Raw genomic sequence first — 56,855 nt, 5'->3', positions numbered from 1 at the left:
GCATTAGAACGCCCTGCAAATGCCACCTCAAAACCCATATCGGGTGGGCAAAGTTTGAGTGTTGGGGCGGAGAGCGAAAAGACGGTTTGGCGAATGATTTTTTGATAATCGGTGGTGGTCATGATATTAAAATACACATACTAAATGAGACAAATAGTGTATCATGAAAGCGATAAAATAGCGATAAAAACCAACACAGCCAATCAATTGCATTTGTTATGATTGACAAATATTTGTGATAAATTGATAAAAATTGTATCAATGAAATGTGTCAAATATGTACCAATGTCAATTTCAAAGATGAATCAAGATATGTCCGCCTTTTGGGCTGATGCCTTGATTTTGACAACTTTTAGCAAATTGTGAGTAAATAATTTGATGGTTTTTTGTTAAAATGCCATCTGTTTGCAAAAAAATGTTGCCAAAACCACAATTTTTGTAGGAAAATTTAGTGAAGTCTTGTTATAATAGACAATATTTACCAATTTGACTTTATACAAGCCAAATAAAAAATACAAAACCCAAGACACGGGAATATGCCCCGAAGTTAGTAGGAAATTGTTATGAAAGCCATGAATTTGTCACCCAAAGCCATGCTAGCTAAAATGTTGCTCGCCACAGGTTTTGGTTTTGTTACATTGACCGCCACCGCCGCTCCAACCGTTCCTGCTTTTGACATAGAAGCAGGAAAAGCCATCGTGGATGCCAATTGTGCTGCTTGCCATGGTGCTAACGGTGTTTCAGTCGCCCCAGCTCAGCCAAATTTGGGCGGTCAGAACATCAAATACCTATATAAACAACTGGTAGATTTTAAAACAGGTGCCAGGAAAAATGGCATTATGCAAGCCCAACTAACAGGACTCACCCAACAAGACCTCGCTAATGTGGCAGGTTACTACGCCAGTCAAGCGCCGTGGCTGCCTGCTTATGGCAACAAAGCCACGAACGCCGCCGCCCAAAAACTCTACCTAGGTGGCGACAAAAGCCGTGGTATCATCCCTTGTGCAGGATGTCATGACCCCAAAGGTGCAGGTAATGACTGGGCAGCATTCCCACGTATTGGTGGTCAGCATGCCACTTATATCTCAACCCAGCTAAAACTGTTTCGTGCCGCAGGTCGTGAAGATGAAGGTCTTATGGCAGAGCAAACTCGCACCAATGACTCTGCCAAAAAAGGCGAAAAAGGCATGATGCAAATCGTGGCGGCCAAACTGTCCGATAAAGACATTAAGATGCTTTCTGAATTCATCAGTGCCGTTCACTGATTTGTCAGGTTTAGAGGTGTTAATAATAAAACCCCTTGATTGGGGTTTTATCGTTGCTTGGTTTTAGCTTGGCTTTTGATTATTCTCACCCATCTTTAACAACCCAACCAGAGCTTGTTATGTTATCTCGTTATACTGTGTTTTTTGTGGCATGTGCCTTACCACTTTTGTTCGCCCATCAGATTGCTCCCAGCATGGCTCATGAGCTGGACTTTTGGTTGTTGTGGGTGATTGCCATGCTTGTGGTAGGATTGCCGGTCTTATTTGCCGAATTTGCCCTATCTGCTCGCAGCGGCGATGGCGTATGGCTTGGCATGCAAAAGCTCACTCGTGAAGCTGATGCTAAGATGACGTGGCGAGTCTTTGCAGGATTGTCGGTGTTGGTCTCACTACTCATTAGTGCCACGATGACCGCACGCATTGGCACAGGACTGCATCAACACCTACCACAGTTTGACCTTGGCGTACCCAGTATTGGTCTTAGTGCAGGGGTGATGGTGGTAGCACTCATTTTAAGTTTGCTCAAAACTCGCCTGCTTGGAGCTGGGGTCATCGTCGTTGTCATAGGTGGTCTTATTTCACTCTTTGATGGTGGTCTATCTGGTGGTGTGAGTGTACCTATCATCACATCTGTATCGCTTGGCGAGTGGGCAAGAGCGGTTTCTTTGGCACTGTTGTCAGTTGGAGTGGGTACAGGGTTATACTGGTTTTTAAGTGTGGAGATGACCCGACAAGTCATGGGACAGCACAACAAAAAACCCCTATCAGGATTGATATTACCCATTTGGCTTACTCAGCTCATCTTTGGAGCGTTTGCTCTGTTGGTTGGCAGTGCCTTTGTTACGCCAACATCCTTTGCCGTAACTGGCGTGGGCATGTTATTCATCACCAGCTTTTTGCTATACTACGCCATCGGTGAACTTAAAATCCGCCTTGGACTCATCAAGGGCATATCCACAGGCATCGTGCTTGCCATGCTGTTATCTGCCTTGCCTGCCAATATCACCCTAATGATGCTGGTATTCATCAGTCTCTTGACAGTCATCATCTTGGCGATATTTTCTGGTTTTATTATGAAAATCAGCCACTTACGCAAAACTTTCAATTTTAAAAGCGAAGGACGTTATAACGTTTGGCGTGTATTGATGCGTATTGGTGTGCCACTTGCCATTATTATTGCACTCATTGGCTGGGTTGGACAATGGCTATAATAAATATCGCTTTGGCATATGCTGACACGGACAGACAGTATTATCACGAGCTTAGATTGCCTGATGGAACTACCCTATATCAAGCCCTAGTCCATGCAGACTGGATTAGCCTACCTACTTTTATAGACTTTGGGGCGTGGTGTGATGCACATATGAATGCCAACCCCACCCATAAAGCATGGTATGTTGGCATATATAGCCAAAAAAAACGCCTAGATACAGTGTTATCAGATGGCGATAGGGTTGAGATTTATCGCCCTTTATCGTATGACCCTATGGCACGACGCAAATCCAAATCCAATGTTCGTCTAAAAAAGCATGGGCCCTCCCGTCAAGCTGATTAGTGATTTGTCATGGGCAAAGATTCACGCCCTGTAATACGCACCACACGCCCATTTTCAAAGAATACAGACAGATACTGATTGGCGTTTTTGACGTCTTGTTTGCCCGAACGCTTGCCATCAGTACCTGCGGTATAGTCATACAGATAATCAAAACGATTTGGATTTAGTGTGTCTTTCATGGCAGGACTGCCAAGCAGATACATGACTTGATCGGCACTCATGCCCACTTGCACCTGTGCTGCCTGAGCTGATGTGATGGGTGTGCCTTGGGGTAGGTCAATGGTATACACACGAAATACCGAACAGCCTGACAGTGCTAATGTGCCAATCAGTGTCAATGCCATCAATTTGGGGGTCAATGTTTTAGATAGGGTCATCATGATACACTCATCTTTATAAATAATCGCCATATTAAACGCAAGTACAAAAATATGCAAGTTTTTTTATGATATCCCATACCCCTAACAGCTGACTACCCAAAGCTTGCAAAATGTGTTATGCTCACGATGATTTTACCATTTACTGTTTTTGTCTGTCATGCCCAACTTTTTACAAAACTTTGCCACCATTGACCCATCTGCTCCTTGGCTTAGCCCTTATCTGCCCATACATCAAGCATTTGCTAAACGCCCTGCCCTGCCACTTTTTGAGTGGCTTAACGAGTATTTTACCAACAATAACATTCACCTTAAAAATCACCAAAATCACCCCCTAAGCTTTACCCACCAAAACGAGCTAGAACACGGTATGGCCTATGAAAGCCATATCGGGCAATACCACAAAATCCCCACAAGGGACAATCTACACGACTGGTTTGGGGCGTGCGTGTGGTCAGCATTTCCCAAAACCAAATCCCTACTAAACGCCAAACATTTGACACACATGAATGATGATACCACCGCCAATAAACGCAACCGTGTGCGAGATACCATCACCGTTTTTGATGAAAATGGGGCGGTACTTGTGGTGGCCGATGATGACATTGGTCATGCCATCGGACAGGGCTTGGGCGACTTTAATTGGCAAACATGCCTGATAGATAACCGCCAATATTGGGCAAATGATGGTAAAACGTGCGATGAGTATCATTTTGATGATAAAAAAGCCAAAGTTTTTATATTTGGTCATGCCTTATTAGAACAACTCATCCATCCTTATAAATCTTTATGCAGTCATGCACTCGTCATCAAAACAGATTCATCATTTTTTAAAAAACCACTCAATGAACAACTGATCATCTTAGATGATGATTTGTCTGATTATTTAACCCATTTTTTAAAAGAAGGTACAACCCCACGCCAATTAAATCCTTTGCCGATTTTGGGCGTGCCGTATTTTTGGGACAATCAAAACACTGATTTTTATCATGACCCATTTATATTTAGAAAGGGACGAAGAAAGTAGATTTTTAAAAGATATTTAAAAAATCACACCCAACAGATAAAAACCCCAATCATTTTGCCATATTGATTTTAGCCCTTGGAAAAAACCATGTATAAAATTGCTTTGATTTTGCATTTATTTGGTGCCAGCATTTGGGTAGGTGGACATTTATATTTACTCATACGTCTGATGCCTGATTTTATCCGCCAAAATGATACAGCAGGATTTTTAGCCTTTGAAAAAAGTTATGAACCTTTGGGCATGACCGCTCTTGGTGTGCAAATCATCACAGGATTTTATATGCTAATCACCTTATTACCTCCATCGCTTTGGGGGCAAAATATGGGGATACTGACCGCCCTTGTACATGGCAAATTAACATGGCTCATCTTAACAATATTAACCGCCTTGCACGCCAGATTTAGGATAATCAAAAAACTAGAAAATGGCACACACAACAAGAACACTCTAACAATCATGGGCATTCATGTAGGTTTAATTTGCTTGTGGAGTGTGGCATTTGTCATCAATGGGGCATTTTTTCGTTTTGGTTAAAATCAGAACAGACAAACTTAGTTTTTTGATAAACAATTATCATTTGCCAAAATAATGTCTCACTCTATCTCATATTTTATCTCACGCTTTTTTGATACAATCACAACAATGTGCCAACAAGCTTAATATTTATCAAAAATTTGTGTAAATTTATCAAAGTTTAGCGTATAATAGATAAGATTTTCATGCCTAATTTGGGCAAGAGAGCGATTATTGGAACGTGTTAAATCAAACATGATGATGGCGGCCATGAAGCATGGCTTTGAGCATGACTTTGTTATTTGGTCTTTATTATTAAGCCTTATTCATCTGGATTTTTAATTAATACGCCCCAAACGTTCATCAAAACAGGTAGCCAGTCGCCACTGTAACTACAAGCATTAACGTGTTGTTAAGGAGTCTAAGGTCAGCGTTAAAGCTCTCGTGTGTACCAACAGGAGTCTGGTATGGTCATTCCCCAAGAGTGAGTATCCGCTTATGATTACCATAAAAAAGGGGCTCAATTTGCCTATCACAGGCGAGCCTGCCAAAGAAATTAGCGAACACACACCCGCCCACGTCGCCCTTATCGGTTATGATTATATCGGTATGCGTCCGACCATGCACGTCAAGGAGGGCGATACAGTCGCCAAAGGGCAGGTGGTGTTTGAAGATAAAAAACGTGTGGGGGTCAAATATACCGCCCCTGTATCAGGTAAAGTCGTCGCCATCAACCGTGGCGAACGACGTGTCTTTGAAAGTTTGGTCATCGAAGCCTCCCAAGGCGATGAAATCACCTTTAAAGCCCACGCCAAAGATGCACTTGCTAAGCTCTCTTGTAAAGAGGTTATCACCCAGTTAAACGATGCTGGCGAATGGACGGCGTTTCGTACCCGTCCATTTAGCCGTACCCCTGAGCTTGACAGCACACCATCGGCGATTTTTGTTACCGCAACCGACACCAATCCATTATGTGCTGACCCCACTGACATCATCAATGCTAATATTGAAGATTTTAACAACGGTCTTACGGTCATCTCTATCTTATCGCCAAAGACACTGGTCTGCCATGGCAAAACTTCCCCAACCAAGGTCACCAATACTGTCGGTAGCGTTGAGTATCACGGTTTTGATGGCGTACACCCAGCAGGTAACGCAGGCACACACATTCACTTTTTACACCCCTTAGCTCGTGGCGTTACCGTTTGGACAATCGGTTATCAAGACGTGATTGCCATTGGTAAACTCTTTACCACAGGTAAAATTCACACCGAACGCACCATCAGCTTAGCTGGTACGGTCGTAAGTAAGCCACGCCTCATCAAAACCCATCGTGGTGCAGATTTAAACGCCTTAACGCAAGGTGAACTAACTGGTAATGACAATCGCATCATCTCAGGTTCTGTGTTATCAGGTCGCAAGGCAAGCGGTATGGTAGCGTATCTTGGGCGTTTTCACAATCAGGTATCGGTGCTTGCCGAAGGTCGTGAACGCCCTGCCATGCACTTTTTTACCCTAGGTGCCAACCGTTTTTCAACACTGCCGATTTATATCTCTCAGTTTTTTAAAAATAAAAAGTACGCTTTTACAACCACAACCAATGGCTCACCTCGTGCCATGGTACCAATTGGCTCATATGAAACCATCATGCCTCAGGACTACCTACCCACTCAGCTGCTGCGTTCACTCATTATCGGTGATATCGTTGAGGCAGTAGAGCTTGGTGCGTTAGAGCTTGATGAAGAAGATTTGGCACTTTGCACCTTTGTATCGCCAGGTAAATATGAGTTTGGTGATATTTTGCGTGATAACTTGACCCGTATTGAGCAGGAAGGCTAAACGATGAAATTTATTCACAATATCTTTGACCGTATGGAGCCGTCCTTTACCAAAGGTGGCAAATACGAAAAATATTATGCTGTTTTTGAGATGTTTGACACATTTTTTCGTCAGCCAAGCTCACAAACATACAGTGCCTCTCATGTCCGTGATGGTATTGACCTAAAACGCATGATGATTACCGTATGGCTTTGTACCTTCCCTGCCATGTTTTGGGGCATGTACAACGTCGGCTTTCAAGCCCTAAATGCCATTCAACATTTTGGTATTACTCCCACAGGTTGGCGTACCATCATTACAGCCATGGCAGGCTATGACCCAAATAGTGTTTGGGCAAGTTTTGTTTATGGGGCGATGCAATTTTTACCCATTTATATCGTTACCTTTGCAGTCGGTATCTTATGGGAGATTATCTTTGCTGTGGTACGTGGACACGAAGTCAATGAAGGCTTCTTTGTAACGTCTGTCCTATTCGCCCTATCACTGCCTCCTGACATACCCCTGTGGCAAGTTGCCCTAGGCATAAGTTTTGGTGTGGTCGTGGCAAAAGAGGTCTTTGGTGGTACTGGCAAGAACTTTTTGAACCCCGCCTTGGCAGGTCGTGCGTTCTTATACTTTGCCTACCCTGCCTACATGTCAGGCGATGCTGTATGGACCGCCGTTAAAGGTCTTAACAAGGTGGACGGTTATAGTGGTGCTACCCTATTGGGTCAAGCTGCCGCAGGTGTGCCGTCTAATGCCTTTGTGGATGCCTATGGTCAAAGCATCTCTTGGGGTCAAGCCTTTGTTGGCAACATGCAAGGCTCTATCGGTGAGGTATCTACCCTTGCCATCTTAATCGGTGGTGCGGTACTCATGTATACCAAAATTGCATCTTGGCGTGTGGTTGCAGGCTCTGTTATCGGTCTTGTGCTAACCGCCTTTATCTTTAATATGGTAGGTAGCGACACCAACCCAATGACGAGTCTTGCTCCACATTGGCATTTGGTCATTGGTGGTTTCATGTTCGGTGCAATCTTTATGGCAACCGATCCTGTCTCAGCAGCTCACACCAACACCGGTCGTTGGTGTTACGGTCTGCTTATTGGATTTATGACGGTGGCCATCCGTGTGGCAAACCCTGCTTTTCCAGAGGGTATCATGCTTGCCATCTTGTTTGCCAACCTATTTGCATCCTTATTTGATTATTTTGTCAAACAAGCCAACATCAAACGTCAAACAGCACGGAGACTAGCTCATGTCAGCCAAAAACAGTAATGTTACAACCCTTGTAACCGCTTTGGTGCTGTGCCTTGTCTGTTCAGTCATGGTGTCAGCCGTTGCGGTGGGGCTAAAACCCAAACAAGTTCAAAACAGCACCCTAGATTTTAATAAAAACGTGCTCATCGCCACAGGTAAATTCAACCCTGCTACCGATAATAACAGTGTGGTAGCAGAGCGTTTTTCTGATTTTGAAGTTAGGATGGTCAATCTTGATACAGGCACTTTTGCTACCGATGAAGAACTGGCAGAGGCAGGCATCACGGACATTATAAACTATGATATCGCCAAAGCAGCTCGCACGCCTGCCCTTAGTACGCCCTTGACAGATGATATTGCTGCCATTGGTGGTAAGCCTAAGTTTAGTAAAGTATATCTGTCCAAAGACACCAGTGGTCAGATTGGCATGATTGTCCTGCCATTTCATGGGGCAGGTCTGTGGGGGCAAATCTATGGACTGCTGACCTTAGATAATGACTTTAACACCATCAAAGGTGTCAATTTCTATGAACACAAAGAAACCCCCGGCTTGGGCTCTCGTATTACCGAAGAGTCATGGCGTACTCAATGGGTGGACAAAAAGGTTCACAGTGACAACGGCGATGTTGTCATGGGTGTCGCCAAAGCAGGCACTGCCAAACCCACAGAAGTTAATGGCATTAGTGGTGCAACTTTGACAGGGCGTGGTGTTCATAATATGCTACAATTTTGGCTTGGTAAAAATGGCTATCAGCCGTTTTTGGAAAACCTAAAAGCTGGCACAGCTGGCGATAATGGAGTATGACCATGGCAGATACCAAATCTATTTTGACGACGCCGATTTTTAATAACAACCCCATCGCACTACAAATTTTGGGGATTTGTTCGGCATTGGCTGTTACCACAAGTGTCAAAAACGCCCTTGTAATGTGTATTGCGTTAACCCTTGTGACCGCTTTTTCTAGCTTTTTTATCTCAATCATTCGCAACAAAATCCCATCATCCATCCGTATCATCGTACAAATGGTCGTGATTGCGTCACTGGTTATTGTCGTGGATCAAATCCTAAAAGCCGTCGCTTATGATACCGCCAAATCACTGGGTGCATTCATTGGGCTTATCATCACCAACTGTATCGTGATGGGTCGTGCCGAAGCATATGCCATGAGCAACCCACCCATACCAAGTTTTTTAGATGGCATTGGCAATGGTCTTGGCTATTCTGCGGTGCTACTTTTTGTGGCAAGCATCCGTGAGATTGTCGGTAATGGCAGCTGGTTTGACATTCAAATCCTACAAAAAGCCACAGAAGGCGGTTGGTATGTTCCAAATGGCTTACTACTACTGCCCCCATCATCGTTCTTTGTCATTGCACTGTTCATTGCCATCGTACGTTTTTGGAAGCCTGAACAACAAGAACCTGCGGAGTTTACCATTGCAAAAAATTCTAAGGGAGAATCACACTAATGGAACATTACATCAGTTTATTCATCACCTCCGTCTTCATAGAAAACATGGCACTTGCCTTTTTCTTGGGCATGTGTACATTTATCGCTGTCTCAAAAAAGGTCTCAACCGCCATCGGTCTTGGTGTTGCTGTGGTTGTGGTCATGGCAATCTGTGTGCCACTAAACAACCTACTCTATCAATTCCTCCTAAAAGATGGGGCATTGGCATGGGCAGGCATGCCAAATACCGATTTGTCTTTTTTGGGGCTACTTAGCTACATTGCCCTGATTGCAGCGGTCGTCCAAATCTTGGAGATGTTTTTGGACAAATTCGTCCCTGCTTTGTATAATGCCTTAGGTGTATTTTTGCCACTGATTACTGTTAACTGTGCCATCATGGGAGGCGTGCTGTTTATGGTAGAGCGTGATTATAACTTTGGCGAATCCATCGTTTATGGCATAGGTTCTGGCTTTGGTTGGGCGTTGGCAATCTCTGCTTTGGCAGGTATCCGAGAAAAACTAAAATACTCAGACGTGCCTGCCCCTTTGCGTGGTCTTGGCATCACGTTTGTTACCGTCGGTCTAATGTCGCTTGGCTTTATGTCATTTGGCGGTATGAGCTTATAAGGAGAAAGTATGTTTGGTACAGCTATTGGTGGCGTTGCCATGTTTACCATCATTATCATGAGTCTTGTGATAATTATCCTTATCGCACGCTCACGATTGGTAAGCTCTGGCAATGTAACCATCAACATCAATGATGACCCCGACAACAGTGTCAGCACCGCCGCCGGGGGCAAACTTCTACAAACACTGGCAAGCGAGGGTATTTTTCTGTCATCTGCTTGCGGTGGCGGTGGCACGTGTGGTCAATGTCGCTGTAAAGTATTAGACGGCGGTGGTTCTATTCTACCTACCGAAGAGGGTCATTTTACCCAAGGTGAGATTCGAGATGGCATGCGTCTTGCCTGTCAAGTTGCCGTCAAACAAGACATGAAAATTGAGATTGACCCTGAATTCTTTGGTGTCAAAAAGTGGGAATGTGAGGTCATCTCCAATGACAACGTAGCAACTTTCATCAAAGAGCTGACCTTAAAAATCCCCGAAGGCGAGGTTGTGCCGTTTCGTGCAGGGGGCTATGTACAGCTAGAAGCTCCACCACACGAGGTTCACTATAAAGACTTTGACATCGCCAAAGAGTATCACGAAGATTGGGACAATTTTAACCTATGGCGTTATACATCCAAGGTGGATGAACCTGTCATTCGTGCCTATTCAATGGCAAACTACCCTGAGGAAAAGGGCATCATCAAATTTAACATCCGTATCGCAAGCCCACCGCCACGAGGGCCAGACAACATTCCTCCTGGTAAAATGTCCTCCTATGTGTTTAGCTTAAAACCAGGCGATAAGATTACTGTATCAGGCCCTTATGGTGAATTCTTTGCCAAAGACACCAAAGCTGAAATGGTATTCATCGGCGGTGGTGCAGGTATGGCACCCATGCGTTCGCACATCTTTGACCAACTAAAACGCCTAAGATCTGACCGTAAAATCAGCTTTTGGTATGGTGCTCGCTCTAAGCGTGAAATGTTCTATGTTGAAGACTACGATGGTCTGGCAGAAGAATTTGACAACTTTGAGTGGCATGTTGCTCTGTCTGACCCACAACCAGAAGATAACTGGGAGGGTTATACAGGCTTTATTCACAATGTCTTGTACGAAAATTACCTAAAAGACCACCCTGCTCCAGAAGATTGTGAATTCTATATGTGTGGGCCACCTGTCATGAACGCCGCTGTCATCAAAATGCTCAAAGATTTGGGCGTTGAAGATGAAAATATCTTACTTGATGACTTTGGGGGCTAATCCTACCAAATTGGCACAAAATCCGCTCTGATGGGCGGATTTTTTGGTAAATAAATGACAATATACTCATTTTATTCCATGCCAATTATACCCAAAATTTTAGGCGTGGTTTTGTTTGCCATGGCTTTTTTAGCTCTTTTTCTTTATACTACCACCAAATGATTTATCAGGAAAATTATGTGTAATCTGTGTAATGTTAACTTTTTTATTATCCATGACACATCAGTCAATGAACAGGATGATATCAAACCGTCCATTGATGAAAGGATGGACATCAATGATGGCTTAGATGGCGAACAAATTTATTCTGCCTTGGATGGTTTGTTATGATTTTTGCCAGCCATGAGCCATTTTTGCAGTCCAAAGCCCAACTGCTTATCATACCTGTTAGCACAGATGGCAGCATTGTTCATCCTGTCATCACACGATGTAAAAGCCTATTTACTGATTATTATGAATATTACCGCAAAAAAGCAGTCGGTGGAGAACTGTCGTTGGGTGATGCGTTGGTATTTCGGATACCTAAGCAGACCACAGGACTTGGTATACAAATGGGTGGAGCAGAATACATCGGCAGCCTTGTTACCCAAAAGTCTGCCAAACAGCCAATCAGCGTGCGAATGTTTAAACACTCCCTTGTTGCCCTAAAACCGCACATTTATGAACTCATGCGATATAAGGGGTTAAGGCGTGTAGCGATACTGGGGTCGGCTCTATTGGTTGCAGATGCCACGACCCAAGACAATAATATGATAGAATGGATCACCGCTGAACATGTCATGATAATATGTCAAGAAGTATTAAAAGACATGCCAAAGCTGACCATTGAGGTGCATTTTGGTCATGATACGCCATCATCCTTTACAAAAAATACTTGAAAATAATGACAGGTTCAGCTATAATGCACCCCACTTGCGAACGTGGTGGAATTGGTAGACACGCTATCTTGAGGGGGTAGTGCTTCACGGCGTGAGGGTTCAAGTCCCTCCGTTCGCACCAAATAATATGATGAAAATCAAAGGCTTAGTTTGTATGATGGGACTAAGCCTTTTTTGTAGTTAAAATTGGGTTGTAAGGCTTGTGGAATAAAGGTTTGGGAGAGTTAGTGGTTAAAAAATCATCAGAGAGTTTTTTAGCCAAAAATCAATTATTGATTTTTGGGTAGATGAATATCAGCTTTGTTTTGGTTCAGACATTACAGTCCCCTTAGTAAATCAAATATAACTCTCTCGTAAATCAATAAATACAGCCAATTTCTGCATATCCATTAATTCATCATAATCTCCTAGTAATCATAAACATTTTGAGAAGCGAAAATCAGCTTATCTAAATCATCATTAAAACATTTTTCATCATGGTACTTGATGTTTAGTTTTTCATCTTGCTTGAATAAAACTCCAATTTGTAAATTGTCTTTATCAAAGCAAATACAGGTAACACTATCCATATTGATAATGTTACTTTCTAGCAATACAAACATATCATTCTCCTAGTAGCTATAAAAACAATAGGAGCTATCCCCCTATTCAGATAGCTCCTATCTAACTGTATCATCAGCTATACGGTAATTGCCTAGTCAAGGTTTTTAAGGGTAAAACTATCAATTACTGCTATGGTTTTCTTGTCAGCCCACTCATAGCTAGGACTGGTTACTGACCGTGGACAAGTCAGTAACGTTTGCAATAGACTTCTTTCTAAATCCAATTAAGAAACTCATCCCAGTTAGTTATAAAGTCAGGGACAGTACAAAGTTTTTGTAAATCTAATAGGCTCATAGATAAATCCCTTACCATTTAATAATGTAACCATATCTTTGACCTGTTTCAGACTTATACTCAACAATAAACCCTTGCTGTCGTAATTCATCTTTAACATGTTCAGAAATACTACCTAAAATATACACGCTTCTACTGCCTGTTGATACCTATATTGTCAATTAATTACTTTCATTTTTTACCCTCTATTTTTCTTATAAACGCAGTCAAACTATCACGCAAAAATTTTACTTCGTAAACCGACAAATCAATATAACCGATGATAAAGTCATCAACTCTTCTGCCATATTCATTGATAGTCCAATTTACAACTTCTAGGGATAATAAGTTATTTTCGGTGTCCAGTTTAAACTGCATAACACAGTTTTGGCTTTCTAATGTAAAATCATTCATTCTTGGTCTCCGTTGGTAGCTATACAATTAATCTCATCTGGATTAAAAATAAAATCTTGAATTTGAATTAACATAAATTAATCTCCTAAATCCAGTTTGGACATTTCAATTAAATCTTTTTCATTGTTAATCCATCTAGCATAGCGTTTCATCATCATAGGTAAGCTATGCCCTAATTGACTGGCTACAAATGCTACATTTAAACCACTCATAAGCATGATGGTAGCGTATGTATGCCGTGTATTATATGCAGGTCTGGGTCTAATACCAGTAGCTCTCATGGCTTCTTGTAAACGCATTCTAGGAGCTTTGTCATCACAGAATGGTAAACCTGTATTAGGGCAAATAATCACATACCGTGTATCATAGGCTTTGAGGTTATCAATAGCTTCTTGTGAGTGTTTATTTAAATAAACTACCCTTGCTGTATGCGTCTTGGTTACAGACTTCTCTACACCCCTTACTCTACTTCTGTGGATATATAATGTATCTTTTGATACATCAATCCATCTTAGTGCAAATGCTTCTGATGGTCTTAATCCAGTCCAGAACATCAATAAGAAATACCAGTAATAAAGAGCTTCATCATTTATTTTATTGGTTTTAAGCCAATTTAATAATTCATTCATCTCCTCTTTGGTAAATGGGTCTGGTAAATCAAGTTGAATCTTTCTATTTTGTATTGGATTCATTGGACTATCAGGAATAATCCTTAAAGTAACTGCTAAATCAAATACACCCCTTAAAGGAATAAGACAGTTATTAAGTGTCTTAGGTGATACATCTAAATCCAAAATAGCATACATGATTTCTTCATACGTTATGGTATGGATTTGTTTATTACCAAAGACAGGTATCCAGTGTTTATTTAATATACGCTGATAACCTGCTTTGGTATGATTATTGGCTTGGTTAAATTTAATATATTTTTCACTTAGTTTTTTAAACGTTATCATATAGCTCCTTAAAACCATAATAAATAACAGCTAATACAAACCAAAGAATAAAACCAACAACAATAGCAATGAAAATAAATTTAAGAATAAAAAAAGCTAATAGGGAAAATATCCCTATTAGCACTAAGATACCAAATACTGCAAGCGTATTAATCAAAGAGCGAATCACTGTCATCATCTGAGTCAGTCTCTTCGGTTGGTTCTTCGGTTGGTTCTTCTTCTGTCAGTTCATCTTCAAAATCATTGATTTCTTCTTCTGGCTCTGTATTTGGCTCATTAATAACCACATTTGAGTCATCAAATTCATCTTGTGTTCCCACAAAAACTTCTTGCTTTTTAGTACGAGTTTTCTTAGGTTTTGGTTTGGTGGCATGAGTTGAATTAAGTTCAATCTCAGCACCTTTGTCAAAGGTAAATTCTGCATTAGAAGTATCAATCCCTTTGGCATTGAGTGCTTCTGTTACAATGGCTTGAAGTTCTTCATTAGATAGGATAATTTTCATATTAAGTTTCTCTTAGTTAAGCCTACATACATTGCAACAATACTATCTGCAATATGCTCAGCTTTGGTTTTGGTGGATAAGTCTAATTGTGGGTGTTTTTGTTTAACCCAATTAATAACATCATCTTTACTGGCTGTATTTGAGCCTACAAAGCGTTTTACTTCGTGTGGGGTACAAATCTGTGTATCTATGTCTAACGTTGCTGTAAGAGCAACACAGACTGCATAAGATACCATTGCTCTGGCAGATTGACTGCCAATGGGTAATTCCACACAGAGTAAATCACAATCTTTGATAAGTGATGTGATAGACCAGAATAATTCCCTACATCGGTCATAGTCTTTTAGGTTTTGGTTTCTTTTGGTTTTATCTGGTTTATTTTTTAATACACCAGTATCTGTAATGACTAATCCATTACTGTCTAATAAACCAATAGAATAACCCCAGTTGTTGTAACTGGGGTCATAAGCTATGACTTTTAGTGGTTTATTCATCGTATTCAATGAAATACTCTGTATCAGTGAAGTAAGGTAAATCTAAGACTTCTTTTTTTACTTGTTCTAATACATGATAAGCCGTTTCATCTGGGTGCATGAGTTTCATGGCTTCAATGGTAGATAGTATGTTATCCACATAATCAAGCCAATGTTCGTGCATTTGGTCTAGGGTATCAATTTCAAGTTTCATAGTTAATCTCCAAATACGTCATCATCAATAGACGCTGTTTCTGCGGTTGCTTGGGATGTAGATTTAGCAGGTTCTCTGCCACCTGTTTTATCATCTACTTTGTTTTCCCATTTGGTTTTCCATTCGCTAACAAACTCTGCGGTTTCTTTTTTAGCCAAAAGTTCATTAACGGTTTTTGAGTTAGTGGCATGAAATGCTTTGTCAATCACATTAGATTCACGGATTTCATCACCATCTACATATTTACCATCATGATTTTTCACTTGCTTAAAGGCTTTGACTTGTTTAATTCCTAGCTTAACTTGCTGACCATGAAGTGCAGTTAAGCAATCAACGGCTGTTTTCTTTTTACCACGAATTTCAAAATCGTAAAGTTCTAGGACTTTTTCTTCGGTTTTAAGTTCTGTAATTTGCTTACCTTTTAAAGACAAGCGTGAAATGTCATTGGCTGTGGTATAAGCAGGTAGTGGATATTTCTTACCCTCTTTGATGTAGAATGTTTCTTTGTTGCGGTTGGTTACATACATGGTTTCTGTAATCTCACGCCCACCTACATCAAAGCCAAAAGTAATACTCTTAGCTCCACCTTTGGACTCACCTGTGTAGGCGTATTTAATGGTTGCGTCATAGACACCAGATGGTATTACAGAATAACCACCACCTACGGTATCTTTAACTTCTTCTAGTTTATCTGCTTGTTTAATGTCTGAGAAAAAACTCATTTAATGTCTCCGTGGTTTTTATGGAAACCAAGTTCTAATAACTTGGCTTTACGTTGTGAAATAGCTTCATCAATATCATCAAAGCTACGTTGAAATATTTTCTTTTGATTAAAGGTAATTTCTGCGATATATCGCTTACGTCTTCTACAATACCAAATACCTGCTTCATCTATTCGTGTGCGTTGTCTTGTACGGTTACGGCAGTTTTGGGCATGAGTTACTTGTCTTAGATTACATAAGCGATTATCATCTCTGATATGGTTAATATGGTCTATTTCATGTTCTGGATATTCTCCATGAACCCAGAACCAAATAAGTCTGTGTTCAGGGTAAGTCTTTCCCATGAAATAAACTTGTCTATATCCTGATGATTTATGAGATGAACCTGCTCTACTATTTAACATGGTTTTCTTGCTTGGTTTTTTAATCCATGTTAAATGTCCAGTAATTTCATCATAATCAAGATACTCTTTTACCACATCATGACTTATCATAATATACTTTTAATCGGTCTAAAATGAGTTGAATATTACCGTCTATGAGTATCTCATTACGTGAAAACATATTCTTAGGTGTTTTAATACGTTCATTAACGGTGTCCTTGGTTACACGAGTTTGGATAACGTGTTTAAAACCTAAGTCTTCTTCATCTTCGGTAACGGTTAATAGGTCAGATTGATAGTCTTCTAGCTTACCTGTTTTCTCTTTTTTGGGTGAGACTACAACGCTAAAATAACTTTCAATCCCATTCTTGGCTAATGCACCTTTTACAGGAATTGCTGTTTCAAATTCTTGTGATGATTCATTATACTGTGAGTAAGTATGGGCAGTAAAAATAATTTGTTTATTGCAATTAGCTACTGCGTGCATTAAGCGTTTAAAGAATTGGGAATAATCACCCCATGCTTTTTGAACATTGCTTGATGTAAGCACAACCTTACTTTCATACATATCCATAAGATAAGTAATACTATCAATCACAATGGTTTCAAATTTATCATTATCTGTGGCTTTGGTAAGATATGTAATTACCTGTTCTGGATGTGTAATGGTTACTTCTTTAAACCCTGATTTAAATGGTAATGCTCTACCATTTTCACAGTTTAAATATAATACCTTTTCATGGTTGGTTAATCCCTCTAAACTACTGGATTTACCAGTACCTGATTTACCTGAGATTAACACCACATAAGGATTAAATCCTATATCACTCATTGGTTTCTCCAAAATAAAATAAAAACCCACAAAGGTGCGGAACGCACCAATATGGGTCTATGATTAATTAGCTAACTTTTTAGCCACACTATGAAAGATGGTACTGTGTAATTCAAGCTCATCCAGTTTATCAACAAGTTTATTATTTAAACCAATAACCTTATCTTTCACTGTATCAAACTTATAACCACTATCAACCAGTATCATAGCATATCTTAATAGCATATTGTTTCTATTACCGTCTCCTGTATTGTTAATAACCCAACGCTCTAAATTATCCAAATGCTCTTGGTCTCTTAGCTGTGATTGTCTTTCTTCATTCTTAGTGGTCTTAGGAATAAAAGGAAGTATGTCAAACAACTCACCATCTTGATGAATGATGGTAGCATTTTTATTGGTTTCCCATTTTCTACTGCGTTGGTTGCATTGGGTATCTACATCAAAAGGTAACTGTGCAATGACTGCATTATACATTTCTTTGTAGTCCTTAGCGTCTAGCTTTAACGTGTAGTTAATGGGTAGGATAATTCTAAAATGAGGGTCATCATCTTTATGGCTTTTGGTAGTTTGAAATATGGCTTTATATCCTTTAAGTAGTAGCTGTGCTGTATTCAAAGAACAAGTACCATCAATGTCTAAAACCAATAAATTAAATCCTGCTTGGCAGTTATCTTCTTTGCGATAACCATCTATAAGATGATGACTAAGCCAATGATAATTATCTTTGGTTAATAACTTATCAATCTTATCAAAGGATACAATTTGATTTTTATAATTCTCTGTAATTTCTTTTGAGAAAGATAAAATCATTTCATTTAAATTGGTTTCATCAATGGTATCAGCATTTAAAAACATGATACTGTCAGTATATGATTTTTTAATGACAATGTTATTTTTATAACCCCATGCAATAGCCATTTGAATCATTTCATCTTTTTGAGCTTTACTACCACGAAAACTGGGTAAGTCTTCATCCAAATCAGCTAAGGTAACATCATGTCTTACACTGGCTAAATAATTAGCCAATTTGATATAAGGGCGTTGTGGTGTTAATAACTTATTAAATGCTTCACCACTATCTTCAACCAATCTGATGGCATATTCAACATACTCTGGTGTAATGATATCTTTACCATCCACAAAAGCATAAGCACCTGCTAATTTCATGGTTTTAAAATAACGGTGTTCTATTTCAGTTTTACGTATGGCTTCAAATTCTGATAGCTCTGCTGATAAATTTTCACAATGTAGCTTATAAGTGAGCAGTAGCTTAATACTATCTGTGCTAAGCGTTAGCTTGGTATTTAGCTTGTCAGGGTCAGCCAATAAAGTAATATGCTCTGCAATACTCTCTAAGCTGTCATCGTGGTCTGTATTAAACAAAGTTTTCATAAGCTCATCAACAGAATTTACTTTGGCTTTGTGTACTTGGTTGGTAAAACCAAATAAACATCTACGAGCATAACCCATCTCTAAGAGTTCATAAAATTGCTCTTCTGTTTTGCCACCGTCTAACAGTTTAGATGGTGTACCAAACATCAGTAGATTGGTTGGTGTATGACCTTCAATACGCTCAAAGCGAGTATTTTCACTTGATGACTTAACCAGCTTATCCCTGATAAGACCTTTATCATATAGCTCTAAGTAAGCAATCATAGCGTCAATAGAACCTGATAAATTAGCTCCTGCTTCATCAACAGTAAGGTTACAAGCACCTGCATTGGCAATCAATAGCTTCTGTCTCATTTGCTTGATGGCAGGTACAGTAGCACTATCAAACTCAAACATTAAAGCACCTAAATCATTAAATACTTTTTCTAGTTTGGTTTGTTCTTCATCAATATCTTTACCTGTTTTATTGGCTCTTTTAATAGCCAACTGTTGAATATTACACTCAGCAGTAATAGGAAAAGTATACTCAATAAATGTCTCTGTAAACCCTTTTAAGACTTCTTGGGACATCATGGTGGTACTATGCCCTTTACCTGCTCCTGATGGCTGTAAAGCGATGACATAGCTGTTTACAGGGATAGGTTCTTTACCAATCCAACCTTTAATAGAAGCTCTCATATGACCTGCAATAACAGATAAATAATAAGCCACAATGACACGAAAAAATAAAGGATTGGTATTTTGTGTTTTGGCTTGAAGTATCTCTACTAACTCTTCTGCTAATGGGTAATACTTCATTTGGTTAAAGTTTTTCATTGTTTACTCCTTAATAGCATAGTCATACAATCTGTTGTTATCTGTTACCGCTCTTTTAATGTAAAGGTGCTTATACTTTTCAGCAATCTCACCATAGGACTCTGTATGTGGGTAAGTATCTGTGAAATAAGGTTCAGTAATAATATCTACAACTAAATGAACTTCCCCAAATTCTCTAAGATAGTTCTCAGAAACATTACTGACTTTACAAAGACAAGGTAAATCTTCTTCGGTTACCTGTAAATAATTATGAATCTCTGTCATACAATTAAATCTCCACTGGCTATAAGAGCGTCTTTTTGAGTGCATAATAAAAAAGCAGGGCAGTACTTACAAGCACTCACTTGACCTTTAACTTCTCTAACTTCACCCACACAACCATCATCATTAAATCTGGCAAAGGCTTGTGCTTTGTTATCAAAGTTCTTAGTTGATTTGGTTGAATTAGGGTTTTTGTAATACTTCCATACTGTTGGTTTACGCCATAGCTCTTCATCAGTACAAAAAGGTATGTCTGTTTCTGGTTTATCTTGATACTCTAAAATATCAGATAACTTGGTTTTGATATAATGCTCTGTCTCTTGCAAAGATAATAGATTATATTTTTGACTTAATACACGAGCTTGTGGGTAAGCAGGATTACGCATACTCTCTGCCCTACTCCAATCTGTAAAGATATAGTGGATAACCATCTCATCTTTGGTAATGATGTCAGGATTAAGAAAGCGGTAAATAGACCCTTGTAAACTGTATTTATCTGCATTGGATTGGTTCATGTAATTCCAAACTGATGTGGATTTAAAGTCATGAACTCTATTTTCTGCTACAAAGTCAAACTTACCTGAAATCTTAAAGCCAAGCATGTCTTTATAAGAACGCTTTTCCATATAGACAGCAATATCATTCTTTTTGACTTTGGTTGGATTAACTTTGATACGTTTGATGGTATCATCATCATAACCTAGTAACTTTAACGCTCGTGTAGGCTCTTGCCAAGCTAATTCAATGGCTGTATGTATGGCAGTACCCATACGAGATGAAACCATGTCAGATAAATCTACAACGTTATCTGATGATGCTAAACGCCTACCCAATATAAGTTGTCTTAGTGGTTTTAGTAAACCTGTGGTACTAATGGTATTGGGTTCATGGTCATAATGGTCTGTGGCTAAAAATACCGCTAATGGTAGGGGTATATTGTGATTGTTGGTATATTGCATGGTTACTCCAAATTAAAACCCAAAAAACCGCTAGAAGCGGTTTGGTAAAGGGTTAGGGATATTATCTATTTTCTAATGCTGTGATACGAGTTATTAGAGCATCTACAAGAGATTGCAAATCTTCTGGGGCTTGTGTCCAGTCTGTTGCGATGTTGCCACGTTCTAGCTTGATTTTGCGTATTTCTAAGTAGCTTCCGCTCTTACCAAGACTTGCACCGTCAGCTGATTGAATGCTACCAATCAAGATTGAGCAGTTAAGTCTATCGCTTCTGACTGTTGCCGTTGTTGTCGCCCTGTGCCATTGCCCATCATTATTGATAGACATGGGGTTAAAACCGCCCATGTTACCACTTTGACGACTTAATAGGTAGGTGTAGCTTAGGTTGTCTAAGTCTGTACGATACTCAAAACTCAGTGTAATTGTCTCACCGTCTTTAAAATCTAGCCCAGTTTGATAAGACGTTCGCATGCCTAGATTAAACAAGGGTTGGGTTAGCTCCAAGTGGTTGTTGCTGATTGTATCAACTTGTCTCCAAGTCCACCAAGTCATGTTTTGCGTGTTAAGTAGCAGGTTACGACCGCCCACCGCTAAATTGTCAAACCGTGCATTAAGCTGATTTTGTTCATTATCTAAGTGGTAATGGTTAGGTGTTTGGTGTTGGAAATATACTGTGGTATCTTCTTTAAAAGTAAGATAGATAAACGCTTCTTCTAAGGTAGTATCTAATGATTGATTAGAAGCCAATGAAGTAAGAGCTAACCAATGAATACCATCTTTACTTTTTAAAATATTAGCTGTTGCATTACCTGTATTGGTTAGTTTGGTTTGGGGATAAAATTTAGTAAGAACCACTATTTTATCTTTGGATAACTCAAAGTCATCAGAAACAAATAACATAAAATCTCCTGTGAGAGCGGATAAATAATTATCTTAATCTAACAAGAGATTTTTATGTTAATTTGCTAAGCAATACTGTTCAATGCCAGTTGAGTATAACCAATAATATCAATCCAATGGTCTTTTTCATCACAGTTACCGTTGGTAATACGAGCTATTTTATGCAGTATCATGTGAAGTGCTTCACGTTGTACCAAAGATAAATCTGCAAAGTTATCTCCATGAGATACAATATCTTTTAATAATTGGCTTGTATGGGCATTGGATGTAAAGCTACCGTGTGTAGTAGCTCTTTGGTTTAGAACTTGTTCAATCATGGTATTCCTTAAAGTGAAAGTGAAAGTGAAATGCTAACAAAAGAATTAAATAAATCTATGGCATAATTCTTTATACTTTTTCCAAATATTTATTTACTTGGTCTGGGTAGTGAGTATTTTCTACCCAGTCTTTTGCTTCATCTAATGACTTAAATTCTCTAAATCTACCATTACCATAGTAACAATAAAATAAGTCATCTTCTTTTTGAATATAATAGTCATTAAATGTATTGGTGGTAAACCATACATTACGGTAATTATCCAAGGCTTGTTCTAGCCTATCAGACCATTTGAGTTTAGGTATCTTATACATAGTTGTCCGCCTTATAATCGTGATTTGGGATAAGTTGTCTGTATTGTATCCAATTTACAAAGTTACCACTATAATAATTGCCATAATCACTATAACAAATGATGCCTTGTTTAAAGTAACCATCATCATCTAGTGGGTCATCTATTGGAGTAGCACAGTGTTCAAAGGCACTGGCATGAACAGGCTGACTATTAACCAATTTATCATAGATGGCTTTGGCTTTGTCAATACTAGCATCTGTCTTACGATAGGATACTTGTGCTGAACATGAGCATGAAATCATGAGTGCTGTTTCTAAGTCATCATCACTGTGTAAGTTCCAATAACCATTACCATAATAAGGTGTATGCCATTGACCCTGATAAAGTTTAACTGGTTTACTCTCTTTCATGGCTTCATACATGACACGAGCTAATTGTTGTATCTCTGGTTGTGCGTCTTTATGCAGTCTTAGGTAAAAGAAGTTGTCATAATTAGTAGCTGTAACCAGTGTTTTCATCATACAAAAAGGTTCTAATACACGATTAACAATCTGCTTATGTAAACCAAGTTCTTTTAATTTAAGTGCATGTTTAATAGCACTATCACGAGCTTCTAACCAAGCATTAATAGCCAGTGTGCTATTAGCCTGTTCATCTTTGGCTTGCATGCCTGACTGGTTTAACCCCCAATGAATAGGCATTGCTGTATTGGTTTGTATCTGTTCAATCATCTTATCAATAGGGATTGCTCTACTACTAGCAGAATTACGGCTAAACGCTCTGTGAGTGTTTAATTCAGCCAGAATAAATCTAGGGTATTCTAGTTCAAAAGTCGTAATGCGTTGGTTTGTATATGCTGATATGCTATCAGCAATGATTGTAGCTTTAATCATAATAGCTCCGTTGTAAAATAGATGCTAACATCTTCTAATATCAGCATTATTAATTCGTAGACATTGTCTTGGTTCATGAGAATTGGACATGACACAAACCAATAAAGTAATTAAACAAAAAATTAATAAACGCAGTGTCATAAGTTATCCTTTGGTTTAAATAAAGAATTGTCCTGTATCGTAGGACTTACGGATTGTACCTAAGTTGGAGCTTAAAATGTAAAAAGCATGGCTTATTACAATCTGTCATGGTTATTAGCCACTCATGACTTGGCTATGGCGTTCAATTCAAAACCCACAGGAGTGCGGAACGCACAGCAGATTAACCAGTTGTTAAATCACGATGGTATAGTACAACTTTTATAACAACCAAACCAAAAGGTGATTACATGAGAGAAATAGATATACCTGATAGAGATGAAACCATCAAATATCTTCAAGACTTAAATGAGCGATTAAAAGAAACTCCTTTTATTGCTTTGGGGGATAATTATATTGAGCAATTAAAAGCAAGCCTGAATTACAGTCCTATTTTAACAGTAAGAGATTTAACCTCATTATTAACCCCATTAGAAGTTGCGTCTTATATACTCATACACTGGCAACCAATAGAGTATCCTAAACAATACATAGGAGCACTTGACCTTATAAAACGTGAACTTATTTTGGATGGTCATTATGACAGTTATGGTATGCCACAGATGTCTTTAAACAATGGTGCACTTCACTTACAAGGATTTTTTACTGGCACATTACATTTTAGTACTACCGATGAAACAGACCTAAATAGAACCACAATTACCAAAAATATAGATAATCTAGAAAATGCTAATTATAGATTATTATTAAGTGATTTGGGCAAACATGACATGTTACTAAACTATTATGAAAATACTCTTCCAATGGAGACTAAACCAATGAAGATTACACCGAATGCAGGCACTCTTGTCATTTCTTTTTACTGGGAAGATACTTCTGGGGAAGATTTTTTAATGAGAGCCATCCATGACATAGAACAATATAATATTGTTAATATTTTTAACTTTATACCAGATAACAGTGTTATCTATGGAGATATTCAAGGATTTAATGGATTGCATTATGTTATGCCCCACTTCTATGATGGCGTTACTGACGTTGAGTTATTTGGATTATGGTACAGTAAGTTATTATCAGGTAAGGTAACTATGGAAATCTCTGTGTATGAGGGTACTACCATCACCAGACTTAACTCTTATGAATCAGGCATGCTAATAAAAATAGATGATTTTATTTATAAAGAAACCTTTGATTTACAAATAGCTCATACCATTCAACACGGTACTCATGGAGAGTATATAGGCAGAATAAACCATAATCCAGAAACAGGTAAAGTAAGATTTATACCTAATTATACAGGTTATGTGTACCCTATCCTACCTAATGAAATATCTAATTTTTGGGAAATACAATATACGGGATTAAAAACAATACATGTAAGAATTATTGAAAGTATAGATAATGAACTTGTCTTTGTAAATACTGAACCAACGCCATATGGTACTTATAACATGAAAGTTTCACAAAGATTAAATCCTAATGTTACTTATGAGTTTATTTTAACTGATTTGATAAAAGCAAGTAGTTTTGAAATCTCTTTACCATATTTGATAAGTGAGTGGTTTGGTGAAGGTCATGGTTATATACGCAATTCTGGTGATTATCTTTTTATTCCTAGAGACGAATATGGTGATAAAATACAGATACCTTTAAAAGATGTATCTAGTATTAAGATAAAGTATCTTAGTGATTACTCATTTAAAATAACCTGTAATGAATACAGTGAAGTATTTCGTTTACTTAATCCTGAAAATTTATCTTTAAAATTAAGTATACATTTTAGTATTAATAATTCACCTAATCCAATTAAAACATTAAAAATAATTCAACATGTGGAATAACCATGGAACAAGAACTAAAAAAACAATTAACCAATGTGCATTTAAAATTAGAACAGTTATCCAAAGACATCATCAGACTGACTGTCATAAATGAACACCAGTATGAAGAAAGACAAGCCAATAGCATTAAGATAGAAAAAATGGAGAGTGATTTTACATCTGCCAAAGGTGCAATATTAACTCTTAAATGGCTTATTTCTATGTTAGGTGCTGGTGCTATTGCTTTTTGCACTTGGATAGTTACTTCTAATAATGAACATCAAAAAGAATTAGCTACGTTAAATCAAAAGGTAGCCATATTAGAAAAAGAAGTCAATGATTTGGAGAATTATAATGAAAAAACTTTTAAATGAGCATTTTATTATTACCATGTTTTTTAGTAGTATGATGTTTTTAATTATATTGGGTTTATTCTTTGTAAGTATGCCAAAAGAAAATAATAATTTAATTAATATCGTAATTGGTTTTATTGCAGGATATGTATCTAGTCAAATAGGATATTATTTTGGAGATACAGACATGCGTAAAAAAGGAGAAAATAATGAAAATATTAACCAATGAACAAATCAAAGAATTAGCCAATACACATGGTATTGAGTATGCTTGTTTGAGAGCAGTGATTGAAGTAGAAGCCAGTGGTAGTGGTTTTATCAATGGTTTACCTAAAATACTCTATGAACCGCATATCATGCACAGGTTGCTTACCCAAAACCATCTGATTACTGTTCGTAATAAACTCATGCAAGAACATCCTAAACTGTGTTATATACGTTGGGGTACACATAGGTATGGTAAGACATCAGAACAGCACAGTAGATTAGGTATTGCTTCTGGATATTCACAAGAACACGCATTACAAAGCTGTTCATGGGGCTTGGGTCAAGTCATGGGTTATCATTGGAAATCACTTGGTTATGAGAGCTTACAAGCATTTATCAATGATATGTATCACTCAGAAGCCAAGCAATTAGAAGCCATGATTAGATTTATCAAAACCAATGGCTTACTTATTCATCTTAAAAATAAAGACTGGGTAAGATTTGCTAGGGGATATAATGGCAGTGGCTATGCTAAAAATAAGTATCATATTAAACTGGCTAGTGCTTATAACAAATATAAAGGGTCATAAGACCCTTTATTTTATTTATCTATATGCTTAACTAAAATCTGAGACCATCTTTCATAACCATCAATTCTAGCTCTAATATCATCAATGGTTTGCCATACTGGGTTTAGTATTTCTAATTCATCTGGTTTAATCAAAGACTTATCTCCCAGCTCAATAAAACCAATAGCACCAATATGCACTTGACTGACTTTATCATAATCAGAGTAGATATATTCATCTGTAAGTTTGATATTCTCATCCAAACCCAGTTCTTCTTTGAGTTCTCTTTCAGCAGTAGCATGAATACACCATCTGGGGGTATCATCTAAATCAGACAGTTCTACATGACCACCAAATCCCATAGAACGTTTACCATGTAATCTGGTTTCACTGCCCCTACGAGCATAGGTAAGATATTCATCACCACACTTAACAAAAATATAAGGTAATATCTGTGGAAGCATAGTACCAATGGCATGATAGTTAGGTAACTTACTATCTACAACGTTACGGTTAATAAAATGAATGTCTTCTGGATTAAGCTCAATCTTATTAATACCCTCTGTTAGGTGTAGATTGGCTTTGGTAATACACATGACTGGGTTCATCTATATGAGTTCCTTTTGGTTGCAATACGAATATTATTTTTCGTATAAAGTTTATCTAAATAGGTAGCTATTCTAATGGCTTCTTGTCTATCAAGAACAACGATACCACTAGGTGCTATCCAACCTTGTTTATATTCAGACCAAGGCAATTCACCCATACCAACGATGACATTACTTTGACCCTCAAACTCTTTGTACTTATGCAGTAAACGATGATACATAAAAATACTCCAAAAAGATTTGGAGCATTTTAACACAAAATACCTAGTATTTATTTATGTGATAGTACTATTTTTTTTGATTTCTTTTCTACTGGCTTTATTGGGTAGGGTAATTTCATTAGCCCAATTAGGGTAGAATAAACCAAGTTCAGCAGTTAGCTTGATTTTATCATGTTTAAGCTCTGGTAATTCTTGCCATGACATACATTCAGCTAAGTTATCATTTACCCATTTAACTACATTGATATTATCTTTGATAACCAAATAGATGGCATCATGGATGGTAGCAACAGGGAATATATCAAGACTGTATTCAGACTTCCATACTCGCTCCATAAACTCATTTAAGGCTCTGTTGGTAAGCATTCCATAAGATTGCCCACTAACAGCATTACCTACGCTTCTGGCTTCTGCTATGGCTAAATAAGGTGTCTTAGAGTTACCTAGAATGGATTTGGCTAGAACTGGTGTTCTAATTCTTAAACCAAAAGCAGTATCAAGATAACCTTGTTGTTCTGCTTGTTTGATTTTATTGGCTACCCATTCATTAGATACTTTATACATTTCATGGTAGCCTTTCTCCACTTGCTGAGCTTCTTGTTCAGAGAACCCACAGTTATTCATCAAAGTAAACTTAGTACCGCTATATTGCAAGGCAAAACTTGGTGCTTTTGAGCGTTGTCTTAGTTTAGGATATTTATCTTTGATAGAGTTAATACTTTCAACTGTTTCTTTAATATCAGGAAATTGGTCTCTCCAATAATAAAATGCTCTATAACAATGACCGTCATAACCGTCAATCCAAATCTTTTCTTTGTTTGGGTCTTTGGTTAGTAGGGTATTGACCTTATCTTCTAAGGCATTGTAATCTGCCCCACAGAATATCCAACCTTTTGGTGCAGTAAAACATTTCTTAACAGGTTTACCAAAGGTACTACCACTAGGTAGATTTTGTAAATTAGGATTACTACTAGATAACCTACCTGACACAGTACCCCCAAGATTAAAATTACCATGAAGCCAGTGATGATTATCTCTTGGTTTAGCATTTAAAAATGCAGGAATGAAAGTACTTAATATCTTTTGAATATCAGCATATTCTCGTATCAAGTCAAGTAACTCTGTATCATCTGTATAGTTCATAAGTTTAGCTATGGTTTTGCCAGATACACTAGGTTGCTTGATATCTGTGTAATCAATCACAGGTAGCATCATGACTGTATAGAGTAGTTCAATCATGTGCTTAGGGCTATTAGGATTAAATCTAATCTTAAAGTTATTAGGTACTTTTTGTTTCTTATGGCTTTTGTTATATTTAATACACTCTTGTTCTTTTAAACCAATAACAGTAGCTTTGACTAGCTCATGTGCTTGTATCTTGGTTTCAAGTGTTAGGCTCTTAGCTCTAAGCTCATCTCTTAACATAAGCACTTCTGCCATATCCATGGGCATACCTGTTAATTCCATTTGAATAATGGTTTTAAGACTAGGTAGCATGATGGTATTGTAGATATTCTCTTGACTATCTTGTAACATGATGGGGTAGTACTTATTAAATACATAGAATGTAGCCAATGTATCTTTTAGGTTATACTCCAACAAATCATCATCGGTTAGCTTAGTAACATCAGTTACATCTACTGCATAGTTACCTACAAACTCATGACTTAAATCTTTTAAACCCAGTGTATTACCTTGTGTGTTATTGGTAGCTAAGTAAGCGATAATCTTTGTATCATGTAGGTTTCTACACATGGTGTGTAAACCGTGTAATAGACCTTTCATATCACTTGGATTATCCATAAAGCAATGATAGATAATATGCTTAATATCAAAACTGGCATTATGAAATGTCTTATAACCATGATACTTCTCAAAGAATTGTTTAATAAACCGCTTATCACTAACTTTAAATGAAATACCACTATGTTCATTTTTGGCAAAAGCAATAGATATTAAATCACTACCCAGTTCTAAGCCAGTAGTCTCAATATCAATGGCTAACATAGGTTCATCAAGATAACCAATTAAATCATTTGGTTTGTTGTAACTTGCTTCGTAAATAACATCACCAAAACCATTGGCTTTACCATTGATATGATTAGCCAATGTATTAAGTGATAGTGTCAGATTGCTAGCCATACTTTGATTATACATAAGCTGTGCATAATTAATCCCATAGACTACATGAATATGTTCATAGCCTGTAAGTTTACATGGCAACACATAACCTAAATGAATTTCTGATTTTTTCTCTTTGGTGAGTTGTTTAAAGTAAGTACTATCTGCCACATAAAGATAAGTAATACCTTGTTGTTTGATACTAGGTAGTATTCTTTTAAGACACTCTTTGGCTTTGGTAGCTGATACTTTATTGGTTGGTTCATAGTAAAGACTAAACGCCATACAAGGCAAACCAAGTGGTTTAACATAGTATTGTTCTATATCCTTACGGTTAAAATAACTGTCTTTGATTAATATAGCTACTTTTGGCTTATCATGAAATAGTAAATGGTTCATAGTGAGTTAAGACCTTTGTAATAGTAGAACAGTTCAAAGAATTTATCTCTGTTTTCAAATAGAAAATCATCAACCGCAGTAATAGTAGGAATACTATAAGCTACGATATAATCTATTGGTTCAGGTAAATATTCATTCCTAATACTGTTATTATAAGATAAACACTTAGATAAGTACTCTCGCATGAAACGATAATTGTCTGCTTCCTCAGAGCTAAAATCAGTTAAATTTAAGTTTATTAACCTGAATAGATACAACGTAATGAACTGCTCTTCATACTCATTAAATTTAGTCATAAATTATTTAAACCCTTGTAATAGTAAAACTTATTAAAAAATTCATCTTTATGTTCATTAAGGAATTTTTTAATGTAATAAGGTTGTCCTAGTGGGTAAAGACTAAATTTAGAGTTAATAGGCTCTGGTAGATATCGCTTCCTATCTATTGGTATTAGATATAAAACGCTTAGAAAATAATCAAGCATAAAGTTATAATCCCACCGCTGTTCCTCTGTATAGATACCATCAATAGGATTAATTAAACTTCTAATATAATAATTAGCATAAGTTTTAGTATTTTCTACACTAGCTTGTACATTAAATGAACTCATCAATTATATAACTCCTTATAGTAAGTAGGTATCTTGATAAATTTACCTCTTTGGGTATGTAATTGAGAAACGCAACTTCTATATTATCTATGCTCATAACGCTCTCAATCCTTTATAAAAGAAAACCAATGATAAAAACTTATCTCTTTGTAATGACCCCAAAGGATAAACTCTTTTATCTATGGTTTTATAGTTACCTAATATATTAGCAAATTCTTTTGTACAATACTCTGTAACTTCATCTATATCATTAAGACAAGTTAGTGCTTTATGCAAATACAAAGACATGAATCTACTGTCTTCATGTCTAGGATTTGGATTAACACCATGCACAAAATAAGCTATCTTTTCTGTTTTATTTTGTAAGATTATCACGGCAATTCTCCTGTTAAATAAACCTTATCAGTAGCACGAGAGAAAGCTACATAAAGCAATCTGTTTTTCTCTTTTTTGGTTTCTACTGAATCTAAGTCATTTAAATGAATATACACGGTAGAGTAAGTACTGCCTTGTGCTTTGTGAATGGTTTGAGCATAAGGCTGTCTTAGGTCAATGAACTCATTATAAACAGCCCAATTACTTTCTTCTTTGGATTTTTTAAATGCTCTACTCATGCCAGTGGCTGATTTAGGGATATAAACATCATAATGACCATAGGACATAGTATCTATACAACAGTGTGTTACTTTAACCCCTAACAAGGTCATATCCCCATATACCTGTCTAACCAATATTTTAGCATTGTTAGCCAGATTGGTGGATTTATGATAGTTGTTATTAATCAGAATATCACCTACTTTAATCTCTTTGGCTAAGAGATTATTGTATTTTTGTACTGTGGTATTTTTTAAACCAAGAATTTTTTGACTGCCATCATAATTAGCAAAGTCTTGTTTAATCTGTTGTTCAAATTGTTTTTGGTTTAGATGAATAACTTCTTTGCCTAATACAATAGCAGGTGTGTCAGAATTAGTTGTAATCGCTTCTCTGAGCTTATCACAGTAATCCCTTATCTTAGGTGCATTCTGCTGTCTGATGGTCTGTGTAAGCTCTACCATAGCAATATCAGCATAATATACAGGTGCATGGTTTAAACCAATCGGTGTTAGTTGGTTTTTATCTCCTACATAGATAATCTTTTTGCACACGGATTGGATATGAGCTAATTGCTCATAATTAAGATAGCTACATTCATCAATCACTACAATATGATTAATAGGAGATACCTTTTTAAATGGAGTATCACAGGCACTTAAACCAAAGAAAGAATGGACTGTTCTGGCTTTGATACCATTAGCATTTAACGCTTCAACTGCTTTATTGGTAGTAGCACAAAACTGCCAATGTCTTTTCTCTAAACCAAGAGCATTACCTAATGTAAAAATAGCCTCATATTCATCTTTAATGGCTTTTAGAATGGTGGTCTTACCTGTACCTGCATGACCTTGTAAAATGATTTGTTTTTGCTTATCATCAAAGATGAAATTGATAATCTCATCTTTGGCTTTTAGTTGTTCATCTGTGAGTTTCATATTTACTCCAATTTAAAATGTATAACTTTACCAAAGGAAGCAGTAAACCGTGGATTATTAAATATAACCCATAATACTGGTTTCTTTGGATTGGTAAGTCTGGTATTAAAATAACCGTCTGTAATGACAATAAGAGCTTTGCTATTGGTTTTTGTGTACTTCTCTAAGGTATCTCTTAAATCAGTACCACCATAACCAACTAATTCAACTTTCTTTAATTCATTGGTGGATTTGATTGGTTTATGTAGTTTAACAGAAGTATCAAACAACATTAAATCAATACTATCTGGATTTAGCTGTTTAAATACATGATGTATCTCAGAGATAAACTGACTAAACATCTTATCATCAACAGAGCCTGATGTATCAATAGCAAAGGTTACTTTACTTAAACCAAACGAATTAACACTAGGTAAGTAAAATCCTTGGTTAAGTAATTTTTTTCTTGGTTTCTTCCAAGAGTAATCAGCTTTACCTGCATTAAGCATAAAACGCTTTAATACTGCTTTCCAGTTTACCTTTGGTTTATGTAAACTGCCTACATAACGTTTTACACTGTCAGGTACAGAACCATAATTATTACTTCTTTGAGCTTGATGTACTGCTTGGATAATCTTAGCTGTAATCTCATCAGTAGCTGATTCATCGCTAGGGATAATATCATTACCTAATGCGTTACTAGGTTTTGGTTTATTATCTTTGCTGAGTAAATCATAGACTTCTTCTGATGACATACCACGATACTTTCTGTCTAATAGACCACCTTGTATCATAGTCATGCCTTGATTAACTAATTCAAGATTAATGACATAATCGCAAGCCATATTGAATATCTGATGGTCTCTATCATCACGTCTTAATGTATGTAAATAAGCTACATGAAGTGTTTCATGAGCAAGTAAGAATACTTGCTCATTATCTGTAAGCTCTACAAAAGTCTTTGGATTGATTAGTAACTGTTTACCGTTGGTTGCACCATAAGGCACTTCATCAGTTAATACAGTTTCTAACATAGAACAAAGACTTGATGTGAATACCATATTAGACTGGTTAAATAATCTAATCTTGGCATAGCTAATTTCATTTTTAGCGTGGTTTATGTCCATACGCTTTGACTCCTAAGTCTGTAAGCCATTCTCTTAACAATTTAGATTGAGCAATCTTATCTATACCATATCTACCTTTAATCTCCCGTAGGGCAACCATGTGCATTTCAGGACTAAAACGTTTTAGATAGGTAGTTAGTTTATCCATGTCTTTATCTAGATGACCAACAACCATTGTTAAAGTAGCCCACCTAATACCAATCATATCTGGGATTGGATAGTTCTCTGGGTCTTTTAGAATGTCTTCAATGGTTGGCAGTTCTTTGTGATATTCCATGAACGCTTTAAATTCATGGGCAACACCTAAACCAAGTAATGAAGCCATAACAATAAGTGGTGTATTGTTGTCTAATACCTTACTCATCATTTGCCATGTTCTAGGACTGGCATAAGGTGTATCTAGGTCTGGATTGAATGTATAGAGTAGATTTGGTTTGAAATTAAGAAAGGATGTAATCATTGGATGAATGTCATTAGCTACTGCCCATTCTTGCCATTCTGTATTATCCACTTGGATATAAAAATGTGCAAAGCGTGAGATAAGTGCTGATGACATGGTATTAACAATGGCATTATCATTGTCTAAGTTACCACAAGCGATGATAAAACACTTATCATGTAGTTTATGCTGACCTACCTGCCTATCCAATACGAGCTTGTATGCACTAGCCTGTACGCTAGGTAGAGCTGAATTGAACTCATCAAGCAGTAATAGCCACCCTTTCTTAGTTTTTGGTAGCGGTGTACTTTCAATAGGAAAAGTATCAAAAGGTAGAAATGTAGATTTACCATCTTTAAAATAAGGCAAGCCTTGAATATCACTAGCATCCATTTCAGTAAGACGTAAGTCAATTACTTCTAGGTGATATTTTTCTGCTATTTGTTTGGCTATACTACTCTTACCGATGGCAGGTGATGAGTGAAGAAACGGTACTACTTTTGATTTAAATAAAATAGGTAGCACTTGGGCTACCTGATTTAATGTACATTGCATGGTGTTCATTGATTTACTCCTTAATGTTTCTTTTATATTAATACCACCCATGATAATAGATTTTGGTTTCTGGATTTTCTGTTTTAAATTTGATGGCTTTCTTTAACTCATCAATGTCATCGGTATCTACTACATCATAATACTCAATTTCATCAAATGATAATGACTGTTCATACGCTTCATCACACATTGCTTTGTGTAATCCAGTCAATAAACTATCTGTAAGTTCAATATAGACACAATTAAATTCAATTTCTGTTGGGTCTATCTCTAAATACTCATTAGCTAAGTACTTGTGTAGAAACCAACATTTTCTCCAATAAGCAATTTCTTTCTTGGATATAAAGTTAGTAACTCTACCGTCATCATCAAATTCAATGATTTCTGGTACATCAACAAAACAATCTAAGCCCATAGTATTACTCCATACTAATATATTGATAATATAAATCTTTTGAATAAATTTCTTGGTTGGTTTCAGTTATCAAGAAAGATTGTGTATCATCAATCCAATACCCTAAATCAAATGTCTTTAATTTATTGTCATAAATAACCAGTAAATCATTTGGATTTGGTTTAACAATAAATGGACTGCTACCGTCTATCATAAACTGCTTGGGGTCTAGTAAAGCACAAGCCGTAGAGTCTACAACATCAGTAGCAATAAAGAATTTACTGTCATAGTGTAAATAAGGAAGACCTTGTATAGGGTTTTGTTTAACTAGATGAATCATAAGTACCACCACTTAATTTAATTAATGCTTTTGCATGAGCAATAGCATTCTCTCTGGTTAGATGAGCTACACCATGTTTAATCAATATATCCATTGTTACAGGTTCATTGTATACTTTACATTGTGGGTCAGCATAGTAGAAGTCCACAACATGTATTTTGGTAGCTCCAACAGGTAACTCTGTTATTGGTTTAGGAAATGATATATCACCAACAGTAATCATCTCTACTGGTTTAATACGAAATGAGTATTCTGTACTGGTTAATATACCAACAGGTGAAGTTTGTTTATATTCAACCCAAGTATCATCAAGATACTTATATTCAACTTCTTTACCTAGTCTTAGTGCTTCTAATACTTCTAAAGGTTTCATAATACACCTCTTAAATCAATTAAATTATTAACACCCATTGCTTTTAAATAATTAAGCATTTGGATTTCATCAGTGGTCTTATACCAACTAAGCGATAATAAACCTTTCTCTGCCAATGCTCTTTTAACGTTGCTTACAGACATGCCAGTATCAATAGCAATCTCTTGTACTGTTCTGTCATTTTGAAATTCATTAGCAACCCAATTAAGTTCTTGTTGGTTTAGTTTTATGGTCATGAAATTGCTCCATACTAGTTACTTGGTTAATATTGGCTTGGTAGAAGTTACAAGCCTGTTGGTAAATTTCATTTAAAGCTATTGGGTTATCTTTAAATAAATATTCATAGAATTTAATTATGTCATCTATTTTCATAGGTAACTCCTAGATAAAAAAAAGACCTAGTATTTCTACTAGGTTTAAATGGCACTTGGTTTATATTGTGGTAGGTTGTAGTAACTTCACAACCCACAAGGGCGTGGAACACGCACAATACATATTAAACTGTCTTTAACAAGACAACCTAACAAACTGTGTTATCTCGTATTACAGCTCATGTAAGCCTACGCTCACGCTACGGCTTACGTTCGCTTCATACTCAATAACTGGGTTTGTTTGTTAGGTTGCATTTATGAGATAGCATAGTTACTATTTCTGATATATTGACTGATACTTTCTCCTTTACCAATGGTATCTTCATCACCGTAAAGTTGATTACAGATGTCATCAATTATGGTACTATCACTAATCTCAGCTAAAATCTCTTTGTAGTGAAATCTAAGCTGATTACAATGGTTTGGGTGTGTAGCAAAACTATCGTGAATACAAATCACATCAAATGGTTCGTGTGATAGTACCATATCAAATATACGAACTAATTCATCTTTTAACTCCTTATCTAATTCATTGGCTTTATTGGTTATGGTTTTTAAATCAGCAATATCTGCCATCTTAGTTTTAAACCAACGTTTATTTAATACATTATCCGTATTAAACTCATCTGTACTATCAATAAGTGCTTGTCTAGCATTCTTAATTAGCTTTGGTTTATAGTTACAACGTCTAACCAATGTTCTAAGTAAATAACCATCAATACTGTGAATTGCATTGGCACTATTAGATAGACCAAACTTCAAAGCCATATTTTCTTTATACTCCATGACTGGTGTGCAATCCCAATCAGATAGAGTAGCTCTTTTAGATACTGTTTGCATTACAGGACAATAAGCATAATGACCATCTGGTAGATACCATGAATGGCTTAATGCTTTTTTGTTCCATGACTGTATTAAAATTTGGTTTAATTCCCATGCACCAGCACATTCTTCTTCTAGGACTTCATAAAATACATCTACATTGTCTCCAAAGATACGTTCTGGTACTGCTGTACTGCCATAAAAAGCTGTCATTGTAGCTTCTTTGGCTTTCTTTCTGGGAATATTTAAATTATTATCTAATTTAGCATTTACACGCTCTGTAATGAGTGTATAACCATCTACACGGTTATCTGGGTCAATAATGCCTGTTAGACTAGCACCCTTTTTACAACGCATCAGAGCAGACATAATCTGCAATCCTGAGTTACTAGCATCAAGAGCTACTGTATGACCTATGGGTTTACCTGACTGCACATCTCTTAATGCTTTAACAGCCTTATAGTATAATATAGGTTCTTCTGCTTGGTCTTGGAAATCTTCTAAATATTTTTCATTGGTTTTAACCCATTCAATACGGTCTTCATAGTTTAGCTTACCTAAGCCATAGTGATTGGCAATGTCAATAGCTAGGTACTGCATTGCATTAAACTGTTTCATTGGTAATTCCTTTGGTTTATCCAGTTGGTTTATAAGTTCTATTAAAATATCCCCATGACAAGGTTTAGGTTTACAAAAACAACCTAATGTTTTACCTTTTAGTTCATGTAAATCTTTTAATAGTTCTGGACTGTTTAACAGATATTCTTTGTATGCTTGAATAACTGTTTTTCTATCTTGGTTAGCTGTAATAGGGTAAGGATTACCCCACTTACTACCACGCCCTATATAAATATCATAAGGTTCTTTATATTTATTCACTACTTTGGTTTTCATAATTATTACCTATATAAGTTATTGAATGATGTAATCAGGATAGACGGTATCAAAGTCTACCCCAAGTCTGTCTAATGCTTGTTCAATGGTTTCATTGTCTCTCATTACACCAACTGATTGGAAAAAGGTATCACCGTTATCCTCAAAACCTTTGAGAAAAACGATACCTATTGATACTGATACATTTTTATATCTATCAAATGTATAAATCATAATTTACTCCGTTCATTATGCCTTACAGGTCATAATTCACCTGTAACGTATTCTTTGGTTTTAAGATTAATACAAGCCTTTTCATAGCTTGTACCTTGGGTATTCATCTGATAGCCTTGACTATATACTCTGCCACGCTTATCTACTTTGTGGGTAAAGAATATGGTATTATCAGCTAACTTATCACGAAAGAACTCAAACTGTTCTTTGGCTTTATCATAAGTTTTCTTTTGGTTTTTGTATTCATCAGTATCTATATCAAAGTCTGATGTAAACTCTTTTTCAAATTTATAACAGATGTCTAGGTCTAAGCATAATGCTTGGCTGTTTAGCGTATTTAGCACATCAAGACTGATACACTCATCATGGTGATTTTCTTTATCACCTAAGATAAGACTGTCATTATTAATTGTTAAGAAACCAGATGATTTATTATGAGTTAGTTTTCTTGGTTTGGTCATCATTGGTGGTAAGACACACATGATATTTAACCGTCTTTCTAAGTCATCAGATAAAGCCATATTAGAACGAACTAATATTTTATCTTTTGGTTTATCCCATAGGATTAATTCTGTTGTATCTATGCAATGAAGTATTTCACCCATTGTTGTAGCTGATTGTACTTTATTCATACCCTTAATCTGTTTAGCAGAGCAAACACTTATCAAGGGCATATAATCATCAGCAATTAAGACCAATGAAGTAAGTATATCTAATATGACTGTTTGTAAATCAAAGGTTTTAATAATAGCAAGTCTTTCATTTTTACTATCCCAATAATCTTGGTTTAGATAATCTTGTAAGACTGTTTTGATATTTGAAATATCATCAGCGTATTCAGCCAAGAGATATTCTTTAATATCTTTGGTTAAATGCTGTGGGTGTATTAACATTTCTAATGTAGTTTGGTTCATGTTTTATTCCAATTAATAAGCCAGTTATATTTCAAACTGGCTTGTATTGTTAAAGGGTAAATTGACTTATTTCAATCCAATCTTGTTCTGTCATAGGTGCAAGGGTATTGTTGGTATAAATCATGTACTGTTCTCTAATTTAGTTTTAAGGTAATGAATTAACCCTAGCTTGTATTGCTAGGGTTAAGTGTTAGAGTTGTTTTACAATGGTATAACCATCACTTTTGAGTGATTGAATTGCTTCCATGCGTGTATCTGCTTGTATTGAGACAATTAACATTGTTGTGGTAAGGAAAGTGAAAACTTTCATACTGTACTCCGTTTTAATGAATGAAAAACCTACACACGAATGTATGTAGGTTTAAAGGGATTACAAGCCTAAATCTAGCTCACTCGTTTCAGAACGAGTTCCTGCTTCAACGATTGAACAGGTTAGTTTGCTTGGTAGGTTGGCTAATTGTTCATCAGTTAGCTTGCTAATTTGGTTATGTAGATTGTTATTTTCAAACAATGCTAGATAACCAAGTGTGATAACCTTGCCATTTGGTAGGTTAAATTCCAATTTCAACTCATTGCTAAATACTGCTTTGTTTTGAGCTATTTTGTTTGTTGAACGTGCCATGATAATTACTCCATAGTTGGATTAAGTTAAAAGTTAAATTGGCTAAATCCGTAATAGGATTATTGCCACTTCCTGCCCTGTGGGCAACTACTAAACTACAACTACAAAAGAAGTCCTAAGCTACGAACTTAGCAAAACCTGCAAGAGAGAAATCTGCCAGAGTTTTAACCCAGTTTTACACACCTGTACTGTTTGGGTGTTTGTGTTTGTGTTTGTGTTATTTATTTGGTAAATAAATAAACCCTTTGGATGATTCCAAAGGGTTTTATGTTTAGGTAGTTAGAATTGCTTCAATTCTTTTTAGTTTACGATAGGCTTCTTCATCGCTTTTTGCCATGTATATGGCATAAGCTAATACGTGATGATTATGTAACATGCTAATACTCCTTAGCTAATAAATGGTAGAATAACCCTAACCAAATGGTTAGGGTTATTTGGATTACTTCTTCTTAGATTTCTTCTTGCCATGAGTAGCATACAAGTCTTCATAGAAGTCATTTACTTCGGTAAGATTACGTCCATCAAGTTCTTCACGTAAATCATCCATTGCATTGGCTTTCCATGCAACAGTTTTACCTTTTGCAATATCAACCGTATCTTCAACCGTTGAGAAAGCCTTGGTAATTGCACGGAAGAAAGAAGCGATAAGAGAGAACAAGTTCATGAGATAACTCCTAATAGTTTGATTAATGACAATAGCACCATTGCTATTGCCACTCCCTGCACCGTGTGCAACTACCTAATACCAATACAACCAATAAGAATTATTATTTTAAGGACAGCTAGGGGGGTATAAAATTTCTTGGATGAGTTAGAAAGTAAGGACATACAACAAAAGTTATATTACCAATCGCACTAAAACTTGCATTAGCAACTGCAACCAAACTTATATAGTGCATTCCCTAAAAGGTCAGGATTACATAACTATATTTTTAGATATGATGATACTATTTCTAAAATAAATATTAATCCAATTAAAAATAAGGTAGACTACTTCTTTTGGTTTAGTAGAATACCTATTTACAATATCAGCTAGGAGTTTATATGGCAATTTTACTTTGGATTATTGGTGTCGTAATAGTATGGCAATTTGTTAAACGTGTATTTGGTTTTAAGTTAAGAAAAATGAATTTAGAAGCAAATCATGTCTTTGAAAACAAGTTTATGCCAAAGGTTCTACAAGTCATACAAAATGAAACCTATGTGTTTAGATTAACTGATGAGATGATTGAGTCAATTATCACAGTCCATAACTTTCAAGGTACAGATTTAGGGTTGGATACTAAAATGATAAAATCATCTGATAATAAGTATGCTATGTTATTACAGTATAATGGGGATAAATGGTGTATCATAGCAGACTGTGTAAATAGAGTGGTTGCTATTGCTGACGCTGTCGCTGTTAAAGAAAAACTGCATAATTTTATGTAGGCACAACAGAGCGAGAGCATAACGCTCATACAAATAAGCCAATAGTTAATTCTATTGGCTTATTTATTTTTGTTATATTGGTTTCATAGAATGTATAATACGTCCTAAGACTAAGGACAGTCCTTTACTTTGACCTATCCACTCTGGGCAAGTGGATGGGTTTTTTTATGTCTGATTATTATTGGTTATAATCAATAAGTTTATAGGAGAAATGTATGACTTTATCCATTGATGTGTTAAAAAAAGCTCTGCCTGATAAATATAAAAGAGGGCTTAGCCAAGAAGTTTTGGATAACATTAACCAGACTTTATCTGACCCAGATTTACATGAAGTATATCGTAATAACTTTATGAGCTATCTTACTGTACTAGGTGATGGTAAATACAAGATAACTGATTACTTATCTGCTGTGAAGTATTGCACTCATAAACTGATGGGTAATAGTAATATTGACAGTTATATTAAGACATTTCCTGACAGATATGGTGATATGTTAGCTCGTGGACTAAGTGCCAAAGAGATTAGCAGTATTGTATCTATTTATAATAAAGGTAAACTGGTTAATACAATCATGGAGCAATCCATCATACCATCATGGGTGATTAATCAAGACTTACACCAAAAGGCTATTAATGTATTGGCTGATTTGATGATGAATGCCAATAGTGAAAAGGTAAGGGCTGATAGTGCTAACAGTCTGTTGGTTCATCTTAAACCACCAGAAGTTAAGAAAGTAGAATTAGACATTGGTGTTAAAGCCAATAAAGAAATTGATGACATGAAAAATTTATTAGCTCAATTATCTGCCAAACAAAAGAGTTTGATTGATAACGGTGTGGTGTCTGTGGCAGATGTGGCTCATACAAAGATAGTGGAAGCTCAATATGAAGAATTGGATTAGTTTTATATGGGGCATATCTAATGGCTAAGACAGTAATAGAGTATTTAAAAGAAGTAGATTATGACAAGCTAAACCAGTATAAACCCACTCAATTTGCCATTGAGTTTGTGAACTTTATTAAACTGGTTAATGGCAGTCAAGGTGAAGAAAACCAAACACCTATTATGCACTATAAGATGTTAGACAGTTTGGTTGATGGTAATACTCAGGTAGCTACCATGTGTTTTCGTGGGTCAGCAAAATCATTAGCACTTGATACACCTATCATGACACCTAATGGTTACGTACCCATGCAGGATATTCTTGCAGGGGATACTGTGATTGACAGAGATGGTAAACCTACTAAGGTAACTTGTGTATCAGAAGTATTTAACAAACAAACCTATGAGTTTAAATTATCTGATGGCAGTTCTTTTGTGGCTAGTGAAGACCATATTCATATCGTACAGAAGAGAACTCAAAAAGCAGGTAGTGTCAATACTTGGGAAGAATTTAATCTAACAACCAAAGAGTTGCTAGATAAAGGTGTTTTATACAATAGAAAAACCACTGATAAAAATCCCAAAGGTAGAGATTTAAAATGGTTTATACCATTGGTTTTAGAAGCTATTGATTTTCAGAGTAAAGGGTTTCCTATTGACGCTTACACAGTTGGGGTTATCTTGGGAGATGGTAGTATTGATAGTACAACTGGTATGCCTACAATAACAGGGCATAAAGATGATATATTTGAAGTATTAAGTCATATTCCTTATGAGTATCAAACAATCTATCAAGATAAAAGAAATGCTAATACACTATCTACTCGTTTGTTAGGGCTTGGTAAATTGATACCAACGCATCTAGGTAGTGCAAAGCATAAGGATAAAGTAATCCCTAATGATTTGTTATTTGGTAGCCGTGAAGAGCGTATTGCAGTATTGCAAGGTCTAATGGATACTGATGGAACAGTATCTCCAAAAGGATTATGCACATTTACTAGTACATCTAAATCTTTGGCTTATGGTGTTAGTCATATTGTTAAATCATTAGGGGGGTATGCTTATATCCGCAGGAAAGAAAATGATTATTTAGGTTATTATACCGTAACAGTTAGTTTGCAGAATATAAACCCATTTAGGTTAAAACGTAAAGCTGATAAATGGAAACCAAATAATAAGCATAAAAGTGGAAGTAGGGTAGCCATTGAAAGTATTACACCCACTAATGAGATTAAACCTAGTAAATGTATTGCGGTAGATAGCCCTACTCAAAGTTATCTAATTGATAACGTGGTAATAACTCACAATACAACTGTAAATGCAGAATACTTAATCCTGTATTTAGCTGTGTTTGGGGAACTACCTAATCTAGGTAATATCAATGTGGCTATTTATGTAACAGACAGTATTGATAATGGGGTTAAATCAACCAGAAAGAATATTGAACATAGATGGGAAAATAGTGAGTTTTTACAGAAATACATACCGTCTATTAAGTTCACTGACATACGTTGGGAGTTTACCAATAAAGATGCTAAGAAGTTTGTGGTAAAAGCCTATGGTGCTAAGTCTGGTGTTCGTGGTGTTAAAGAGCAAGGTAAACGTCCACAACTGGCTATCTTAGATGACTTAGTTTCTGATGATGATGCCAGAAGTCCTACGGTGTTAGAGAGCATTAAGGCAACAGTACATGAAGCGGTGATTAATGCCCTACACCCTACCAGACAAAAAATCATTTGGTTAGGTACACCCTTTAATGCCAATGACCCTTTGTATGAAGCCATACAATCAGGTGCTTGGACAGTGAATGCTTATCCTATATGTGAGAAGTTTCCATGTAGCAAAGAAGAGTTTAAAGGTGCTTGGGAAGACCGATTTAGCTATGACTACGTTAAATTAAGGTATGACAGTGCTGTTGCTGTTGGGCGTGTAGCAGGTTTTTATCAAGAACTCATGTTACAGATTATGGGTGATGATGAAAGACTGATATTAGATGAAGATATACAATGGTATCACTCTTATCATCTCATGGATAAAAAGGATAATTTTAACTTTTATATCACAACTGATTTTGCTACCAGTGAAAAAGAATCTGCGGATTATTCATTCATATCTGTATGGGCTGTCAATCATAAAGGATTCTATTTTTGGATTGATGGTATCTGTGCCAGACAAACCATGGATAAAAACATTGATGATTTATTCAGATTGGTTAGACAATATAATCCTATCTCTGTGGGTGTAGAAGTATCAGGACAACAAGGGGGATTTATTGCTTGGATACAGCGAGAGATGTTCAATCGTAATGTCTTTTTTACTCTGGCTAGTAATAGCAAAGATGGTACGTTAGGTCTTAAACCAAATAATAATAAACTAGAACGATTTAATATGGTTGTACCTGATTTTAAGTTAAAGCGTTTTTACTTTCCTCACGATAAAAAGCATACAATACCTATGAAAGAATTAATGCTTGAATTACAGCAAGCGTCTGTGGGTGGGTTTAAATCTAAACACGATGATGGCTTAGACACAATAAGTCAGTTAGCCATGATGAGTATCTGGACACCCAGTCAAGAAGCTGATGTAAGACAAGATTTAATATGGGGTAATGATTACCACGAAGATAACTATGTTAGTAGTTATATTGTCTAGGAGAGTATATGCGATTAAGTGATGTATTTAATACTTTGGCTACAAGTGAATTATCCAATTTATTTCTGGCAGAAGGTACAGTAGAAATTAAACCAAATAAAAAAGAAGTGGTGCTTAGGTCTATTAATTTGGCTTTGACTGATTTGTATAACCGTTTCTTTTTAAAAAGAAAAGAAATAAAAATTACTACCAGTCAAGGTGTTCAGGCTTATACCATTAATGACCCTTTACTCATTGAAATACATAAAGTGATATTTAATGGTAGAGAGCTTTGTATTAATAAACCAAATGGTTATCATCTATTGGCAGTTAATACATTGGTTTTAAAAGATAAACCTGATGATAATCAAACCATAGAAGTTATCTACAAAGCCAAACATAAAATACTAACACAAGATGACATAGATAATGATGTAGAGATAGAGTTACCTGATATTTATCTAAATGCTTTATGTTTATTTATTGGTTCAAGAGTTTATACATCTATGGTTAATCAGTTAGATGGGGATTTAAATGAATCTAACCGATATGCTCAAAAATACATGCAAGAGATTGCTATGCTCAATGACCAAGGGGTAGATGTGGATGGCTTTGAAGAGATGTGGTTGTTTAATGATAAGGGGTTTATTTAATGAGTGTCAATGTATTAGCAATCTCTGATGAAGAGCTACAAGGTATTAAAGCAGATAAAATTAACCAAACTAAGAAATTAACCAACTGGGTTAAAGAACCCAGTATTAATGATTTAAAACATGATTTAACACAAGCTAAGAGCAGTCAATCTGCTTATGTGGCTAAACTGGATAATTGGATTAACTTATACAACGCTCCTAAATTTGGGGACAGTAAGCACAAAGGCAGTAGAGTAGTTCCTAAGTTAGTTCGTAAGCAAGCTGAATGGAATGCTCCTGCATTATCTGAACCATTTTTATCTACCACTGAATTATTTGATGTTAGAGCTTTAACTTTTGAAGATGTTCCCAAAGCCAAACAAAATGCTCTGATTTTAAATAACCAGTTTAATACCAAATTAAATAAAGTAAAACTGGTGGATAAAGTCATCAGACAGTTGGTTAAACAAGGTAGCTGTATTGTTAGAACTGGTTGGCAATATCATGAAAAAGAAGTAGAAGAAGATGTAGAAGAGTTTGAATATTCTGTTGTTGAACAACCTATGATAATCAGCGAAGAACAATCACAAGAACCCAGTGAGTATGATTTGCTAATCCATGAATACGAGAAATTAGCACAATTAAGACAGACTGAACCTGATACTTATGAACAACTGCCCAGTGAACTAAAAGCAGGGTTTGAGATGAGTAAGCAACAAGGGCAGTTAATCAAAGCTGTTTCTATTGGTTTTAGAAAAGAAAAAGTGATTAAACCAATTAGTAATAAACCAACTGTACAAATTTGTAATATCAAAAATGTCTACATTGACCCTACTTGCAAAGATGACATTGATAAAGCACAGTTTATTATTCATGCCTATGAAGCCAGTTTATCTGATTTAAAGAAAAGTGGTCAGTATCAGAATATTGATACATTAAGTGAACTTATCAATAATAAAGACTGGTCTATTCATAATACTTCTGATTTTATGTTTGCAGATAAAGCAAGAGCTAAATTAGCAGTATATGAGTATTGGGGTTATTGGGACATACATGGTAATGGTGAGACTACTGCCATTGTAGCTACATGGGTAGCAGATACATTAATACGTTTAGAAGAAAATCCGTTCCCAGATGGCAAACCACCTTTTGTCATATTTAATTATATCCCAGAAGATGACAGTGTTTATGGCATTCCCAATGCAGAGATACTAGAAGACAATCAAAACATTCTAGGTGCTGTTATGCGTGGTACGATTGACCTAATGGGTAAATCTGCCAACAGTCAGACAGGCTATGCTAAGAACTTCTTAGACGCTACTAATAAAACCAAATTCATAAAAGGTCAAGATTATGAATATAACCAGAACTTTGACCCTAGGGTTCACGTACACCAACATAAATACCCAGAAATTCCTAATAGTGCCATGAATATCATAGCCATGATGAATAATGAAGCTGAGAGCTTATCTGGGGTTAAAGCATTCTCTGGTACTGGTATCTCTGCCAGTAACTTAGGTGATGTGGCTGTTGGTGTTAGGGGTGTTCTTGACGCTGTCTCTAAACGTGAGATGTCTATCCTAAGACGTATCTCTGATGGCTTTATTGCATTAGGTCGTAAGATTATCTCAATGAACTCTGAGTTTTTATCAGAAGAAGAAGTGGTACGAATTACCAACAATGAGTTTGTTAGAGTAAGACGTGATGATTTGGCAGGTGAATTTGATTTGGTTTTAACCATTTCAACAGCAGAAGCAGATGATACAAAAGCCAAAGAGATTGCTTTTATGCTACAAACCATTGGTAATTCACAAGGACAAGAGCTTAATCAGATGATGTTATCTGAAATATTTGAGTTAAGAAAAATGCCAGATTTGGCTAAGCAGGTTAGAGAGTACAAGGCTGAACCTGACCCAATGGCTCAAAAAATGCAAGAGCTAGAAATTGCTAAACTAGAAGCTGAAATTGAAATGATGAAAGCAGAAGCGATGGAACGTCAAGCCAAAGCACAAGTACAAATGGCTAAGGTTAGTACAGAACAAGCACGTGCTGACAATCTACAATCAGACGCTGATAATAAAGTATTAGATTTCATGGAACGTGATGGCGGTATGAAACATCAGCATGACTTAGATAAACAAGCCATGATTAATCAAGGTAACTTAGAACGTGAGCAACTAAGAGCAGATAACCAATTAAATATGGTTAATCAAAAACAAATGAATGATTTAACCAATCAGATTGTCTCACAAGAATTAACACAACAAGATGAGTTTCAACAAATGGGAATTAACCAATGATTAGTCAAAGCGATATAATAAAACAGCGTGAAGAGAATATGTTGCAAATAAATTTGGCAAGTGCTTTAAAAAGATTATATAGTAATCCAGATTTTGTAACAGTATTCAAAAAGTATTATGGTGAGTGTTACGTATTAGAATTGGTTTCTAATTTGGCTTTATATGATAATAAATCGGTAGAATATAAAGAAACCATTAAAGAGCTAAACGTAATTAGTAGCTTTAAGAAATTCTTGGATACAATATTAACTAATGGGGCAATGGCAGAAAATGACTTAAAAGAATTAACTGCCATCCCTGAAAGTGAGATTAACTATGAGTGATTTAACTATCAAAGACTTGTATGCTTTATCTGATGAAGAATTAATGAATGAAGATTTATCTGGTGAGCCAATGCAAGAAGATGTGCAGACACAAGAAGCTGAACCACAAACACAAGAAACTGTGGCTCATGATACACAGACTGCTGATGAAGTAGTAGAAGAAGAAACCACTCAGTCAGAAGAAACTGATGAAGTAAGTGAGATAGATTATAAAGCATTCTATGAAACCATGACTAAGCCATTTCGTGCCAATGGTCGTGAAGTGCAGATTAGCAATGTGGATGATGCCATCCGTCTCATGCAACAAGGTGCTAATTACTCTAAGAAAATGGAGGAGCTAAAACCTAAACGTGCTTTGATTAAAACCTTAGAGCAACATGGTTTAACTGATAAAGAACAGCTTGGTTATTTAGTGGACTTGGCTAATAAAGACCCAAAGGCAATCGCTAAACTGGTAAAGGAAAGCGGTATTGACTTATATGAGTTTGATGTAGAACAAGCCAATGAATACAGTCCTAACCTACAAATACAAGAACCAACAGCATTTGAAGATATTGTCAGTGAAATTACTGCCAATAACCCAGATGCTATTGATGTGCTAAATGTAATTGGGCAATGGGATGATGAAACCAAAGATTTCTTATACAATAAACCTGATGGTTTAAGAATATTTGCTGAACATAAAGCCAATGGTTTCTTTGATAAAGTGGTAGGTATTATTGAAAATGAGCGAATGTTTGGTCGCATGACTGACAAGACTTATTTAGAAGCCTATGCTGATATTGAAGCCATGCTTAATGCACAAAATGCACAGCAAAGTAAACCACAAAGTTTTACAGGCACACGTCCAAATCAAAATAAACCAATGCAAGTGAGTAATGATAAAAAGAGAAAAGCAGGTATGCCCAACTCAGCTAATACCGCTCAAACAACAACTTTTAACCCTTTAACAATAACTGATGAAGAACTGATACAATATCTGTCTTCACAATCATAAGGATAATAACAATGACACAAATCTATGGTGATGCTAATGCCACACTGGGTGCAAACCAAATTAATAAACACGCTTATGAGCGTAAAGCACTCTATGATGCGGTACAAGAGTCTTACTTTGGGCAATTAGCTGATGTTAAGAATATGCCAAAGAACCAAGGTAAGGCTATCAAGCAATATCGCTATATGCCACTCATTGATGACCGTAACCGTGGAGATTTAGGTCTTGATGCAACAGGTGCTAAATATGCCAATGGTAACATCTATGGTTCATCTACTGACATCGGTGTGGTAAGCACTAAGTTCCCTACCCTAGGTGAAATGGGTGGACGTGTAAACCGTGTTAATCTAACTCGTGTGGAGCTAACATCTAACCTAGCTAAGTATGGTTTTTTCTGGGAGTACTCTGCTGACCTGATGCGTTTTGATACTGACGCAGAGCTTATGACTCATGCTAACCGAGAGCTGATGAATGGTGCAACTAAGGTTTATGAAGATAAACTACAAATTGACTTACTTAATAATGCAGGCTTGATTAAATATACTGGTACAGCTACACAAGTTTCTGAACTAACAGCCACTATGGAGCTAACCTATGCTGATTTGGTTAAACTGGGCATTGACCTAGATAAGAACAAAACACCTAAGCAAACCAAAATCATCACAGGCACTCGTATGGTGGATACCAAGACCATTCCTGATTGCCGTGTGGCTTTTGTAGGCTCTGAACTGCTACCTACCTTAGAAGCCATGAAAGACTACCACAATGAGCGTGCATTTATCCCTGCTCATCAGTACGCAGGAGGTACTACACTATTAAAAGGTGAAGTAGGACGTATCGCAGGTTTTCGCATCATTGTTGTGCCACACATGATGAAATGGGGTGGTGTGGGTGCTAATGCTACTAACGCTTCATTCTACAAAACTGGTAGTAAGTATGATGTATTCCCATTCTTGGTGGTAGGTGATGAAGCATTTACTTCTATTGGTTTTCAAACAGATGGTAAGTCTCAAAAATTTACAACCATCCATAAAAAACCCAGTGAAGAGACCGCTGATAAATCAGACCCATATGGTGAGACTGGATTTAGCTCTATCAAATGGTTCTATGGTTTCATGCCACAGTTCATTGAACGCATTGCTGTAATCAAGTGCGTTGCTAAGATGTAAACCAAAAAAGTAGCCTAGACATCTAGGCTACTTTCTCTATCAATTACTAAGGAATTAACATGTCTGAGAATACTCAAACCAAAACTGAAATTGAACTACTGCGTGAACAATTAGATGAACGTGGTATTCTTTATAAAGCCAATGCAACCAAATCTACTTTGGAGAAACTGCTACAAAAAGCTGATGAAGCAGAAGAGCTAGAAGATGAAAATACCAAACTTAAAAAACTTCAAGATGAAGCACTTAAACTGGTTCATGTCATCATCAGCCCCAATGACCCACTTAAACAACAAATGACCCAAGAATATTTTGGAACAGGTAACTTAGTATTAGGCACAATAGCTCGTGTTATTCCTTTTGGGGAAAACTGGTTGGTGGAACAAGCCTTGCTAAATACCATCAAAGAAAAACAATACCAAATGCACATTGTTAAACGTAATGCAAAGGGGGAAGAATACACTGAAAGCAAACTTGTGCCTGCTTATCAGATTACAGAGTTACCCCTACCTACCAAAGCTGAAATTGAAGAGTTAGCACGTACACAACAAGCTCGTGCTACCGTGGAGTAAATTTACTAAGCAAGTTAAATACATGGTTTAATAGACCATGTATTTTTTTTATAGGATTAAATCATGACCATCACTATCCCAAACACAACCATTACTGATTTTAATATTGATGAGCTAACCACAGGCACATTAAATGGCAAAGGTACATTTGACATATTAATGAAAGCCATAGAAGCTCATCTAAGGCGTGAATATGAAAACCAACGTATTCGTGGTACAGATTATGCCAATGCTTATATTGGCTTGATTAATAATGCCCTACATCAGGTAACAAGCTATGCTTTAAATAAAGCTAAACTGCCCTTAGAGATGCAACTGACAGAAGCTCAAATACACAAGATGGGTGCTGATACCATCCTAGCTACCAAACAAGGGGGTCTTATAGATGCTCAAAGCACCAAAGAGATGGCAGAAGCAGAGAAACTACATCTTGACATGAAGCACAAAATACCAAAAGAACTTACCCTGTTAGATGCTCAAATCACAAACCTACAACATGAAGCCAACCTAAAAGAATATGAACTTAAATATCTAAAACCTCTACAATTAGCCATCACACAAAGAGAGCTTGACTTAAAAGAAAAACAATTAGCCATTGCTGAAAAAGAGATTGCCATTAAAGAACAACAACTGGCATTGGCTAGGTTTGAAATAGAAGTAAAAGCTCCTGCTGAGATTAACTCTTTAAATGCACAAACAACTCTTTATAAGCAAAAAACAATCACAGAACATGCCCAGACAGATGCAACAGTCATCGGTGATGGTTCTGTCATTGCTATGAATAATAAAGTACTGTCAGAACAAGCAAGAAGTTATCAAAATGATGGCAAAATTAAAGTATTATCCATCTTATCTGACACATGGAAAGTCAGACGTAATGATGACCCTGATGAAGCACCTGTCAATGACATTAATAAGTTTAATGACCCTACCATCGGTTTGACAGTAACCAAGACCATGCAAGGTGTGGGATTAATTACCTAAACTCAAAACCAATTAAAATAAGTCAGAATAATCTGACTTATTTTTTTTTAGGGGATTTTATGGGTATATTTAGCAGTAAAAAGAAAACCACCATCACAGGCATACATCAAAGAATGTTATCTGATGATAACTTTACCTATTCAAGTCAAATGGCTGTTACTCATTGGATGTGGGAAAATTCAGGCAAAGCAGGTGTTGATTTAACTGGCAAAGATTTATCTGATTACTTGATTAAAGCCAATCAACAATCACTGCCTAGAAAGTTTGATAAGCTGTATAGATGGGCAAGTAAACCAGACAAGTATCATTTTGGTTTACCCAAATCTTCTCTATCAGAGAACCCCCAAAACCAAATATTAAATGAAACAGTTAAGTACTTAAATGGTAAACATGGGGGAGAGATACAAGTAATTGCCTTTGAATTAGGAGATAGAGATTTCTATGTGGAAGCATGGCATGAACTGGTAGAACATTATGGTTATGACACTTCAACCAATGAATTAACTAAGCTGTCAGAAAAGCACGGTTATCCTTGTTATTTAAAAGATGGTTATCTTGCTTTATCCCAATTAACCAAAGATGAGTACAAAAATGTTGGATTTGATAATCAAGCAATACCATTTAACTATGGTAAATACTTTGATAGAGAAGAGAATATATCAAGAGAACAGACAGCACCCATCACAGCAATATCAGACCATATGGTTATTACTTATGGTTTTGAAATGGATGTATTACCAGAAGCGAATTGGGGTAATTTAGAAGAAGCTCAGTATGTAGAGTATACCAAAGAGCGTGTAACTAAAACTATTCAAATAGATTTATCTTATGTCAATCCAGAATACAAAGATGGTGATGAAATACAACAAGATAATGATTGGATATATATTACTTATCTATTTAATGATGATTATTATTGGTTTAGATATGAGTATTTATCTGGTGGTATTGCAAGTATTGATAATGCCTTAACTGCCACCGAAGCCATTGGGGAATATTACCCCAGACTTTATATCAGATTAAACCAGTCAGACATTGTGGATTGGCATAAAGATGCACCAGACAAAAAAGATACTGTGGCTATCTTTGATAAACTAAATCTGGACTTAACAGAGATAACCAAACAAATGCACCAAAGTGTAGGTGGTGAATATGGTAATGTTCGTGGTTTGTATGTCTTTATGGGTGTGCAAGTCAATGCATCTAAAAACCAAAGTGCATTAGCTGAGTATTGTTTTAATTATTTTAAAAAGCTATATGATTTATCAGGGGGTAAAGGTTTATTACAAACCATCCAAGATAAACAAAGCAGTCAGGTATTATCATATCAATACATGACACTCTCAGAGTATGATGGCGTTATCTCAAACAGTTATAGACCCCTTAGAAAAAATGAATACTGCCTAAAAGTAACATCACAAACTCAAACCAGAAGACGTGGACTATTTAGACGGAAAAAACAAAATACCACTTATACACATACGTTTTATCATCAATTAGAAGAGAATAAATATGTTTCTCTTAGTGTTGTTGGTTTAAATCAAACTACTCACTTATCAGGATATAGTTACACCAAAGGTGGAGATGATGGTGAGTTAGTTATTCCCATTGATAGAAGTATAATTAAGCACTTAACCAATAAAGAAAGAGAGTTACTTTTTCATAAGTCATTACATGTTGCCATGATACATGTGAGAGTAACCAAAACCAAATGGTATCAACGTAAGGGATTTAAAGTACTATTGTCAGTAATTGGAGTGGCTATTGGTATCTTTACAGGTGGTACAGGCATGCCATTAATTCAATTAATAAAAACAGCAACACTATCAGCCATTAAAGCCATAGCCATCTCTTATGCTGTGAATGCACTGGTTAGTGTAGCTGTTAAATTAGGTCTAAACCCTAAAATAGCAGGTGTGATTGCTTTTGTGGCAAGTATTAGTTTAGCAGGTATGGCAAATGGTTTTGATTTTAGTAAAGTACTTACAGCACCTAATATTATGAAAGCACTTAATCAATCATTTAACTTTTATGAAAAGATGTTACAGGTTCAATATCAGGATACTTTAAACCAAATGAAACAACTAGATAATAAGATGACTAATCAGAATGAATTGTTAAAAGAAAAACAAAAACTGCTTGATACCAAGGTTTTTAATCCAACCCAAGAAATGCTAAGAAGTAATTATACACCCACAGTAAATTTATTTGAAACACCTGATATGTTTTATGATAGACATTACAACTATAACGTGGTTGCTGTTAGTCATGGTTTAATCACAAACTTTGTTCAAGGTTCTTTAAAAAACAAGCAACCATATCAACCTAAGCAACAAGACATAGAAGATGTCTTAATTATAACGTGAGATTATTATGTATAACTTTAAAGGATACGTACAGCCAAATGCACCACATCCTATTTATGTGAATACTCCTTTTAATGGGTCTTTTGGGCAATGGTTATTTAGTAAAGATAACAACCCATCCACAGGACAACAAGTTAAGAATGGTTGGGCTGATATGTCATTGAGTGAAAAAGCCAATACAGCCATGGGTACAGCAGGTACACTGCTTAGTGCATATAACGCTTATAAAGCCAATAAGCTAGCCAAAGAGCAGTTTAACCATGCCAAACAAGTTCAAGCACAAAATTGGGATGCACAACGTAAACAAACCAATTCACAGCTAGAAGACAGACAAAGAAGACGTGTAGAAGAAGCTGGGGCTAATGGACGTACTACAATGTCTGTTGGTGATTACATGGCTAAGTATGGTATTTAATGGGGGATGGTATGGCTCGTAATGATATAAGATTTGGGCAAGCAGGGCAAGCTGATTTTAGTCAAGCTAATGCCATGTTTCGTATTTCCCAAGAACAGTTAAACAACGCTCTTGCTACTGGTAAAAGTACACTAGATGAAATCAATAAAGCGGTTACAGCAAATAATGACGCTAAGATAAAACAGTTTATTAACTCATTTGGTAAAGATGAATTAGAAGCTAACAGAGATACTATTAATAAGTTCATACAAGATGTTGGCTTACACTCTGGCAATATGTATTCTCGTAATGAGATAGAAGAGTACCATGATAAACGCATGAATGATTTGATAGCCAGAGACAACTCACAAATGCTAAATACTGAAAAAGGGTTACAGCATGAGAATACTTTGGCTAACTATGAAGCTGATAAACTTGTGGCAAGTATTACACGTTCTTTATATGACCCTAGCAAAACAGAAGTACAAAGGCAAAAAGTCATTGATGATATGATAGCAGAAGCCAGACTAAAAGGTATCTCTGATAAAGCATTGGCTTATGCCAGTAATGGTGCTTATGATGTTTGGCAGAGTGCTTTAAAAGATATTAATGGTATCATAACTGGGGGTAACAATATCAGTAATTCACACTATGAACGTATCAGCGGTGCTAATGATGCCTATGCACAAAACATAGGTAATGCACAAGTGGAACTGGAAAATATCCATGCAAATAAAAACAACTTCCCATCAACAGATGATTATAATAAAGCCGTAACTGATGCTACTAATAAGATTGTTCAGTTAGAAAAAGATTATCAGGACTTTGTAAAGAGTAATCCACAGGTGCATCATGGTACACTGGTGGGTAATTTTAATAAAGGTTTACTATCTTTTTGGGATAAGATAGCTAAAAAGAAACAGCAATTATGGGAGAATAAATATAAAGAACAACAAGGAGCTAATAAACAAAATAATGATGACAGACGTTATGATTTGGATGTTGCAAAGTTTCAAGCTGATATAAATAATAGCAATGGTTCAAATAACAAAGATAAAAAAAATGACATTACCCCATCAGGTAATGAAATCTTTGATAAAAACTATGGCAAAGATGTCATGAAACAAAATGAAGATGGTTCATGGCATTATGACTTACCTGTTATGGCTAGGCGTTTAGGAGCAAGAACCTTAGAAAGATATAATAAACGTGTAAATGAGAACATTACAAAACAACAAAAGTATTCTGATTATTATGCCAGTATTCAAGACCAAATTAAAGCCAGTAGTAATGCCAGTGGTGATAATAAAATTACATGGCTTTGGGGTGGTAAGAACAGAGCAGGTCAGTTGGATGATTATCTACAAAAAGAAACTTCACTCACTGATGAACAAAAGATTGAGTTAATGAAAGGTTTGATAAATAATAGATGGTCTTTTAATGAATGGATGTACTCAGGTTCTAATGACACTTTGGCTAAATCTGCCAAAGTTTATTTGAGTTGGGTAAATCGTGCTATTAAAGATAAAAATAAAGATATAAGTGATACAGAGTTTAAAGATGAGATATTGGCTGTTGCTCATGGTATGGGAATTAATCCTGCTGATGCGATTAGACAATTAGCTCCTTATTGGTCTGATGAAGTCAAAGGAAGAGTTCCTATTGAGTGGCAAAGTTTATTACCCAAAAAATAGTTAATAATAAAAACAACCCTTGATTAAGGGTTGTTTTATATTTTATGAATTATCCTTTTTTGGTTTACAGGACTCTATAAATTCATCGGATAAATTTTCTTTGGTAATATATTCTTGTAATTCTTTTTGTAATCTTGCTTTCTCTTGTGGAGATTTTGCGTCTTCAATTTGTTCTAGTAAAGAGGTTACTACCCATTTTGTAGTTTTTTCTTTTGCGTGTTCCACAACCAACTCAGTTGCGGTTAATATATTGCCAATAAATTTAAATAATGATTTTATTAGTCTAAATGGTAACATTATTTTATCCATAAAGGCTTTTCTGTTTTTCTGTCTAATTTGTTTTATGGTTTGCAATATGGTTTCATTAACCTTAGATACAGCATTGGTAGCATTATTAATAATTTCATCTTCACTAAACCTAATACAGATGTCTGCGTTTAATTCTTTATAATATTTTTTATCATCATCATCACAAATTACCAAAGCAATAGTCCAATTAGTGGCTATGTGCTGATAATATATGATAATAACATCATCATCACTGTGCTTTAAGGAAAATAGATTTGGTTTATTATGTAATTTTTTTAAAAACTTTTCTACAAATACATGCTTTTCTTCTATCTCATAGTACTTGTACCAATCCCTCCAAGTTCTGATTGATTTTTTTCTGGTTAAGTTTTGATAAACAAATTTTTGTGGTTCAATATAATATGAAAAGGGTCTGGTTATTGTTGTAATAATATTATCTTTGTCTTCATAAAAATTTTCTGACACATAAGTAAATTGAGAAGTGGTAATACAACAATCTGTATCATTAACAGATATATGCACAGAGTAACTGCCTTGGTCTATTATGTAATAATCATCCACCATGAAATAAGATGCGTCATTTACAGTTAATGCAAAAGGTTTTAATACGGTATCTATAAAATCATAATGAATGAATTTATTTGATATATGGGTATTATTTTGAATATCGTTTATTTTAAAATTAAACCAAAAGAAATCAAAATAGGTAACACTGATATTAGAAATAATGGTATTTATTACGCCTTTTGGTTTGGTTAAAAATTCTTTATTAGTAAAACGAAAAATTTTACCAAATATTTTTATAATATCATTTTGTCTTGATAAAAAATCAGTAAATCTCTCATAGTCATTACCATTACCTACCATCTTGGCATAGCCATCTAGTTCAATGGGTAATAACCAATTCTTATGTTGGCTTATTATCATAAAATCAATGTAGCGGTTCTTACCTGAACTGTCTTTAAAATGATACTGTGGTATGACATCAGTAGGTTGTAAGTTGGGTATATTCATCAAAACCAAATCAACAAATTTCTCTTCATATCCTGCGATATGTTCAAGTTCTCTGTGATACTTGGCTTTCCATTGTTGCCAGTTCATAGAAACTCTGTGCTGTTAAATTGGCTTAAAATAACCGCTAAGTTACTACTTGTCAAATACATTAGCAAAATACTGACTATTTTCTAAATAAATTTGACAAGTGTAAACTCTGTGATATGCTTTTATAAATAATTAAAATCCACTCATAAGAGTGCGGAACGCACCCTTAGAGTAAATTAATTAGTTAATTAACAAGCAAACTTACCTAGCACAATGCCATAAACTTCAAGCCATGCTTGTGCAGGATAGCTGTTAATCTGCAAACCATTAACCATTT

At 36.1% G+C, this 56,855-nt stretch carries 68 protein-coding genes and 1 tRNA gene (2 of these 69 only partly in view); 31 read left to right on the top strand and 38 right to left on the bottom strand.

Going from position 1 to position 56,855, the window contains the following annotated elements; genetic code table 11:
- A protein-coding gene (gene yihA / locus A7456_RS00810) for a ribosome biogenesis GTP-binding protein YihA/YsxC (RefSeq protein ID WP_067006554.1) crosses the window boundary here: on the bottom strand, positions 1-122 show its start. 568 nt of this gene lie to the left of the window's left edge; only the first 122 of its 690 coding nucleotides appear in the window; the start codon lies at positions 120-122; its stop codon lies beyond the left edge, outside the window.
- A 450-nt stretch (positions 123-572) separates the two neighbouring features.
- Here yihA and A7456_RS00805 point away from each other — a divergent pair, with 450 nt between their 5' ends.
- The 3 genes from A7456_RS00805 (at position 573) to A7456_RS00795 (ending at position 2,820) form a co-directional block, all read left to right on the top strand.
- Positions 573-1,265, top strand: a complete 693-nt coding sequence (locus A7456_RS00805) for a c-type cytochrome (RefSeq protein WP_082995370.1) — start codon at positions 573-575, stop codon at positions 1,263-1,265.
- A gap of 119 nt (positions 1,266-1,384) precedes the next feature.
- On the top strand, positions 1,385-2,476 hold the full coding sequence (locus A7456_RS00800; RefSeq protein ID WP_067006630.1) for a hypothetical protein: 1,092 nt from the start codon (positions 1,385-1,387) through the stop codon (positions 2,474-2,476).
- Positions 2,467-2,820 (top strand): RnfH family protein, encoded by a 354-nt coding sequence (locus A7456_RS00795; protein WP_067006552.1) that lies wholly within the window; start codon positions 2,467-2,469, stop codon positions 2,818-2,820. The genes A7456_RS00800 and A7456_RS00795 overlap by 10 nt, the downstream gene beginning before the upstream one ends.
- On the opposite strand, the gene A7456_RS00790 is transcribed toward A7456_RS00795, so the two are convergent.
- Positions 2,817-3,164 (bottom strand): outer membrane protein assembly factor BamE, encoded by a 348-nt coding sequence (locus A7456_RS00790; RefSeq protein ID WP_406946793.1) that lies wholly within the window; start codon positions 3,162-3,164, stop codon positions 2,817-2,819. The two genes, A7456_RS00795 and A7456_RS00790, sit on opposite strands and share 4 nt — an antisense overlap.
- A gap of 193 nt (positions 3,165-3,357) precedes the next feature.
- On the opposite strand from A7456_RS00790, the gene A7456_RS00785 reads away from it, so the two are divergent.
- From A7456_RS00785 to A7456_RS00740, 11 genes are all read left to right on the top strand, one after another.
- Positions 3,358-4,224 (top strand): DUF3025 domain-containing protein, encoded by an 867-nt coding sequence (locus tag A7456_RS00785; RefSeq protein ID WP_067006550.1) that lies wholly within the window; start codon positions 3,358-3,360, stop codon positions 4,222-4,224.
- Positions 4,225-4,311: 87 nt separating this feature from the next.
- Positions 4,312-4,758, top strand: coding sequence for a CopD family protein (locus tag A7456_RS00780; protein ID WP_066893759.1), 447 nt, complete (start codon positions 4,312-4,314; stop codon positions 4,756-4,758).
- Between the two features lie 477 nt (positions 4,759-5,235).
- Complete coding sequence (locus tag A7456_RS00775) at positions 5,236-6,576, top strand: Na(+)-translocating NADH-quinone reductase subunit A (protein WP_067006540.1); 1,341 nt, start codon at positions 5,236-5,238, stop codon at positions 6,574-6,576.
- 3 nt (positions 6,577-6,579) lie between these two features.
- A complete protein-coding gene (locus tag A7456_RS00770; protein ID WP_067006536.1) occupies positions 6,580-7,833 on the top strand; it encodes an NADH:ubiquinone reductase (Na(+)-transporting) subunit B in 1,254 nt (417 codons plus the stop codon).
- Positions 7,814-8,620, top strand: a complete 807-nt coding sequence (locus A7456_RS00765; RefSeq protein WP_066886757.1) for a Na(+)-translocating NADH-quinone reductase subunit C — start codon at positions 7,814-7,816, stop codon at positions 8,618-8,620. The genes A7456_RS00770 and A7456_RS00765 overlap by 20 nt, the downstream gene beginning before the upstream one ends.
- A gap of 2 nt (positions 8,621-8,622) precedes the next feature.
- Positions 8,623-9,282 carry an NADH:ubiquinone reductase (Na(+)-transporting) subunit D gene (locus A7456_RS00760; protein ID WP_066886843.1) on the top strand — a complete coding sequence of 220 codons (660 nt, stop codon included), beginning with the start codon at positions 8,623-8,625 and terminating at the stop codon, positions 9,280-9,282.
- A complete protein-coding gene (gene nqrE / locus A7456_RS00755) occupies positions 9,282-9,890 on the top strand; it encodes an NADH:ubiquinone reductase (Na(+)-transporting) subunit E (protein ID WP_066886754.1) in 609 nt (202 codons plus the stop codon). The genes A7456_RS00760 and nqrE overlap by 1 nt, the downstream gene beginning before the upstream one ends.
- A gap of 9 nt (positions 9,891-9,899) precedes the next feature.
- Positions 9,900-11,132, top strand: a complete 1,233-nt coding sequence (gene nqrF / locus A7456_RS00750; protein ID WP_066886752.1) for an NADH:ubiquinone reductase (Na(+)-transporting) subunit F — start codon at positions 9,900-9,902, stop codon at positions 11,130-11,132.
- A gap of 177 nt (positions 11,133-11,309) precedes the next feature.
- Positions 11,310-11,462, top strand: a complete 153-nt coding sequence (locus A7456_RS11265; protein WP_158512450.1) for a hypothetical protein — start codon at positions 11,310-11,312, stop codon at positions 11,460-11,462.
- Entirely contained in the window at positions 11,459-12,010 is a 552-nt protein-coding gene (locus tag A7456_RS00745; RefSeq protein WP_066886749.1) for a macro domain-containing protein, read from the top strand. Before A7456_RS11265 ends, A7456_RS00745 begins: the two co-directional genes overlap by 4 nt.
- A gap of 36 nt (positions 12,011-12,046) precedes the next feature.
- Positions 12,047-12,131: transfer RNA gene (locus A7456_RS00740), tRNA-Leu, on the top strand.
- Positions 12,132-12,417: 286 nt separating this feature from the next.
- Here the strand turns inward: A7456_RS00740 and A7456_RS00735 are convergent.
- The 16 genes from A7456_RS00735 to A7456_RS00660 form a co-directional block, all read right to left on the bottom strand.
- Positions 12,418-12,612, bottom strand: a complete 195-nt coding sequence (locus tag A7456_RS00735; RefSeq protein WP_067006533.1) for a hypothetical protein — start codon at positions 12,610-12,612, stop codon at positions 12,418-12,420.
- A 466-nt stretch (positions 12,613-13,078) separates the two neighbouring features.
- Positions 13,079-13,300: a hypothetical protein gene (locus tag A7456_RS00730; RefSeq protein WP_067006530.1), complete on the bottom strand. Its 222-nt coding sequence runs from the start codon at positions 13,298-13,300 to the stop codon at positions 13,079-13,081.
- A 77-nt stretch (positions 13,301-13,377) separates the two neighbouring features.
- The gene (locus A7456_RS00725; RefSeq protein WP_067006529.1) at positions 13,378-14,256 is read right to left on the bottom strand and encodes a tyrosine-type recombinase/integrase; all 879 of its coding nucleotides are present in this window, start codon (positions 14,254-14,256) and stop codon (positions 13,378-13,380) included.
- 149 nt (positions 14,257-14,405) lie between these two features.
- Positions 14,406-14,759: a hypothetical protein gene (locus tag A7456_RS00720; RefSeq protein ID WP_067006528.1), complete on the bottom strand. Its 354-nt coding sequence runs from the start codon at positions 14,757-14,759 to the stop codon at positions 14,406-14,408.
- Complete coding sequence (locus tag A7456_RS00715) at positions 14,756-15,253, bottom strand: RuvC family protein (RefSeq protein ID WP_067006527.1); 498 nt, start codon at positions 15,251-15,253, stop codon at positions 14,756-14,758. Before A7456_RS00715 ends, A7456_RS00720 begins: the two co-directional genes overlap by 4 nt.
- Positions 15,246-15,446, bottom strand: a complete 201-nt coding sequence (locus A7456_RS00710; protein WP_066893733.1) for a hypothetical protein — start codon at positions 15,444-15,446, stop codon at positions 15,246-15,248. The genes A7456_RS00715 and A7456_RS00710 overlap by 8 nt, the downstream gene beginning before the upstream one ends.
- 2 nt (positions 15,447-15,448) lie before the next feature.
- Entirely contained in the window at positions 15,449-16,168 is a 720-nt protein-coding gene (locus A7456_RS00705) for a hypothetical protein (RefSeq protein WP_067006525.1), read from the bottom strand.
- The gene (locus A7456_RS00700) at positions 16,165-16,662 is read right to left on the bottom strand and encodes an HNH endonuclease (protein WP_067006522.1); all 498 of its coding nucleotides are present in this window, start codon (positions 16,660-16,662) and stop codon (positions 16,165-16,167) included. The genes A7456_RS00705 and A7456_RS00700 overlap by 4 nt, the downstream gene beginning before the upstream one ends.
- Positions 16,649-17,383: an AAA family ATPase gene (locus tag A7456_RS00695; RefSeq protein ID WP_067006519.1), complete on the bottom strand. Its 735-nt coding sequence runs from the start codon at positions 17,381-17,383 to the stop codon at positions 16,649-16,651. Before A7456_RS00695 ends, A7456_RS00700 begins: the two co-directional genes overlap by 14 nt.
- 63 nt (positions 17,384-17,446) lie before the next feature.
- Positions 17,447-19,591 carry a YfjI family protein gene (locus tag A7456_RS00690; protein WP_227713257.1) on the bottom strand — a complete coding sequence of 715 codons (2,145 nt, stop codon included), beginning with the start codon at positions 19,589-19,591 and terminating at the stop codon, positions 17,447-17,449.
- 3 nt (positions 19,592-19,594) lie between these two features.
- Positions 19,595-19,855 carry a hypothetical protein gene (locus tag A7456_RS00685; RefSeq protein ID WP_067006516.1) on the bottom strand — a complete coding sequence of 87 codons (261 nt, stop codon included), beginning with the start codon at positions 19,853-19,855 and terminating at the stop codon, positions 19,595-19,597.
- Positions 19,852-20,811 carry a hypothetical protein gene (locus A7456_RS00680; protein WP_067006514.1) on the bottom strand — a complete coding sequence of 320 codons (960 nt, stop codon included), beginning with the start codon at positions 20,809-20,811 and terminating at the stop codon, positions 19,852-19,854. The genes A7456_RS00685 and A7456_RS00680 overlap by 4 nt, the downstream gene beginning before the upstream one ends.
- 61 nt (positions 20,812-20,872) lie before the next feature.
- Complete coding sequence (locus tag A7456_RS00675; protein ID WP_067006511.1) at positions 20,873-21,709, bottom strand: hypothetical protein; 837 nt, start codon at positions 21,707-21,709, stop codon at positions 20,873-20,875.
- A gap of 65 nt (positions 21,710-21,774) precedes the next feature.
- Positions 21,775-22,026: a DUF6378 domain-containing protein gene (locus A7456_RS00670; protein WP_067006508.1), complete on the bottom strand. Its 252-nt coding sequence runs from the start codon at positions 22,024-22,026 to the stop codon at positions 21,775-21,777.
- 70 nt (positions 22,027-22,096) lie between these two features.
- Positions 22,097-22,339 carry a hypothetical protein gene (locus tag A7456_RS00665; protein ID WP_067006505.1) on the bottom strand — a complete coding sequence of 81 codons (243 nt, stop codon included), beginning with the start codon at positions 22,337-22,339 and terminating at the stop codon, positions 22,097-22,099.
- The gene (locus A7456_RS00660) at positions 22,332-23,213 is read right to left on the bottom strand and encodes an FAD-dependent thymidylate synthase (protein ID WP_067006503.1); all 882 of its coding nucleotides are present in this window, start codon (positions 23,211-23,213) and stop codon (positions 22,332-22,334) included. Before A7456_RS00660 ends, A7456_RS00665 begins: the two co-directional genes overlap by 8 nt.
- A gap of 389 nt (positions 23,214-23,602) precedes the next feature.
- Between A7456_RS00660 and A7456_RS00655 the strand changes: the two genes are divergently transcribed.
- The 4 genes from A7456_RS00655 to A7456_RS00640 are packed head-to-tail and all read left to right on the top strand — an operon-like array spanning position 23,603 to position 26,282.
- Complete coding sequence (locus A7456_RS00655; RefSeq protein ID WP_067006500.1) at positions 23,603-25,153, top strand: hypothetical protein; 1,551 nt, start codon at positions 23,603-23,605, stop codon at positions 25,151-25,153.
- Positions 25,154-25,155: 2 nt separating this feature from the next.
- Positions 25,156-25,506, top strand: coding sequence for a hypothetical protein (locus A7456_RS00650; RefSeq protein WP_067006497.1), 351 nt, complete (start codon positions 25,156-25,158; stop codon positions 25,504-25,506).
- Entirely contained in the window at positions 25,487-25,714 is a 228-nt protein-coding gene (locus tag A7456_RS00645; RefSeq protein WP_066893705.1) for a hypothetical protein, read from the top strand. Before A7456_RS00650 ends, A7456_RS00645 begins: the two co-directional genes overlap by 20 nt.
- On the top strand, positions 25,692-26,282 hold the full coding sequence (locus A7456_RS00640) for an N-acetylmuramidase family protein (RefSeq protein ID WP_067006624.1): 591 nt from the start codon (positions 25,692-25,694) through the stop codon (positions 26,280-26,282). The genes A7456_RS00645 and A7456_RS00640 overlap by 23 nt, the downstream gene beginning before the upstream one ends.
- 11 nt (positions 26,283-26,293) lie before the next feature.
- Here the strand turns inward: A7456_RS00640 and A7456_RS00635 are convergent, their stop codons facing one another.
- From A7456_RS00635 to A7456_RS00550, 18 genes are all read right to left on the bottom strand, one after another.
- Positions 26,294-26,869, bottom strand: a complete 576-nt coding sequence (locus A7456_RS00635) for a hypothetical protein (protein ID WP_067006495.1) — start codon at positions 26,867-26,869, stop codon at positions 26,294-26,296.
- Complete coding sequence (locus A7456_RS00630; RefSeq protein ID WP_067006492.1) at positions 26,866-27,090, bottom strand: hypothetical protein; 225 nt, start codon at positions 27,088-27,090, stop codon at positions 26,866-26,868. The genes A7456_RS00635 and A7456_RS00630 overlap by 4 nt, the downstream gene beginning before the upstream one ends.
- Before the next feature lie 54 nt (positions 27,091-27,144).
- A complete protein-coding gene (locus A7456_RS00625; protein ID WP_067006489.1) occupies positions 27,145-29,610 on the bottom strand; it encodes a DNA polymerase in 2,466 nt (821 codons plus the stop codon).
- A gap of 292 nt (positions 29,611-29,902) precedes the next feature.
- Positions 29,903-30,220, bottom strand: a complete 318-nt coding sequence (locus tag A7456_RS00615; RefSeq protein WP_067006483.1) for a hypothetical protein — start codon at positions 30,218-30,220, stop codon at positions 29,903-29,905.
- 93 nt (positions 30,221-30,313) lie between these two features.
- Positions 30,314-30,595 (bottom strand): hypothetical protein, encoded by a 282-nt coding sequence (locus A7456_RS00610; RefSeq protein WP_067006480.1) that lies wholly within the window; start codon positions 30,593-30,595, stop codon positions 30,314-30,316.
- Positions 30,592-31,752, bottom strand: coding sequence for an ATP-dependent DNA helicase (locus A7456_RS00605; protein ID WP_067006477.1), 1,161 nt, complete (start codon positions 31,750-31,752; stop codon positions 30,592-30,594). The genes A7456_RS00610 and A7456_RS00605 overlap by 4 nt, the downstream gene beginning before the upstream one ends.
- Positions 31,753-31,754: 2 nt before the next feature.
- Positions 31,755-32,858, bottom strand: coding sequence for a vWA domain-containing protein (locus A7456_RS00600; RefSeq protein ID WP_067006474.1), 1,104 nt, complete (start codon positions 32,856-32,858; stop codon positions 31,755-31,757).
- Entirely contained in the window at positions 32,839-33,861 is a 1,023-nt protein-coding gene (locus A7456_RS00595) for a MoxR family ATPase (protein ID WP_197940252.1), read from the bottom strand. Before A7456_RS00595 ends, A7456_RS00600 begins: the two co-directional genes overlap by 20 nt.
- Before the next feature lie 28 nt (positions 33,862-33,889).
- Entirely contained in the window at positions 33,890-34,267 is a 378-nt protein-coding gene (locus A7456_RS00590; RefSeq protein ID WP_067006471.1) for a hypothetical protein, read from the bottom strand.
- A 4-nt stretch (positions 34,268-34,271) separates the two neighbouring features.
- Positions 34,272-34,586: a hypothetical protein gene (locus tag A7456_RS00585; protein ID WP_067006469.1), complete on the bottom strand. Its 315-nt coding sequence runs from the start codon at positions 34,584-34,586 to the stop codon at positions 34,272-34,274.
- Complete coding sequence (locus A7456_RS00580) at positions 34,570-34,959, bottom strand: hypothetical protein (RefSeq protein WP_067006466.1); 390 nt, start codon at positions 34,957-34,959, stop codon at positions 34,570-34,572. The genes A7456_RS00585 and A7456_RS00580 overlap by 17 nt, the downstream gene beginning before the upstream one ends.
- Complete coding sequence (locus A7456_RS00575) at positions 34,956-35,195, bottom strand: hypothetical protein (RefSeq protein WP_227713258.1); 240 nt, start codon at positions 35,193-35,195, stop codon at positions 34,956-34,958. Before A7456_RS00575 ends, A7456_RS00580 begins: the two co-directional genes overlap by 4 nt.
- Positions 35,164-35,331 (bottom strand): hypothetical protein, encoded by a 168-nt coding sequence (locus tag A7456_RS11260; RefSeq protein WP_158512449.1) that lies wholly within the window; start codon positions 35,329-35,331, stop codon positions 35,164-35,166. The genes A7456_RS00575 and A7456_RS11260 overlap by 32 nt, the downstream gene beginning before the upstream one ends.
- 254 nt (positions 35,332-35,585) lie before the next feature.
- Entirely contained in the window at positions 35,586-37,046 is a 1,461-nt protein-coding gene (locus A7456_RS00570) for a DUF4326 domain-containing protein (RefSeq protein ID WP_082995362.1), read from the bottom strand.
- A gap of 18 nt (positions 37,047-37,064) precedes the next feature.
- Complete coding sequence (locus A7456_RS00565; RefSeq protein WP_067006464.1) at positions 37,065-37,259, bottom strand: hypothetical protein; 195 nt, start codon at positions 37,257-37,259, stop codon at positions 37,065-37,067.
- Between the two features lie 29 nt (positions 37,260-37,288).
- On the bottom strand, positions 37,289-38,173 hold the full coding sequence (locus A7456_RS00560) for a hypothetical protein (RefSeq protein WP_067006461.1): 885 nt from the start codon (positions 38,171-38,173) through the stop codon (positions 37,289-37,291).
- 370 nt (positions 38,174-38,543) lie between these two features.
- Entirely contained in the window at positions 38,544-38,795 is a 252-nt protein-coding gene (locus A7456_RS00555) for a hypothetical protein (protein WP_067006458.1), read from the bottom strand.
- A gap of 439 nt (positions 38,796-39,234) precedes the next feature.
- Positions 39,235-39,459: a hypothetical protein gene (locus tag A7456_RS00550; RefSeq protein WP_067006455.1), complete on the bottom strand. Its 225-nt coding sequence runs from the start codon at positions 39,457-39,459 to the stop codon at positions 39,235-39,237.
- A 380-nt stretch (positions 39,460-39,839) separates the two neighbouring features.
- Between A7456_RS00550 and A7456_RS00545 the strand changes: the two genes are divergently transcribed.
- The 13 genes from A7456_RS00545 (at position 39,840) to A7456_RS00485 (ending at position 55,168) form a co-directional block, all read left to right on the top strand.
- A complete protein-coding gene (locus tag A7456_RS00545; protein WP_067006452.1) occupies positions 39,840-40,226 on the top strand; it encodes a hypothetical protein in 387 nt (128 codons plus the stop codon).
- A gap of 215 nt (positions 40,227-40,441) precedes the next feature.
- On the top strand, positions 40,442-41,128 hold the full coding sequence (locus A7456_RS00540) for a hypothetical protein (RefSeq protein ID WP_066893670.1): 687 nt from the start codon (positions 40,442-40,444) through the stop codon (positions 41,126-41,128).
- 20 nt (positions 41,129-41,148) lie between these two features.
- Positions 41,149-43,761, top strand: a complete 2,613-nt coding sequence (locus tag A7456_RS00535; protein ID WP_067006449.1) for an LAGLIDADG family homing endonuclease — start codon at positions 41,149-41,151, stop codon at positions 43,759-43,761.
- Between the two features lie 8 nt (positions 43,762-43,769).
- Positions 43,770-44,393 (top strand): phage adaptor protein, encoded by a 624-nt coding sequence (locus tag A7456_RS00530; protein WP_067006446.1) that lies wholly within the window; start codon positions 43,770-43,772, stop codon positions 44,391-44,393.
- Positions 44,393-46,672 (top strand): portal protein, encoded by a 2,280-nt coding sequence (locus A7456_RS00525; RefSeq protein ID WP_067006443.1) that lies wholly within the window; start codon positions 44,393-44,395, stop codon positions 46,670-46,672. Before A7456_RS00530 ends, A7456_RS00525 begins: the two co-directional genes overlap by 1 nt.
- Entirely contained in the window at positions 46,669-46,995 is a 327-nt protein-coding gene (locus tag A7456_RS00520) for a hypothetical protein (RefSeq protein ID WP_067006440.1), read from the top strand. Before A7456_RS00525 ends, A7456_RS00520 begins: the two co-directional genes overlap by 4 nt.
- Positions 46,988-47,992 carry a hypothetical protein gene (locus A7456_RS00515; protein ID WP_067006437.1) on the top strand — a complete coding sequence of 335 codons (1,005 nt, stop codon included), beginning with the start codon at positions 46,988-46,990 and terminating at the stop codon, positions 47,990-47,992. The genes A7456_RS00520 and A7456_RS00515 overlap by 8 nt, the downstream gene beginning before the upstream one ends.
- Positions 47,993-48,003: 11 nt before the next feature.
- A complete protein-coding gene (locus tag A7456_RS00510) occupies positions 48,004-49,161 on the top strand; it encodes a N4-gp56 family major capsid protein (RefSeq protein ID WP_067006434.1) in 1,158 nt (385 codons plus the stop codon).
- A 59-nt stretch (positions 49,162-49,220) separates the two neighbouring features.
- The gene (locus tag A7456_RS00505; RefSeq protein ID WP_067006431.1) at positions 49,221-49,730 is read left to right on the top strand and encodes a hypothetical protein; all 510 of its coding nucleotides are present in this window, start codon (positions 49,221-49,223) and stop codon (positions 49,728-49,730) included.
- Between the two features lie 63 nt (positions 49,731-49,793).
- Positions 49,794-50,714 carry an HlyD family secretion protein gene (locus A7456_RS00500; protein ID WP_067006428.1) on the top strand — a complete coding sequence of 307 codons (921 nt, stop codon included), beginning with the start codon at positions 49,794-49,796 and terminating at the stop codon, positions 50,712-50,714.
- A gap of 59 nt (positions 50,715-50,773) precedes the next feature.
- Entirely contained in the window at positions 50,774-53,080 is a 2,307-nt protein-coding gene (locus A7456_RS00495; RefSeq protein WP_067006425.1) for a hypothetical protein, read from the top strand.
- Positions 53,081-53,087: 7 nt separating this feature from the next.
- Entirely contained in the window at positions 53,088-53,495 is a 408-nt protein-coding gene (locus A7456_RS00490; protein ID WP_067006422.1) for a hypothetical protein, read from the top strand.
- Positions 53,496-53,506: 11 nt separating this feature from the next.
- A complete protein-coding gene (locus A7456_RS00485; protein WP_145916018.1) occupies positions 53,507-55,168 on the top strand; it encodes a hypothetical protein in 1,662 nt (553 codons plus the stop codon).
- Positions 55,169-55,210: 42 nt separating this feature from the next.
- Here the strand turns inward: A7456_RS00485 and A7456_RS00480 are convergent, their stop codons facing one another.
- Both A7456_RS00480 and A7456_RS00475 read right to left on the bottom strand, forming a co-directional pair.
- Positions 55,211-56,578, bottom strand: coding sequence for a hypothetical protein (locus A7456_RS00480; protein WP_067006416.1), 1,368 nt, complete (start codon positions 56,576-56,578; stop codon positions 55,211-55,213).
- Positions 56,579-56,766: 188 nt separating this feature from the next.
- Positions 56,767-56,855: the end of a hypothetical protein gene (locus tag A7456_RS00475; RefSeq protein ID WP_067006413.1), read on the bottom strand. It continues 118 nt past the right edge of the window; the window shows 89 of its 207 coding nt (coding positions 119-207); its start codon lies off the right edge, out of view — the gene reads right to left on this strand; it ends in the stop codon at positions 56,767-56,769.

The sequence above is a fragment of the Moraxella nonliquefaciens genome, from assembly GCF_001679005.1.
Taxonomy (GTDB): domain Bacteria; phylum Pseudomonadota; class Gammaproteobacteria; order Pseudomonadales; family Moraxellaceae; genus Moraxella; species Moraxella nonliquefaciens.
The sequence above is the reverse complement of the archived record's forward strand: the minus strand, read 5'-3'. Positions and strand labels throughout refer to the sequence as shown.

What these genes read in the sequence shown, in the direction of transcription:
- A7456_RS00575 (WP_227713258.1), bottom strand. Translation starts at nt 35,195, where the DNA reads ATGACCATAAAACTAAACCAACAAGAACTTAATTGGGTTGCTAATGAA.
- A7456_RS00605 (WP_067006477.1), bottom strand. Translation starts at nt 31,752, where the DNA reads ATGAAACTCACAGATGAACAACTAAAAGCCAAAGATGAGATTATCAAT.
- A7456_RS00615 (WP_067006483.1), bottom strand. Translation starts at nt 30,220, where the DNA reads ATGAGTTCATTTAATGTACAAGCTAGTGTAGAAAATACTAAAACTTAT.
- A7456_RS00530 (WP_067006446.1), top strand. Translation starts at nt 43,770, where the DNA reads ATGCGATTAAGTGATGTATTTAATACTTTGGCTACAAGTGAATTATCC.
- A7456_RS00580 (WP_067006466.1), bottom strand. Translation starts at nt 34,959, where the DNA reads ATGAAACCTTTAGAAGTATTAGAAGCACTAAGACTAGGTAAAGAAGTT.
- A7456_RS00535 (WP_067006449.1), top strand. Translation starts at nt 41,149, where the DNA reads ATGGCTAAGACAGTAATAGAGTATTTAAAAGAAGTAGATTATGACAAG.
- A7456_RS00480 (WP_067006416.1), bottom strand. Translation starts at nt 56,578, where the DNA reads ATGAACTGGCAACAATGGAAAGCCAAGTATCACAGAGAACTTGAACAT.
- A7456_RS00585 (WP_067006469.1), bottom strand. Translation starts at nt 34,586, where the DNA reads ATGATTCATCTAGTTAAACAAAACCCTATACAAGGTCTTCCTTATTTA.
- A7456_RS00790 (WP_406946793.1), bottom strand. Translation starts at nt 3,164, where the DNA reads ATGGCATTGACACTGATTGGCACATTAGCACTGTCAGGCTGTTCGGTA.
- A7456_RS00500 (WP_067006428.1), top strand. Translation starts at nt 49,794, where the DNA reads ATGACCATCACTATCCCAAACACAACCATTACTGATTTTAATATTGAT.
- A7456_RS00625 (WP_067006489.1), bottom strand. Translation starts at nt 29,610, where the DNA reads ATGAACCATTTACTATTTCATGATAAGCCAAAAGTAGCTATATTAATC.
- A7456_RS00780 (WP_066893759.1), top strand. Translation starts at nt 4,312, where the DNA reads ATGTATAAAATTGCTTTGATTTTGCATTTATTTGGTGCCAGCATTTGG.
- A7456_RS00590 (WP_067006471.1), bottom strand. Translation starts at nt 34,267, where the DNA reads ATGGGCTTAGATTGTTTTGTTGATGTACCAGAAATCATTGAATTTGAT.
- A7456_RS00705 (WP_067006525.1), bottom strand. Translation starts at nt 16,168, where the DNA reads ATGAGTTTTTTCTCAGACATTAAACAAGCAGATAAACTAGAAGAAGTT.
- A7456_RS00600 (WP_067006474.1), bottom strand. Translation starts at nt 32,858, where the DNA reads ATGGACATAAACCACGCTAAAAATGAAATTAGCTATGCCAAGATTAGA.
- A7456_RS00670 (WP_067006508.1), bottom strand. Translation starts at nt 22,026, where the DNA reads ATGATTGAACAAGTTCTAAACCAAAGAGCTACTACACACGGTAGCTTT.
- A7456_RS00515 (WP_067006437.1), top strand. Translation starts at nt 46,988, where the DNA reads ATGAGTGATTTAACTATCAAAGACTTGTATGCTTTATCTGATGAAGAA.
- A7456_RS11265 (WP_158512450.1), top strand. Translation starts at nt 11,310, where the DNA reads ATGTGTAATCTGTGTAATGTTAACTTTTTTATTATCCATGACACATCA.
- A7456_RS00490 (WP_067006422.1), top strand. Translation starts at nt 53,088, where the DNA reads ATGTATAACTTTAAAGGATACGTACAGCCAAATGCACCACATCCTATT.
- A7456_RS00775 (WP_067006540.1), top strand. Translation starts at nt 5,236, where the DNA reads ATGATTACCATAAAAAAGGGGCTCAATTTGCCTATCACAGGCGAGCCT.
- A7456_RS00695 (WP_067006519.1), bottom strand. Translation starts at nt 17,383, where the DNA reads ATGAGTGATATAGGATTTAATCCTTATGTGGTGTTAATCTCAGGTAAA.
- A7456_RS00735 (WP_067006533.1), bottom strand. Translation starts at nt 12,612, where the DNA reads ATGTTTGTATTGCTAGAAAGTAACATTATCAATATGGATAGTGTTACC.
- A7456_RS00495 (WP_067006425.1), top strand. Translation starts at nt 50,774, where the DNA reads ATGGGTATATTTAGCAGTAAAAAGAAAACCACCATCACAGGCATACAT.
- A7456_RS00765 (WP_066886757.1), top strand. Translation starts at nt 7,814, where the DNA reads ATGTCAGCCAAAAACAGTAATGTTACAACCCTTGTAACCGCTTTGGTG.
- A7456_RS00635 (WP_067006495.1), bottom strand. Translation starts at nt 26,869, where the DNA reads ATGAACCCAGTCATGTGTATTACCAAAGCCAATCTACACCTAACAGAG.
- A7456_RS00650 (WP_067006497.1), top strand. Translation starts at nt 25,156, where the DNA reads ATGGAACAAGAACTAAAAAAACAATTAACCAATGTGCATTTAAAATTA.
- nqrE (WP_066886754.1), top strand. Translation starts at nt 9,282, where the DNA reads ATGGAACATTACATCAGTTTATTCATCACCTCCGTCTTCATAGAAAAC.
- A7456_RS00680 (WP_067006514.1), bottom strand. Translation starts at nt 20,811, where the DNA reads ATGCAATATACCAACAATCACAATATACCCCTACCATTAGCGGTATTT.
- A7456_RS00805 (WP_082995370.1), top strand. Translation starts at nt 573, where the DNA reads ATGAATTTGTCACCCAAAGCCATGCTAGCTAAAATGTTGCTCGCCACA.
- A7456_RS00770 (WP_067006536.1), top strand. Translation starts at nt 6,580, where the DNA reads ATGAAATTTATTCACAATATCTTTGACCGTATGGAGCCGTCCTTTACC.
- A7456_RS00555 (WP_067006458.1), bottom strand. Translation starts at nt 38,795, where the DNA reads ATGGCACGTTCAACAAACAAAATAGCTCAAAACAAAGCAGTATTTAGC.
- A7456_RS00540 (WP_066893670.1), top strand. Translation starts at nt 40,442, where the DNA reads ATGACTTTATCCATTGATGTGTTAAAAAAAGCTCTGCCTGATAAATAT.
- A7456_RS00570 (WP_082995362.1), bottom strand. Translation starts at nt 37,046, where the DNA reads ATGAAAACCAAAGTAGTGAATAAATATAAAGAACCTTATGATATTTAT.
- A7456_RS00525 (WP_067006443.1), top strand. Translation starts at nt 44,393, where the DNA reads ATGAGTGTCAATGTATTAGCAATCTCTGATGAAGAGCTACAAGGTATT.
- A7456_RS00660 (WP_067006503.1), bottom strand. Translation starts at nt 23,213, where the DNA reads ATGATTAAAGCTACAATCATTGCTGATAGCATATCAGCATATACAAAC.
- A7456_RS00730 (WP_067006530.1), bottom strand. Translation starts at nt 13,300, where the DNA reads ATGAATGATTTTACATTAGAAAGCCAAAACTGTGTTATGCAGTTTAAA.
- A7456_RS00685 (WP_067006516.1), bottom strand. Translation starts at nt 19,855, where the DNA reads ATGACAGAGATTCATAATTATTTACAGGTAACCGAAGAAGATTTACCT.
- A7456_RS00795 (WP_067006552.1), top strand. Translation starts at nt 2,467, where the DNA reads ATGGCTATAATAAATATCGCTTTGGCATATGCTGACACGGACAGACAG.
- A7456_RS00560 (WP_067006461.1), bottom strand. Translation starts at nt 38,173, where the DNA reads ATGAACCAAACTACATTAGAAATGTTAATACACCCACAGCATTTAACC.
- A7456_RS00800 (WP_067006630.1), top strand. Translation starts at nt 1,385, where the DNA reads ATGTTATCTCGTTATACTGTGTTTTTTGTGGCATGTGCCTTACCACTT.
- A7456_RS00715 (WP_067006527.1), bottom strand. Translation starts at nt 15,253, where the DNA reads ATGAATAAACCACTAAAAGTCATAGCTTATGACCCCAGTTACAACAAC.
- A7456_RS00665 (WP_067006505.1), bottom strand. Translation starts at nt 22,339, where the DNA reads ATGTATAAGATACCTAAACTCAAATGGTCTGATAGGCTAGAACAAGCC.
- A7456_RS00485 (WP_145916018.1), top strand. Translation starts at nt 53,507, where the DNA reads ATGGCTCGTAATGATATAAGATTTGGGCAAGCAGGGCAAGCTGATTTT.
- A7456_RS00520 (WP_067006440.1), top strand. Translation starts at nt 46,669, where the DNA reads ATGATTAGTCAAAGCGATATAATAAAACAGCGTGAAGAGAATATGTTG.
- A7456_RS00710 (WP_066893733.1), bottom strand. Translation starts at nt 15,446, where the DNA reads ATGAAACTTGAAATTGATACCCTAGACCAAATGCACGAACATTGGCTT.
- nqrF (WP_066886752.1), top strand. Translation starts at nt 9,900, where the DNA reads ATGTTTGGTACAGCTATTGGTGGCGTTGCCATGTTTACCATCATTATC.
- A7456_RS11260 (WP_158512449.1), bottom strand. Translation starts at nt 35,331, where the DNA reads ATGAAAATAGATGACATAATTAAATTCTATGAATATTTATTTAAAGAT.
- A7456_RS00550 (WP_067006455.1), bottom strand. Translation starts at nt 39,459, where the DNA reads ATGAACTTGTTCTCTCTTATCGCTTCTTTCTTCCGTGCAATTACCAAG.
- A7456_RS00700 (WP_067006522.1), bottom strand. Translation starts at nt 16,662, where the DNA reads ATGATAAGTCATGATGTGGTAAAAGAGTATCTTGATTATGATGAAATT.
- A7456_RS00720 (WP_067006528.1), bottom strand. Translation starts at nt 14,759, where the DNA reads ATGAAAATTATCCTATCTAATGAAGAACTTCAAGCCATTGTAACAGAA.
- A7456_RS00745 (WP_066886749.1), top strand. Translation starts at nt 11,459, where the DNA reads ATGATTTTTGCCAGCCATGAGCCATTTTTGCAGTCCAAAGCCCAACTG.
- A7456_RS00505 (WP_067006431.1), top strand. Translation starts at nt 49,221, where the DNA reads ATGTCTGAGAATACTCAAACCAAAACTGAAATTGAACTACTGCGTGAA.
- A7456_RS00690 (WP_227713257.1), bottom strand. Translation starts at nt 19,591, where the DNA reads ATGAAAAACTTTAACCAAATGAAGTATTACCCATTAGCAGAAGAGTTA.
- A7456_RS00785 (WP_067006550.1), top strand. Translation starts at nt 3,358, where the DNA reads ATGCCCAACTTTTTACAAAACTTTGCCACCATTGACCCATCTGCTCCT.
- A7456_RS00725 (WP_067006529.1), bottom strand. Translation starts at nt 14,256, where the DNA reads ATGATAACGTTTAAAAAACTAAGTGAAAAATATATTAAATTTAACCAA.
- A7456_RS00645 (WP_066893705.1), top strand. Translation starts at nt 25,487, where the DNA reads ATGAAAAAACTTTTAAATGAGCATTTTATTATTACCATGTTTTTTAGT.
- A7456_RS00565 (WP_067006464.1), bottom strand. Translation starts at nt 37,259, where the DNA reads ATGATTTATACATTTGATAGATATAAAAATGTATCAGTATCAATAGGT.
- A7456_RS00760 (WP_066886843.1), top strand. Translation starts at nt 8,623, where the DNA reads ATGGCAGATACCAAATCTATTTTGACGACGCCGATTTTTAATAACAAC.
- A7456_RS00510 (WP_067006434.1), top strand. Translation starts at nt 48,004, where the DNA reads ATGACACAAATCTATGGTGATGCTAATGCCACACTGGGTGCAAACCAA.
- A7456_RS00595 (WP_197940252.1), bottom strand. Translation starts at nt 33,861, where the DNA reads ATGAACACCATGCAATGTACATTAAATCAGGTAGCCCAAGTGCTACCT.
- A7456_RS00675 (WP_067006511.1), bottom strand. Translation starts at nt 21,709, where the DNA reads ATGTTATTTGTTTCTGATGACTTTGAGTTATCCAAAGATAAAATAGTG.
- A7456_RS00655 (WP_067006500.1), top strand. Translation starts at nt 23,603, where the DNA reads ATGAGAGAAATAGATATACCTGATAGAGATGAAACCATCAAATATCTT.
- A7456_RS00545 (WP_067006452.1), top strand. Translation starts at nt 39,840, where the DNA reads ATGGCAATTTTACTTTGGATTATTGGTGTCGTAATAGTATGGCAATTT.
- A7456_RS00630 (WP_067006492.1), bottom strand. Translation starts at nt 27,090, where the DNA reads ATGTATCATCGTTTACTGCATAAGTACAAAGAGTTTGAGGGTCAAAGT.